The organism is Pelagibacterium mangrovi, assembly GCF_036662815.1.
GTDB lineage: Bacteria > Pseudomonadota > Alphaproteobacteria > Rhizobiales > Devosiaceae > Pelagibacterium > Pelagibacterium mangrovi.
This window is the reverse complement of record NZ_JBAFXA010000007.1, coordinates 54561-109302: the sequence shown is the minus strand read 5'-3', so window position 1 is coordinate 109302 and position 54742 is coordinate 54561. Positions and strand designations below refer to the sequence as shown.

At 62.1% G+C, this 54742-nt stretch carries 58 protein-coding genes (2 of these 58 only partly in view); 18 read left to right on the top strand and 40 right to left on the bottom strand.

The window, feature by feature from the left end; all coding sequences use genetic code 11:
- Together V4T21_RS13570 and V4T21_RS13565 are read right to left on the bottom strand one after the other, a co-directional pair.
- On the bottom strand, positions 1–903 hold the 5' portion of the coding sequence (locus V4T21_RS13570; RefSeq protein WP_332717689.1) for an NHL repeat-containing protein. Its footprint begins 561 nt before the window's first position; the window shows 903 of its 1464 coding nt (coding positions 1–903); the start codon lies at positions 901–903; its stop codon lies off the left edge, out of view.
- Between the two features lie 160 nt (positions 904–1063).
- The gene (locus tag V4T21_RS13565) at positions 1064–1906 is read right to left on the bottom strand and encodes an SDR family oxidoreductase (RefSeq protein ID WP_332717687.1); all 843 of its coding nucleotides are present in this window, start codon (positions 1904–1906) and stop codon (positions 1064–1066) included.
- A gap of 90 nt (positions 1907–1996) precedes the next feature.
- On the opposite strand from V4T21_RS13565, the gene V4T21_RS13560 reads away from it, so the two are divergent.
- A complete protein-coding gene (locus V4T21_RS13560; protein ID WP_332717685.1) occupies positions 1997–2431 on the top strand; it encodes a winged helix-turn-helix transcriptional regulator in 435 nt (144 codons plus the stop codon).
- A gap of 3 nt (positions 2432–2434) precedes the next feature.
- On the opposite strand, the gene V4T21_RS13555 is transcribed toward V4T21_RS13560, so the two are convergent.
- The 5 genes from V4T21_RS13555 to V4T21_RS13535 form a co-directional block, all read right to left on the bottom strand.
- Positions 2435–2611 (bottom strand): hypothetical protein, encoded by a 177-nt coding sequence (locus V4T21_RS13555; RefSeq protein ID WP_332717683.1) that lies wholly within the window; start codon positions 2609–2611, stop codon positions 2435–2437.
- A 522-nt stretch (positions 2612–3133) separates the two neighbouring features.
- The gene (locus V4T21_RS13550) at positions 3134–3487 is read right to left on the bottom strand and encodes a DUF423 domain-containing protein (protein ID WP_332717680.1); all 354 of its coding nucleotides are present in this window, start codon (positions 3485–3487) and stop codon (positions 3134–3136) included.
- Positions 3484–4035: a MaoC family dehydratase gene (locus V4T21_RS13545; RefSeq protein WP_332717678.1), complete on the bottom strand. Its 552-nt coding sequence runs from the start codon at positions 4033–4035 to the stop codon at positions 3484–3486. The genes V4T21_RS13550 and V4T21_RS13545 overlap by 4 nt, the downstream gene beginning before the upstream one ends.
- On the bottom strand, positions 4032–4526 hold the full coding sequence (locus tag V4T21_RS13540) for a MaoC family dehydratase (RefSeq protein WP_332717676.1): 495 nt from the start codon (positions 4524–4526) through the stop codon (positions 4032–4034). Before V4T21_RS13540 ends, V4T21_RS13545 begins: the two co-directional genes overlap by 4 nt.
- A 161-nt stretch (positions 4527–4687) precedes the next feature.
- Positions 4688–6364, bottom strand: coding sequence for an ABC transporter ATP-binding protein (locus V4T21_RS13535; protein ID WP_332717674.1), 1677 nt, complete (start codon positions 6362–6364; stop codon positions 4688–4690).
- Positions 6365–6486: 122 nt separating this feature from the next.
- On the opposite strand from V4T21_RS13535, the gene V4T21_RS13530 reads away from it, so the two are divergent.
- Complete coding sequence (locus V4T21_RS13530; RefSeq protein ID WP_332717672.1) at positions 6487–6708, top strand: Ada metal-binding domain-containing protein; 222 nt, start codon at positions 6487–6489, stop codon at positions 6706–6708.
- Between the two features lie 3 nt (positions 6709–6711).
- Here the strand turns inward: V4T21_RS13530 and ychF are convergent, their stop codons facing one another.
- The 8 genes from ychF to lgt form a co-directional block, all read right to left on the bottom strand.
- Positions 6712–7809 (bottom strand): redox-regulated ATPase YchF, encoded by a 1098-nt coding sequence (gene ychF / locus V4T21_RS13525; RefSeq protein WP_332717670.1) that lies wholly within the window; start codon positions 7807–7809, stop codon positions 6712–6714.
- A gap of 267 nt (positions 7810–8076) precedes the next feature.
- A complete protein-coding gene (gene pth / locus V4T21_RS13520) occupies positions 8077–8787 on the bottom strand; it encodes an aminoacyl-tRNA hydrolase (protein ID WP_332717668.1) in 711 nt (236 codons plus the stop codon).
- Positions 8788–8841: 54 nt separating this feature from the next.
- Positions 8842–9474 (bottom strand): 50S ribosomal protein L25/general stress protein Ctc, encoded by a 633-nt coding sequence (locus tag V4T21_RS13515; protein ID WP_332717666.1) that lies wholly within the window; start codon positions 9472–9474, stop codon positions 8842–8844.
- 171 nt (positions 9475–9645) lie between these two features.
- Positions 9646–9906 (bottom strand): hypothetical protein, encoded by a 261-nt coding sequence (locus V4T21_RS13510; protein WP_332717664.1) that lies wholly within the window; start codon positions 9904–9906, stop codon positions 9646–9648.
- A gap of 267 nt (positions 9907–10173) precedes the next feature.
- Positions 10174–11106 carry a ribose-phosphate pyrophosphokinase gene (locus tag V4T21_RS13505; RefSeq protein WP_332717662.1) on the bottom strand — a complete coding sequence of 311 codons (933 nt, stop codon included), beginning with the start codon at positions 11104–11106 and terminating at the stop codon, positions 10174–10176.
- Positions 11107–11263: 157 nt separating this feature from the next.
- Entirely contained in the window at positions 11264–12055 is a 792-nt protein-coding gene (pgeF, locus tag V4T21_RS13500; RefSeq protein WP_332717660.1) for a peptidoglycan editing factor PgeF, read from the bottom strand.
- Between the two features lie 64 nt (positions 12056–12119).
- Positions 12120–13202: a class I SAM-dependent methyltransferase gene (locus V4T21_RS13495; protein ID WP_332717658.1), complete on the bottom strand. Its 1083-nt coding sequence runs from the start codon at positions 13200–13202 to the stop codon at positions 12120–12122.
- Positions 13195–14058 carry a prolipoprotein diacylglyceryl transferase gene (gene lgt / locus V4T21_RS13490; protein WP_332717656.1) on the bottom strand — a complete coding sequence of 288 codons (864 nt, stop codon included), beginning with the start codon at positions 14056–14058 and terminating at the stop codon, positions 13195–13197. The genes V4T21_RS13495 and lgt overlap by 8 nt, the downstream gene beginning before the upstream one ends.
- Positions 14059–14146: 88 nt before the next feature.
- Here lgt and V4T21_RS13485 point away from each other — a divergent pair, with 88 nt between their 5' ends.
- The 6 genes from V4T21_RS13485 to V4T21_RS13460 all read left to right on the top strand — a co-directional run bounded on the left by V4T21_RS13485 (position 14147) and on the right by V4T21_RS13460 (position 18432).
- Positions 14147–14398, top strand: coding sequence for an accessory factor UbiK family protein (locus V4T21_RS13485; protein ID WP_332717654.1), 252 nt, complete (start codon positions 14147–14149; stop codon positions 14396–14398).
- A gap of 10 nt (positions 14399–14408) precedes the next feature.
- Positions 14409–15143 (top strand): metallophosphoesterase family protein, encoded by a 735-nt coding sequence (locus V4T21_RS13480; protein WP_332717652.1) that lies wholly within the window; start codon positions 14409–14411, stop codon positions 15141–15143.
- 258 nt (positions 15144–15401) lie between these two features.
- Positions 15402–15902, top strand: a complete 501-nt coding sequence (locus tag V4T21_RS13475; RefSeq protein ID WP_332717650.1) for a type III secretion system chaperone family protein — start codon at positions 15402–15404, stop codon at positions 15900–15902.
- Complete coding sequence (gene proC, locus V4T21_RS13470) at positions 15899–16714, top strand: pyrroline-5-carboxylate reductase (protein ID WP_332717648.1); 816 nt, start codon at positions 15899–15901, stop codon at positions 16712–16714. Before V4T21_RS13475 ends, proC begins: the two co-directional genes overlap by 4 nt.
- The gene (locus V4T21_RS13465; protein ID WP_332717646.1) at positions 16711–17052 is read left to right on the top strand and encodes a tRNA-binding protein; all 342 of its coding nucleotides are present in this window, start codon (positions 16711–16713) and stop codon (positions 17050–17052) included. The genes proC and V4T21_RS13465 overlap by 4 nt, the downstream gene beginning before the upstream one ends.
- Positions 17053–17229: 177 nt before the next feature.
- The gene (locus V4T21_RS13460; RefSeq protein WP_440589657.1) at positions 17230–18432 is read left to right on the top strand and encodes an AI-2E family transporter; all 1203 of its coding nucleotides are present in this window, start codon (positions 17230–17232) and stop codon (positions 18430–18432) included.
- A 4-nt stretch (positions 18433–18436) separates the two neighbouring features.
- Here the strand turns inward: V4T21_RS13460 and V4T21_RS13455 are convergent, their stop codons facing one another.
- Entirely contained in the window at positions 18437–18892 is a 456-nt protein-coding gene (locus V4T21_RS13455; protein WP_332717644.1) for a MarR family winged helix-turn-helix transcriptional regulator, read from the bottom strand.
- Positions 18893–19102: 210 nt separating this feature from the next.
- On the opposite strand from V4T21_RS13455, the gene V4T21_RS13450 reads away from it, so the two are divergent.
- Positions 19103–19993: a branched-chain amino acid aminotransferase gene (locus V4T21_RS13450; RefSeq protein WP_332717642.1), complete on the top strand. Its 891-nt coding sequence runs from the start codon at positions 19103–19105 to the stop codon at positions 19991–19993.
- 141 nt (positions 19994–20134) lie between these two features.
- Here the strand turns inward: V4T21_RS13450 and V4T21_RS13445 are convergent, their stop codons facing one another.
- The 5 genes from V4T21_RS13445 to V4T21_RS13425 form a co-directional block, all read right to left on the bottom strand.
- Positions 20135–20581, bottom strand: a complete 447-nt coding sequence (locus tag V4T21_RS13445) for a molybdenum cofactor biosynthesis protein MoaE (protein ID WP_332717640.1) — start codon at positions 20579–20581, stop codon at positions 20135–20137.
- Between the two features lies 1 nt (position 20582).
- Positions 20583–20834, bottom strand: a complete 252-nt coding sequence (moaD, locus tag V4T21_RS13440; RefSeq protein WP_332717638.1) for a molybdopterin converting factor subunit 1 — start codon at positions 20832–20834, stop codon at positions 20583–20585.
- Positions 20831–21409, bottom strand: coding sequence for a CDP-diacylglycerol--glycerol-3-phosphate 3-phosphatidyltransferase (gene pgsA, locus V4T21_RS13435; protein ID WP_332717637.1), 579 nt, complete (start codon positions 21407–21409; stop codon positions 20831–20833). The genes moaD and pgsA overlap by 4 nt, the downstream gene beginning before the upstream one ends.
- A 163-nt stretch (positions 21410–21572) precedes the next feature.
- Positions 21573–23483, bottom strand: a complete 1911-nt coding sequence (gene uvrC, locus V4T21_RS13430; protein ID WP_440589656.1) for an excinuclease ABC subunit UvrC — start codon at positions 23481–23483, stop codon at positions 21573–21575.
- A complete protein-coding gene (locus V4T21_RS13425; protein ID WP_332717635.1) occupies positions 23444–24199 on the bottom strand; it encodes an SDR family oxidoreductase in 756 nt (251 codons plus the stop codon). The genes uvrC and V4T21_RS13425 overlap by 40 nt, the downstream gene beginning before the upstream one ends.
- Positions 24200–24373: 174 nt before the next feature.
- Between V4T21_RS13425 and V4T21_RS13420 the strand changes: the two genes are divergently transcribed.
- Positions 24374–24670: a hypothetical protein gene (locus tag V4T21_RS13420; protein ID WP_332717634.1), complete on the top strand. Its 297-nt coding sequence runs from the start codon at positions 24374–24376 to the stop codon at positions 24668–24670.
- Positions 24671–24754: 84 nt separating this feature from the next.
- Positions 24755–25720 (top strand): DMT family transporter, encoded by a 966-nt coding sequence (locus tag V4T21_RS13415; RefSeq protein WP_332717633.1) that lies wholly within the window; start codon positions 24755–24757, stop codon positions 25718–25720.
- Here the strand turns inward: V4T21_RS13415 and V4T21_RS13410 are convergent.
- From V4T21_RS13410 to V4T21_RS13380, 7 genes are all read right to left on the bottom strand, one after another.
- A complete protein-coding gene (locus V4T21_RS13410) occupies positions 25674–25883 on the bottom strand; it encodes a hypothetical protein (protein WP_332717632.1) in 210 nt (69 codons plus the stop codon). The genes V4T21_RS13415 and V4T21_RS13410 overlap by 47 nt on opposite strands.
- The gene (locus V4T21_RS13405; protein WP_332717631.1) at positions 25880–26095 is read right to left on the bottom strand and encodes a hypothetical protein; all 216 of its coding nucleotides are present in this window, start codon (positions 26093–26095) and stop codon (positions 25880–25882) included. Before V4T21_RS13405 ends, V4T21_RS13410 begins: the two co-directional genes overlap by 4 nt.
- Before the next feature lie 159 nt (positions 26096–26254).
- Positions 26255–26737 (bottom strand): SH3 domain-containing protein, encoded by a 483-nt coding sequence (locus tag V4T21_RS13400; protein ID WP_332717630.1) that lies wholly within the window; start codon positions 26735–26737, stop codon positions 26255–26257.
- A 786-nt stretch (positions 26738–27523) separates the two neighbouring features.
- Positions 27524–28093 (bottom strand): hypothetical protein, encoded by a 570-nt coding sequence (locus V4T21_RS13395; RefSeq protein ID WP_332717629.1) that lies wholly within the window; start codon positions 28091–28093, stop codon positions 27524–27526.
- A 118-nt stretch (positions 28094–28211) separates the two neighbouring features.
- Entirely contained in the window at positions 28212–29732 is a 1521-nt protein-coding gene (locus tag V4T21_RS13390) for a reverse transcriptase domain-containing protein (RefSeq protein WP_332717628.1), read from the bottom strand.
- Positions 29733–30023: 291 nt separating this feature from the next.
- Entirely contained in the window at positions 30024–32492 is a 2469-nt protein-coding gene (uvrB, locus tag V4T21_RS13385) for an excinuclease ABC subunit UvrB (protein ID WP_332717627.1), read from the bottom strand.
- A 102-nt stretch (positions 32493–32594) separates the two neighbouring features.
- Complete coding sequence (locus V4T21_RS13380) at positions 32595–34397, bottom strand: purple acid phosphatase family protein (protein WP_332717625.1); 1803 nt, start codon at positions 34395–34397, stop codon at positions 32595–32597.
- A 604-nt stretch (positions 34398–35001) separates the two neighbouring features.
- Between V4T21_RS13380 and V4T21_RS13375 the strand changes: the two genes are divergently transcribed.
- A complete protein-coding gene (locus V4T21_RS13375; RefSeq protein ID WP_332717623.1) occupies positions 35002–36987 on the top strand; it encodes a methyl-accepting chemotaxis protein in 1986 nt (661 codons plus the stop codon).
- Positions 36988–38163: 1176 nt separating this feature from the next.
- Here the strand turns inward: V4T21_RS13375 and V4T21_RS13370 are convergent.
- On the bottom strand, positions 38164–38460 hold the full coding sequence (locus V4T21_RS13370; RefSeq protein ID WP_332717991.1) for a GIY-YIG nuclease family protein: 297 nt from the start codon (positions 38458–38460) through the stop codon (positions 38164–38166).
- Positions 38461–38691: 231 nt separating this feature from the next.
- Between V4T21_RS13370 and V4T21_RS13365 the strand changes: the two genes are divergently transcribed.
- Positions 38692–39663, top strand: a complete 972-nt coding sequence (locus V4T21_RS13365; protein WP_332717621.1) for an iron-siderophore ABC transporter substrate-binding protein — start codon at positions 38692–38694, stop codon at positions 39661–39663.
- Between the two features lie 458 nt (positions 39664–40121).
- On the opposite strand, the gene V4T21_RS13360 is transcribed toward V4T21_RS13365, so the two are convergent.
- From V4T21_RS13360 to V4T21_RS13350, 3 genes are all read right to left on the bottom strand, one after another.
- The gene (locus tag V4T21_RS13360) at positions 40122–40514 is read right to left on the bottom strand and encodes a septal ring lytic transglycosylase RlpA family protein (protein WP_332717619.1); all 393 of its coding nucleotides are present in this window, start codon (positions 40512–40514) and stop codon (positions 40122–40124) included.
- A gap of 218 nt (positions 40515–40732) precedes the next feature.
- Positions 40733–41365 carry a peptidase inhibitor family I36 protein gene (locus V4T21_RS13355; protein ID WP_332717617.1) on the bottom strand — a complete coding sequence of 211 codons (633 nt, stop codon included), beginning with the start codon at positions 41363–41365 and terminating at the stop codon, positions 40733–40735.
- Positions 41366–41508: 143 nt separating this feature from the next.
- The gene (locus V4T21_RS13350; RefSeq protein ID WP_332717615.1) at positions 41509–41904 is read right to left on the bottom strand and encodes an acyl-CoA thioesterase; all 396 of its coding nucleotides are present in this window, start codon (positions 41902–41904) and stop codon (positions 41509–41511) included.
- 291 nt (positions 41905–42195) lie between these two features.
- Between V4T21_RS13350 and V4T21_RS13345 the strand changes: the two genes are divergently transcribed.
- Positions 42196–42597 carry a DUF2147 domain-containing protein gene (locus V4T21_RS13345; protein ID WP_332717613.1) on the top strand — a complete coding sequence of 134 codons (402 nt, stop codon included), beginning with the start codon at positions 42196–42198 and terminating at the stop codon, positions 42595–42597.
- Here V4T21_RS13345 and V4T21_RS13340 read toward each other — a convergent pair.
- Both V4T21_RS13340 and V4T21_RS13335 read right to left on the bottom strand, forming a co-directional pair.
- Positions 42581–43474 (bottom strand): DMT family transporter, encoded by an 894-nt coding sequence (locus tag V4T21_RS13340; protein WP_332717611.1) that lies wholly within the window; start codon positions 43472–43474, stop codon positions 42581–42583. The two genes, V4T21_RS13345 and V4T21_RS13340, sit on opposite strands and share 17 nt — an antisense overlap.
- Before the next feature lie 73 nt (positions 43475–43547).
- A complete protein-coding gene (locus V4T21_RS13335) occupies positions 43548–43973 on the bottom strand; it encodes a CBS domain-containing protein (protein ID WP_332717609.1) in 426 nt (141 codons plus the stop codon).
- A gap of 171 nt (positions 43974–44144) precedes the next feature.
- On the opposite strand from V4T21_RS13335, the gene V4T21_RS13330 reads away from it, so the two are divergent.
- Positions 44145–45347: a pyridoxal phosphate-dependent aminotransferase gene (locus tag V4T21_RS13330; protein ID WP_332717607.1), complete on the top strand. Its 1203-nt coding sequence runs from the start codon at positions 44145–44147 to the stop codon at positions 45345–45347.
- Here V4T21_RS13330 and V4T21_RS13325 read toward each other — a convergent pair whose 3' ends face one another.
- On the bottom strand, positions 45348–45965 hold the full coding sequence (locus V4T21_RS13325) for a TetR/AcrR family transcriptional regulator (protein WP_332717605.1): 618 nt from the start codon (positions 45963–45965) through the stop codon (positions 45348–45350).
- Positions 45966–46095: 130 nt separating this feature from the next.
- Between V4T21_RS13325 and V4T21_RS13320 the strand changes: the two genes are divergently transcribed.
- On the top strand, positions 46096–47220 hold the full coding sequence (locus V4T21_RS13320; RefSeq protein WP_332717603.1) for a DUF418 domain-containing protein: 1125 nt from the start codon (positions 46096–46098) through the stop codon (positions 47218–47220).
- Between the two features lie 953 nt (positions 47221–48173).
- On the opposite strand, the gene V4T21_RS13315 is transcribed toward V4T21_RS13320, so the two are convergent.
- The 4 genes from V4T21_RS13315 to V4T21_RS13300 all read right to left on the bottom strand — a co-directional run bounded on the left by V4T21_RS13315 (position 48174) and on the right by V4T21_RS13300 (position 51300).
- Positions 48174–49067 carry a LysR family transcriptional regulator gene (locus V4T21_RS13315; protein ID WP_332717601.1) on the bottom strand — a complete coding sequence of 298 codons (894 nt, stop codon included), beginning with the start codon at positions 49065–49067 and terminating at the stop codon, positions 48174–48176.
- Positions 49068–49148: 81 nt separating this feature from the next.
- A complete protein-coding gene (trxB, locus tag V4T21_RS13310; RefSeq protein ID WP_332717599.1) occupies positions 49149–50099 on the bottom strand; it encodes a thioredoxin-disulfide reductase in 951 nt (316 codons plus the stop codon).
- Between the two features lie 155 nt (positions 50100–50254).
- Complete coding sequence (gene greA, locus V4T21_RS13305; protein ID WP_332717597.1) at positions 50255–50728, bottom strand: transcription elongation factor GreA; 474 nt, start codon at positions 50726–50728, stop codon at positions 50255–50257.
- Between the two features lie 359 nt (positions 50729–51087).
- On the bottom strand, positions 51088–51300 hold the full coding sequence (locus V4T21_RS13300) for a cold-shock protein (RefSeq protein WP_332717595.1): 213 nt from the start codon (positions 51298–51300) through the stop codon (positions 51088–51090).
- A 412-nt stretch (positions 51301–51712) separates the two neighbouring features.
- On the opposite strand from V4T21_RS13300, the gene ltaE reads away from it, so the two are divergent.
- Together ltaE and V4T21_RS13290 are read left to right on the top strand one after the other, a co-directional pair.
- Positions 51713–52735, top strand: coding sequence for a low-specificity L-threonine aldolase (ltaE, locus tag V4T21_RS13295; protein ID WP_332717593.1), 1023 nt, complete (start codon positions 51713–51715; stop codon positions 52733–52735).
- Between the two features lie 79 nt (positions 52736–52814).
- A complete protein-coding gene (locus V4T21_RS13290) occupies positions 52815–53810 on the top strand; it encodes a class I SAM-dependent DNA methyltransferase (RefSeq protein ID WP_332717591.1) in 996 nt (331 codons plus the stop codon).
- A gap of 204 nt (positions 53811–54014) precedes the next feature.
- On the opposite strand, the gene V4T21_RS13285 is transcribed toward V4T21_RS13290, so the two are convergent.
- Positions 54015–54742, bottom strand: partial view of a phytanoyl-CoA dioxygenase family protein gene (locus tag V4T21_RS13285; protein WP_332717589.1) — the 3' portion only. Its footprint extends 61 nt past the window's final position; only the last 728 of its 789 coding nucleotides appear in the window; its start codon lies beyond the right edge, outside the window; its stop codon occupies positions 54015–54017.

Below are 54742 nucleotides of genomic sequence, written 5' to 3'. Positions count from 1 at the left end.
ATTGTCGGCGAGGTCGTCATCGACCGGGTTCTGGCCATAAGCACCGAAATGGCCGACATATTGCCCGCTTTCGGCATCGACGGCGACCACGCGGTTGTTGCCGTAGCCATCGGCTATATAGAGAATGTTGGTTTCGGGATCGACCACCATATCGGCGGGGCGGAAGAGCTGCGGCGTGCCGTTTATGCCGCCGTCGGTGTCGTTGCTGTCGGGTGCCTCGGCTCCCGTGGCACCGACCTGGAGCACGAATTCGCCGTCCATGGTGAATTTGAGAACGTGTCCGTCCCAGCCATTGGGGCTGGCCCAGGGCGTGTTGCCCGATCCATTGCCGTTGGAGCCGATGTAGACGAAATCATTGTGGTCGATGTAGATGCCGTGCTCGTTGGCGGGCCAGAAGCAGCCATCCTCCTGTCTGCACATGGTTTCGAGATAATCGGTGTCGGAAGGGCCACCCCAGGCGCGCAGGAGATTGCCTTCCTGATCGAACTGCATGACCGCCGGGGCGGGGCCGCAGCAATCTGTGATGGGGCCGAACGGGCGCGGATGGCCCAGGGCGCTGACCGGCGCGCCCTCGGCGTCCTCGCCGACGGCTTCGAGCAGGCCGGCTTCCTCGGTGGTCAGCGAGCGCGAACGCTGCAGCACCCAGATGTTGTCGTCATTATCGGCATAAACGCCCGCGATCTGGCCGAACGTCCAATTGTTGGGTAGCGGTTTGGGCCAGGCCGGGTCCGCGATGAAATGGGGCATGACGCTGCCATCGGCCACATCGACCGGGGCGGTGCGCTCCATGAGCGATTGCAGCCGCTCCTCGCCCAATATCTGCGCGGGGTCGTCCTGCGCCATCGCGGCCGATGGCACAAGAAATGTCGCGACGACCAGCGCGATCTTTCCGAAGTTCAACATTTTATTCTCCTCGCCTTTAATCGTATAATATTTTTACTATACGACTGTAGTAATGGTGTGCATCAAGGCGGCGAGGAGTCAATTGATGCGGAATTTATAGTATATTACTACGAAATAGATTTTTGCAGTGCCGGGAGGCCCAGCACTGCAAATTGTTCAATCAGCGGAGGGCCTGGGCGACGGCCTCCTTAAGGGATTGGGTGGGGCGGCCCAGAATACGGCTCAGGGCGCGGCTGTCGTCGTAAAGCGCGCCGGATGCGGCCTTTTCATCGCTGTCGGCAATGAGTTCGGCGGCGGCGGGAGGCAGACCGATGCTTTCGAGGATTTTTGCATATTCGGCCTTGGGCAGGTCGGAATAGCTGATGGATTTGCCGGACTGGCGGGAGAGTTCGGCGGCGAGATCGGCGAGCGTATAGGGCTCGTCATTGGCCAATTCGTAGGTCTTGCCCGAATGTCCGTCGGTGGTCAGGACGATAACGGCGGCTTCGGCAAGATCGGGGCGGCTGGCCGTGGTGACCTTGCCGTCGCGGGCCGATCCGACGATCGCGCCATTGGCAAGGGCCGCGCCGAGGCTGCCGGTGTAATTTTCGGTGTACCAGGAATTGCGCAGGATGACGTAATCGAGCCCGGATTCCGCAAGGGCCTTTTCGGTGGCCTGATGTTCCGGCGCGAGCATGATTTCCGACGTGTCGGCGTTCAGGAGGCTGGTATAGACGATCTGCTTGACGCCGGCCTGCCCGGCCGCGGCGATGACTGCCTTGTGCTGGGGCTCGCGCTTGCCCACTTCGCTGCCCGATATCAGCAGGAGTTTATCGACGCCCTCAAGGGCGGCAGCGAGGCTTTCGGGCTTGTCGTAATCGAAAGCGCGGACGGCGACGCCGAGATCGGCGGCCTTCTGGGGATCGCGGGCCAGGGCGACGGTCTGATCGGCGAGGCCGCGATGCTTGAGGGCGGCGATGGCGAGGCGGCCCAACTGGCCGGTGGCTCCGGTGACGGCGTACATGAGGAATTCTCCATTGCTGTGGTGTTGCGCAATGGGATATAAACGCCTAACTTACGAAAAGTAAGTACGAACATGAAGGTTAGTTTGAAAATGGCGAAAGCTGTTGGCGAAGAGGTTCCGATAACGCTGTCGCAGGCCATGGAGCGCGGGCAGCTTTTTGCGCAGACGTGTCCGTCGCGCGATGTGCTCAAGCATTTGACGAGCCGCTGGGGCGTGCTGGTGCTCGTCGCGCTTCTGGAGGGAACGCACCGGTTCAGCGAATTGCGAAACAAGATCGGCGGGGTGAGCGAGCGCATGCTGGCCCAGACACTGCAATGGCTGCAGGAGGACGGCATCGTCGATCGGGTGGCTTATCCCGTGGTGCCGCCGCATGTGGAATACAGCCTTACGCCGCTTGGTCGAGAGGCTGCCGAAAAGGTGCGGGGGCTGGCTGATTGGATCGAAATCAACATGCCGCGTATCGGCGCGGTATGGGCTGGGCGCGAAGCCGATGCGGAAAAGGCCGGCGCGAACGCCGGCCGGTGATGGCTATTTGCCCTTGAGCTTGTCGGGCAGGGGCAGGGGAGCATTGTCGGTGCGGGGAAGGTGATCTTCGATCCTGTCCCGACGCCGCGCGGGCAACGGCGGCATTTGACGCTGGGCCTTGGGGAGCCGCGATTTGCCGAAGAGCCCGGTGCCGGTGAGCCTGTACATCTTGCCTTGCATGTGAAACCTCTTTTGTAGGTATTTATTCCTCTGCGGCAATAGCATGCCGTACCGCACGATCGGGTTCGGGCGGGGAGCGATTGGGGGGCGGAGGAACCGTGCCGGCCAGCTATCGCTGGCGACAGTTGCCTTGCTTTGTTCGGCGGAAGGATGCGCGCAGCGCAGGACGCCCGGAGCGCGCGGACAGGCTTGCTGCCGCGCTGTTGGCGGAGGGAGATGTGCCGATGGATAAATCGGATGGGAAGACGAACGCCAGGCGATGCGGGCATTTTCAGGCCTAACAGGACCTGTTGTGCCGCTCAGGTGACCAGCTTCGCTGTTTAGGGGAATTGAAGGCGGGTCAACGCCGACTTCCAGAAATCCGATATCTCGACATCATCGCGTGCTCCATTGCCTGGCCGAATATTGGCAAGGCGTGCCTTGGGCATCTGCGCTGACGCGTTACGGTATCAGATCATCGGAGTCGGGACCTCATATGTCCTTTATGGAACGCGGTGATGAAAACACAGGAAAATCATCCTGTCAACCGCGTCGCGCAAAGAGCCCGCAGACGATGACGAGGAGCCAGCCCGCGATCATCGTCACCCCGCCGACGGGCGCCAGCAGGGGAAGCGGCGAAGCGCCCCACAGATAGCGGGTGGCGAGGTCGGCGCAAAAGATCGTGACGCCGGCCATGAGAACGGTAAGGGCAATGGAGAAAATGCGCGGAAGCGAGGCCAGCGCCAAAGCCAGCAAGGCCGGCGCGTGGGTCAACGCGATCAGCGAATAGGGGCCAAGCAGCGCCGCGCCGGCGTGGGACGACGCGGCGGCAGCGGCGACGCCCGAGGCACCCAGAAGGCCGGCCAGGGCAATGGCGATGCGCTGAAGCGGGCTCATCGGCGGGCCAGCGTCCTGAGGCCTGGCAGTTTGGCGAGGGCCATGGCGGCTTTGACTTTGAGCGGCATTTTGTAGTCCCGGCGTTTGGAAAAGCCCACGAGATCGGCCGAATAGACCAGTTCTCCGTGCTGGTTGTGCGCCTCGATGAGGTTGAAGAGCAAGCCCCAGCCGGGGATGGAGTTCGAGGGGCGTTTTCCCGTGACGGTCAGCGTGTAGCGGACGGTATCGCCGGGGCGGACGGGCGCCTTGAAATCCATGCGATTGACGCCGGGAGAGGGGCCGGAAACGCCCGGTTCTCCCCCTTCGGCGCGCACGACATCCTCTTCGGCTTCCAGGCGATCGACCATCATGCGGTGGCCGACGCTGACCGTGTGCCAGCCCGAGGCGACAAGGCCGCCGAAATGGGAGTGCCGGGCCGCTTCGGGATCGGTGTGGAAATACTGCGGATCGTAAAGGCTTGCGAAATCGATGATTTCGGCCTGGGTGAAGGTGTGGCTGCCCAGATCGTACGGGGTATCGAGCTCGACGTCCTCGAACCAGCGGGTCATTGGGCGGCCCCGGCGATGGGGGCGGACGGGTCGCGGACCTCGACGAGATTGGTGAGATTGAGCGTCATCACCTGCTGGTCCTTCTGGTTGCGCATGTCGAAGGCGATGGTGAGGATACCCATCTGGCGATGGCTGGCCGAGCGGCGGAGCGAGGTGATGGTGGCCGTGCCCGAGAGCGTGTCGTTCTTCATCAGGGGGCGCTTCCATTTGAGATCGGTGAAGCCCAGACCGCCCATTGAGGCGATTTTGGAGAGAAATTCATCGACCAGCATGCGCAGCGACAGCCCGCCCGTCTGCCAGCCGCTGGCGGCAAGACCTCCGAGAAGGCTGGCCCTGGCGGCCTTTTCGTCGAGGTGGAAAGGGAAGGGATCGAACTCGGTGGCGAAGGCGATGATATCGGCCTTGCTGACCCGGCGCGGGCCGAGGGGGATGGTTTCGCCGACCGAAAGATCTTCGAAATGGCGGCGGTCGGCGGTTATCGGATTGGTCATTGGGCTGCCCGTTACGTCAATTTGTATTGTACGCGGAATGGGGGGTGGGGCAAGGGGCACTGGGAGTGGGCGTGGATCCTCGGGTCAAGCCCGAGGATGACGAGGAGAGTGAGGGAAGGTCGGAAGATTTTCGGGCGCCGATACGGGAGCGAGGATCAAGTCTAGGGTGATAGGGGGGAAGAGTCGCGGCCGATCTTCACCACATTGTCGTCGGGGGCGATGACGCTGAGGCGGTGGGTGATGGCGATGATGGTGACCTCGTCGCGCAGGAGGCGGAGCTGGTCCATGATGTCTTTTTCCGTCTCGGCATCCAGCGCTGAACTTGCTTCGTCGAGGAGGACGATGGCCGGATCGGCGTAGAGGGCGCGGGCGATGGCGATGCGTTGGCGTTCGCCGCCGGAAAGTTTCAGGCCGCGCTCGCCGACGATTGTTTCGAAACCCTGCTCCAGACCCTCGATGAAACCCAGGATCGCGGCGCGTTCGGCGGCGCGGCGGAGGCGGGCGGCGTCGAAGGGGCGGCCGAGGACGATGTTGGTGGCCAGCGTATCGTTCAAAAGCACGATATCCTGGGGGACCGAGGCGACGTGGGCGAACCAGTCGGCGCGGGCGATGGCGTTGAGATCGATGTCGTCGACGGTGATCGTGCCCTTGGTGGGGCGCATGGCTTTCAGCAGCAGCTTGAACAGGGTGGACTTGCCCGCGCCGGTATCGCCGGTGATGTAGGTGATGGTGCCGCGGCGCGCGGTGAAGCTGGCATCGGAAACGCCGCGACCGTTGGGGTAGAGGTAGGAGACGGCTTCGAACGCGATGGAGCCTTGGGTTATCGCGAAATTGCCGGTGGTTTCGGGATCGTCATGGGTTTCGGCCTGCCACATGCGGGCGAAGGGCAGGAAGCTGGAGTAGGACTGATTGAACTGCTGGATGGCCTGGCCCATCATCTGGAAGGGCATGTTGAGCTGGAGCAGCAGGGTGTTGAACAGGACGAGATCGCCCACCGTCAGATCGCCGTTAACGACGCGGGGGACGAGCAGCCAGAGGGTGATGGCGAACTGGGCGGCGAGCGCCAGGCCGAACACCAGGGCATAGCGCATCTGGGTGGTGGCGTAGCGGCCGAAGGCATCGAGAACCGAACGCTCACGGGTGGTGAACTGGCCGATCATCCAGCGGTCGGACTGGAACTGGCGCAGGGTATCCATCGAGGAAATGGCGTTGCCCACGAACCGCGAGCTGGCCTGGGACTGTTCGATGGCCGCATCGAGGTGGGGGCGGGTGATCGTGGCGGCGCGGGTGACCAGCGCGATATAGACGATGCCATAGACGAGGACGATGAGCGCGATATCGAAATCGAGCACGGTGCCGAGCAGGCCCAGCGCAAGGACCAGTTGCGCGATGGAGGGCAGGATGGCGGCGAGCGCGAACTGGACGACGATGTTGAGGGCGCTCGAGCCCTTCTGCTGGGCGCTTTCGATTTCGGCGGGGTTGTGGTCGAGGAAAAACGATGAGGTTTTTTCGACCAGACGGGCAAAGAACGAGGTGGAGGTGACAAAGTTGAGGCTTTCCGCCGTCATGAAGGTGAGAAAGCTCGACATGCGTTGGAGTGCGTACGCGGCGCCCATGAGAACCGCATAGGCCATGAAGGCCCAGAGGAGGCCGGTGATGGCGGCGGCCAGGGTCAACTGATCGATAAGGCGGGAAAAGAGATAGGGCGCGGCGATGCTGGCGAGCGAACCGAGCATCGTGGTGGCTAAAACGGCGAGGAGGATGAGGCGGGCCGTCTTGAGATAGTGCGAGAGGATGGTTCGGATCGGGGGAGAGATGAGAGCCAGATCGAACTTCATTTCCTCGCCTCCTGCCCGTCCGGGGCGCAGACAATAGGCGATTCGGGCGACGGATTGGGAAAATCGGGTCGCGGGCGAACGGGGAATGGTGGAAGAGACGGGTAGATCGAAGGAGCAGTGTCGTGGCCGAATTGAGCGAAACCGCTGAGCTTTATGCCTCCCTGGCGGCGCGCGACCGCCGCTATCTGGGGGAGGTGTTCGTCGGGGTGGGATCGACGGGGATTTTTTGCACAATGGGATGTGCGTCGCGCACGCCGCTGGAACAAAATTGCCGGTTTTTCGAAACCGTCGAGGATTGCGTGGCGGCGGGATTTCGGGCCTGCAAGAGATGCAGGCCCGAATAGGCTCTAGGTATTGAACTTGAAGAGCATCACGTCGCCATCCTTGACGACGTATTCCTTGCCTTCGTCGCGCGCCTTGCCGGCTTCCTTGGCGGCGACTTCGCCACCCAGGGCGATGAAATCGTCGTAGGCGATGGTCTGGGCGCGGATGAAGCCGCGTTCGAAATCGGAGTGGATGACGCCGGCGGCCTGGGGGGCCTTGGTGCCCACGGGAATGGTCCAGGCGCGGGCTTCCTTGGGGCCGACGGTGAAATAGGTCTGCAGGTGCAGGAGCTTGTAGCCCTCGCGGATCAGGCGGTTGAGGCCGGGTTCTTCAAGGCCGAGCGAGGAGAGATAGTCGGCGCGATCGGCATCGTCGAGACCGGCGAGTTCGGCTTCGATCTCGGCGCAGATCACCACCACGCGGGCATCCTGGTCCTTGGCGTAGGCTTCGACCTTTTTGGTGTGCTCATTGCCGGTCGCGGCGGCGGATTCATCGACGTTGCAGACATAGAGCACCGGCTTGGCGGTGAGGAGCTGGAGTTCCTTGAACGCCTTTTCCTCGTCTTCGGCGCGCTCGGTGTGGCGGGCGGGCTTGCCGTTTTCGAGCAGCGTCTTGGCGCGGTTGACCAGATCGAGGGTGAGCTTGGCGTCCTTGTCGTTGGCGCGGATTTTCTTTTCCAGACCGCCGATGCGCTTTTCCAGGCTCTCGAGATCGGCCAGCATCAGTTCGGTTTCGACGACTTCGGCGTCGGCGATGGGATCGACCTTGCCGGAGACGTGGATGATGTCGTCGTTTTCAAAGCAGCGCAGCACATAGGCGATGGCGTCGCATTCGCGGATGTTGGCCAGGAACTGGTTACCCAGGCCTCCACCCTTGGACGCGCCTTTGACGAGGCCGGCGATGTCGACGAAGGAGAGCCGGGTGGGGATCACTTCGCGCGATTTTCCGATTGCCGCGAGCCGTGTGAGGCGTTCGTCGGGGACGGAGACTTCGCCGATATTGGGCTCGATGGTGCAGAAGGGAAAGTTGGCGGCCTGGGCGGCGGCGGTTTGGGTGAGGGCGTTGAAAAGCGTCGATTTGCCGACATTGGGCAAGCCGACGATGCCGCATTTGAAACCCATGGGAAACCTCGGGGGATGGCGCTGTGGGGCGCTGGGAAATCGTTGGGGATTAACTCGTGCAGAGTGGGGGAGAAGTCAAGGGCGGGGGCAAATGCAACCGTGGTGGCTGTGCAACCTCAGCGCACCCCTCATCCGACCTTTCGCTTTCAGCGAAAGCCCACCTTCTCTCTCAAGGGGAGAAGGGGACCTGGGGCAGTGCTCAAACAAGCCTCAAGCGCTGCCCGAGGGGAAGGGGGTGAGGGGCGCGCTGAGGTGGTGTTGGTCCACTCAATCCTTGTTACGGAAGAGCTTTTTGAGCATGTCGGCCATGGGGCCGGAGCTGGGCACCTTGGCTTGCGGGGTCGAAGGGCGGGCCTGGCGGATGTGGGATTGGGCCTTGGGGGCCGGCTTTTCGGCCTTTTCGGGCTTGGCGGAGGGGACGGCCAGGGCGAGTTTGTTCATCAGGCCGGCGGCGTCGCCCTTGGCGATCAGGCCGGCGTTTTTTGCCAGGGCGTCGAGGAGGGGTTCGAGCCAGTCGTTGTCGGCCTTGTGGAAGTTGGACAGCACGTGGGAGTGGACGCGGTCCTTGTGGCCGGGGTGGCCAATGCCGAGGCGGATGCGGATGAAATCCTTGCCCAGGTGGCTTTCGATGGAGCGCAGGCCGTTGTGGCCGCCATTGCCGCCGCCAGCCTTGATGCGGACCTTGCCGGGGGCGAGGTCGAGTTCGTCGTGGATGGCGGAGATATCGGCCGGCGCGAGCTTATAGAACTGGGCGGCCTGGGCGACGGAATCGCCCGAGCGGTTCATGAAGGTCTGCGGCTTCAAAAGCATGATTTTCTCGCCATCGATCACGCCCTCGGAGACGAGGCCGGAGAACTTCTGGCGGAAGGGGGGGAAATTGTGCTGGCGGGCGATTTCGTCGACGGCCAGAAAGCCGATATTGTGCCGGTGGGCGGCATATTCGGCGCCGGGATTGCCGAGCCCTACGATCAGGTGCATCGCATCTCTCCGGAAAAGCGGGATGGGCTGGCGGAGGCCGCCAGCCCGAAACGATTATTCTTCGTCTTTGTCTTCAGCTTCGCCTTCATCGGCAGCTTCGTCTTCAGCGCCTTCCGACGAGCGGAGGGCGGACGGGGCCGCGATGGTGGCGATGGTGAAGTCGCGATCGGTGATCGTGGGGGTGACGCCCTTGGGCAGGGTCACGGCCGAAATGTGCAGCGAATCGCCGACTTCGGTGCCCGTAAGATCGATGACCAGGTTTTCCGGGATCGAATTTGCGGGGCAGGAGACTTCAACGGTGTGGCGAACGATGTTGAGCACGCCGCCCTTCTTGAGGCCGGGGGACTTTTCTTCGTTCTCGAAGTGAACCGGAACATCGACCGTCAGGGTCGTGTTCTTGCCCACGCGCAGGAAATCCACATGCACGAGGAAGTCGCGCACGGGTTCAAGCTGGTAATCCTTGGGGATCACGCGGTGCTTTTCGCCATCCACGTCGATCTCGATGACGTGCGAAAGAAAGCCGCCATCGTGAATCTTGCGGAAGGTGTCCTTGTAGGACACGGCGATGGACAGAGGGGCTTTCTTGTCGCCGTAGATAACGGCAGGAACCAGACCTTGACGACGCAGTTCACGAGCGGCCCCCTTGCCCACCCGGTCCCGCACCGAAGCCTTAAGCTCGACGCTCATGGAAATCATCCATTGGTTGGGTGCGTCCTGTACCAACAGGAACGCGCGCCCGTCCTCCAGGGGTGACGAGCGCTTCATGGGCCGCGTCTATATAGGAGAGCGGGAAACTGGGCAAGTGGCCCAAGTGCGGTCAAACGAGTTCAGGGCTTTGCGGCAGACACCGATCTGGGTCTAGTCCTGGTCTTCGAGGGGCGAGAGGCCACGGCGTTCCATTTCGGCAAGCGCCTCGGCGCGCAGGGCCATGGCGCGGTCGGTCAATTCGCCCTCGGGATCGTGATGGACACGGAACAGCCGGCTGGTGCCGAACCGCTTGTGCATATGCACGAGCATCGTGTCCGACCACGTGGGAATTTCATCGAGAAGGGCCTTGAGTTCATCTTCGGCAGACGAACGCGGTGTCACCAGCGGGTGACGGAGAGGGGGCTTGGTCACTGATACATCCACATACGCAGTGCCCGCAGTCATGGCTGGCTTGCCCCACCGGAGATTCCGTAAAAACGAAAAATGCCGGAGCCAGTCCAAAGTTCCACGTGCAAACGATGCTTGTGGCTGAGTCGCGCTCATGGGTCAAAATCCCCCGCCCGGTTAGCCTTTCATTAACCATGAAAGTTCCCGATTTTCGGGCGGGAGGACAGATCGCGCGGCTGCTTATGCCTGAATTAAGGCCTCGTTAACCGATCGGGGCGCGATGCCGCCGGGTCAGTCGAAAAGGCTCGACACCGACTGTTCGGACGCCGTGCGGGCGATGGCTTCGCCGATCAGGGTGGCGATGGAGAGGTGGCGGATCTTGTCGACCTTGGCGACGGCTTCGGTCATTTCGATCGAGTCGGTGGTGACCAGCTCCTTGAGCCGCGAATTGGCGATGCGCTGGGGAGCGTCGCCCGAGAGAACGCCGTGGGTGATATAGGCGGAAACTTCTTTGGCGCCGGCATTGAGCAGGGCCTCGGCAGCGTTCACCAGCGTGCCGCCGGAATCGACGATATCGTCGATGAGGATGCACGATTGCCCCTCCACATCGCCGATGATGTTCATCACTTCGGAAACGCCGGCGCGCGGGCGGCGCTTGTCGACGATGGCGAGCTGGGCGCCGATGCGGTTGGCGACGTTGCGGGCGCGCAGCACGCCGCCGACGTCGGGGGAAACGATCATCACCTTGGAGGTGTCGTAGTTTTCGGCGATGTCGCGGGTGAGAACCGGTGCGGCGTAGAGGTTATCGGTCGGAATATCGAAAAAGCCCTGAATCTGGGGAGCATGCAGATCCAGGGTCAGGATGCGGTTGGCGCCGGCGTGGGTGATGAGATTGGCCACCAGCTTGGCCGAGATCGGGGTGCGCGGGGCCGATTTGCGATCCTGGCGGGCGTAGCCGAAATAGGGCAGCACCGCCGTGATGCGCCGGGCCGACGAACGGCGCATGGCGTCGATCAGGATCAGCAACTCCATCAGATGGTCGTTGGCCGGATAGGACGTGGACTGGATGATGAAGACATCCTCGCCGCGCACGTTCTCGTGGATCTCGACGAAGATTTCCTTGTCGGCGAATTTCTTCACCGATGCGTCGGTTAGGGAAATTTCGAGATAATTGGATACGGCCTTGGCCACGGTGAGGTTTGAGTTGCCCGTCACCAGCTTCATGGTCAGCCTCTGTCTGTCGCCCTGACACCCGGGACCGCCAATGCCCGAGTTTGTTGGGCGGACGTTTAGACCCTGGGCGCCGCGACTTCAATATGACTTTTGCATGAAGGTTACGGGGTGGTGATGGTGTTGCCGATCTGCACGCATTGTTCCGGCTTCATCCGCGCGCGATAAGCGCGATCTGGCGGCCGGCGCGGGTTCCGTGGTGGGTGGCGTAGCGGTGCGAGAAATAGAGGTCGGGGTGGGCATAGGTGCAACCGCCCACGATTTCGACCACCCGCAGGCCCAGTTGGCCGGCCTGATGGCGGACGAGGCCGCCGACGTCGAAATGGGGCTTGGGCCAGCCGTTCATAACAATGAAATCCGCGGCATCGGAGAAGTCGGCTCTGATGGTTTCGGCCATGTCCTCGCCGATTTCGTAATTTTCCGGGGAGATCGAGGGGCCGATGGCGGCGGCGATGTTGGCGCGGCGGGCTCCGAGAGCTTCCATGGCTTCCACGGTGCGGGCGAGGACGCCGCCCACGGCGCCCTTCCAGCCGGCATGGGCCGCGCCGATGATGCCAGCCTCGGCGTCGGCGAGCAGAATGGGAGCGCAATCGGCGGTGAGGATGCCCAGGGCGATGCCGGTGCGGTCGGTCACCAGCGCATCGGCTTCGGGCCGGTCGGCAACGTTATAGGCCTTGTCCACCGTATGAACGCCCGTGCCGTGCACCTGCCGCACCAAGGCGATCTCGATCGGCCCGCCCTTGAGAGCCATGACGGCGCGGTGGACGTTTTCAACGACATTGGCCGTGTCGTCGCCGACCATGCGCGAGGCGTTGAGCGAAGCGAATTCGCCATCCGATACACCGCCGCGTCGGCCGAAAAAACCATGACGGATGCCGGTGAACTGGGTGAGGGCGGGGCTCTGTTCGAGGGGCGGATGCATGTGAGGCTTGGCTTTCTTCATGAGCAATCGGGCAGATGTCCGGATTGCTCCTTTTCGATTTTCGCGTTTTCGAACGGCAAAACGCTCAAGGCAAAAAGCCCGCGGGCCTGAGGCCGGGGCTCGACGCGGACAGGACTTTGAACAGCGTTCCCATCTGATCGGACGAGGTGAGCCGATCGAAGGCCTTCGCGAGGGACGGGGCCTTGTCAGGGTTTGCCGTGGCGAGAGCCGAATGGCGCTCGACCAGCCCCAAGGATGTAAGAAACCGACCCTGCTCGGCAAGGGGGGAGACGATCAACCCAGCCATGCGCGCAGCGCGGCCCAACGCCTGGAAATCCACATGGGTGGTGAGATCGGCGGCGCCGGGCTGGGCAAGGGGATCGACATGGGCATGGCGGGCGAGGGCCTGGAGGGTTTCGCCCGGCTGGGTGCGGGCGTGCCCGTAATCGATGACCAGGATGGCGCCGCCCCGTGGGGCGATAAGGCGGCTGACCTGGCCCATGAACTGCTGGGCGGCAAGACCGATCTCGGCCACTTCGCCATCCTGCGCATCGGCGAAAGCCTCGCCGATCAACGCTTCCTCATAGGGGGTGGGCGAAAGGCCGAAGGTGCGCTTTCCGTCCGAAAGCCCGACGCTGCGTTCGTACCATTTGCCGGCGCGGCGGACGAACTGGCGGACTGGCAGGGCATCGAAGAATTCGTTGGCGATGACGATCAACGGGGCGCTGCCGACCGCTTCGATGTCGTCGACCCATTGGGGGGAATAGGCTTTGAGCCTGTCGCGTTGCATGTCGATGAGAACCGGATTGGTCTCATAGAGCCTGAGGTCGAGCGCTGATGCAAAGCCGCCGGCGCGGGCGGCGACGCGCAGGGCGTCGGCCAGAAGCGTGCCGCGACCCGGCCCGAGTTCGAGCAGGGTGAATTTTTCTGGCGCACCCATCTGGAAATAGAGATCGGCGATCCAGGCGCCGATCATTTCGCCGAAGGTCTGGCTGATTTCGGGGGCGGTGATGAAATCGCCCTTTACACCCAGCGGGTCGGACTTGCGGTAATAGCCGCGCGTGGGATGGGTGAGGCACAGACCCATATAAGTGGCCAGCGACATGGGGCCGGTCTGGCGAATCTGCATGTCGATCAGATCGCCAAGCGAGAGGCCCCGATCAGGCATGGCGACGGCGGGACTGGGCCCAGAAGACCAGCGCAATGCCGGCGATCAGGATCGGCACCGACAGCACCATGCCCATGGTGAGCCAGCCGAAGGCGAGATAGCCGATATGGCTGTCGGGCAGGCGGAAGAATTCGACGAAAATGCGCGAGAGCGCGTAGCCGATGCCGAAAATGCCGGCGGCGGTGCCGGGCTGGCGCAGCACCAGCTTGACGTGGGTGAAATAGCGGATGACGAGGAACAGCAGAACGCCTTCGAGCAGGCCTTCATAGAGCTGGCTGGGGTGGCGCGGCAATTCGCCGGCGCCGGGGAAGACTACGCCCCAGGGCATGGTGGTGACCGAGCCGTAGAGCTCGCCATTGATGAAATTGGAGACACGGCCCAAAAACAGGCCGATGGTGGCGCAGCAGGCCAGAAGATCGAGGCCGGACAAAACGTTCGCGTTCTTGCGGCGCAGATAGACGATCATGGCGATCATCAGCCCGAGCATGCCGCCGTGGAAGCTCATTCCACCGTCCCAGAGGGCGATGATCTGGGCGGGGTCGGCGGCAAAGACCATGGGATTGTAGAACAGGACATAGCCCAGACGCCCGCCGACGATGATGCCGATCACGATCCAGAAGGTGAAATCGAACAATTCGTCCGGCGTCATGGGCGGGTTGCCGTTGGCCCAGAGCGATTTTCGCCTCAGGATCAGCATGCCATAGCCGACGCCGAGGAAAATGCCGGCCAGATAGGCCAGCGCGTACCAGCGGATGACGATGGGGCCGATGGCAAAGGCTACGGGATCGATTGCGGGGAATGGCACGTTTGTCGCTCGGAGCAAGTGAAGGGCAAGCCGGGTCGGCGCGCGGAACATGCCTGTCCGGACCGGCTCTGGTCAAGCGCGTGTTAAGACCCTACATATCAGGGCAACGGGCCGATGGGCCAAACCAGAGGAAGAAGCGATGTCGCAAGGACAAAAGTTTTTCGACGATCTTGGGCGGCTCATGAACGATGCCGCCTCGATGGCGGACGGCGCGCGCCGTGAGGCCGAGAGCGCATTTCGCGGCCAGATGGAGCGTATCGTCAACGATCTCAACCTCGTAAAGCGCGAGGATTACGACGCGCTGCGCGAAATGGTGACGATCCAGGGCGAGGAAATCGAGGCGTTGCGCCGCGAAATCGACGCCTTGAAGGGCGGGGAAAAGACCGAATAGGGAGGCTTCGATGCAGGTCGCGGTCATCTCGGACGTTCATGGCAATGGGTTGGCGCTCGACGCGGTCCTGGCCGATATCGAGCGGCATGAGGTCGAAAAAATCCTCAACCTGGGCGATCATTTCGCCGGCCCGCTCGAGCCGCGCCGGACGGCGGATATTCTGGCCGGGCTCGATATGGTGGCGATCCGGGGCAACACCGATCGCTACCTTATGGAAGGCGATCATGACGACCTCGACGAAAGCGATCGCTGGATCGTCGATCAGATCAAGGGCATGCCGATGGATTGGCTTCGGACTTTGCCCGCGACCGCGGTTTACCGCGATGCCATCTTTCTGAGCCATGGGTCGCCGCGATCCGACGAGACCTATTGGCTGGACCGCAAGGTGAAAAGGCAGGGCTTCGGCGTCGCCTCGACCGATGAAATCGAAGCCGAACTGCCCGAGGCGCGCTATCCGGTCTATTGCTGCGGCCACACCCATATCGCGCGGGTGATCACGCTGCCGGACGGGCGGATCGTCTTCAATCCCGGCAGCGTGGGGCGGCCCTCGTTCAATATGAACGATCCCGAGTCCGCGGGGCGCCTGTCGCCGGCGGCGGCCTATGCCGTCGTCGAGAATTCGGCCGGCAAATGGCACGTCAATCTGCGGCAGGTCGCCTATGACAACATGGCCGCCGCAGCGATGGCCCGTGCCCATGGCAGCGATAAATGGGCGCTCGATCTCGAGCATGGGCGGCAGCGCTGAAAGCCAGTTCACAGGCCTGTGGATTGGGGCTTTCGTTAAGACCCCGTTAACCACCTTACTCCGATCATCCACAAGAGAATTCCGGTTTTGCGCCCGCGTTTATGGGAGCGTCCGGGGGCTCCGGTGTAGAGTCGATTTCAACGACGATTCGTACATCTGGGTTCCGGTCTGGCCGGTTCGGTTGTGCCGCGTAGTGCGTCTGGCATCCCGCCCGACGCAGCATCTTCGAACAAACGCAACAAGCGTGCGGAGCCAGCCATGTCTCTCCTTGAATTGGAACTGGATCGGACCATCCACCCGGTGGATATCATCGAGCATATCGCCGCGATCAACGACTGGTCGTTCGAGCGACAGGATGCCGACGAGATTTCCATCTCGGTCAAGGGCGGCTGGAGCGACTACCACGTCTCGTTCAACTGGATGGAGGAGATGGAATCCCTTCATCTCGCCTGTGCGTTCGACCTCAAGGTGCCCGAGGCGCGGCGTGGGGAGATCAAGCAGTTGATCTCGCTGATCAACGAACAGCTCTGGATCGGCCATTTTGACATCTGGAGCAAGGAAGGCGTCGTGCTGTTCCGCAATTCGCACCTGCTCTCGGGTGGGGCCGAGGTGTCGCCGCAGCAATGCGAGGCGCTGCTGCGCTCGGCGACCGAAAGCTGCGATCTCTACTATCAGGCGTTCCAGTTCGTCGTCTGGGCGGGCAAATCGGCGGCCGATGCGCTGGCCGAGGTGATGTTCGAAACCGTGGGTGAGGCATGAGCCTCGCCGATGCGGGGGGCGTGCTGCTGGTCGGCGCGGGCAAGATGGGCATGGCGATGGCGGCGGGATGGATACGCGGCGGATTGCCGGGCTCCTCGCTGACGCTGGTCGACCCGCAGCCCCATGAAAGCGTGGCGGCTTTTGCCGCCGAGCATGGCGCACAGCTTTTTACGGAATTGCCGGAGACGGCGCCGCGCGTGATCGTTCTCGCCGTCAAGCCGCAGGTCATGGGGGCGGTGCTCGATACGGTCGGGGCGCTGGCCGGTCCTCAAACATTGGTCATTTCGATTGCGGCGGGTATTTCGACCGACAGGATCGCCGGCGGGACGGGAAGTGGCCGGGTGGTGCGGGCGATGCCCAATACGCCGGCACAGATCGGCAAGGGGATTTCCGGGGCGTTCGCGGGCAATGCGGTGACGGACGCGGATCGGGAGCTGGCGGAAACGATTCTTTCGGCGGCGGGCGAAGTGGTCTGGGTCGAGGACGAAGCGTTGATCGATGCGGTGACGGCCGTGTCGGGATCGGGGCCGGCCTATGTGTTTCATCTGGTCGAGGCCATGGCAGCGGCGGGCGAAGCGCAGGGGCTGAGTGCCGAGACCGCCATGGCACTGGCCCGGCAGACGGTGATCGGCGCCGCGGCGCTGATGGATGCCGACGCAAGCCCGGCCGGTCGGCTGCGCGAGAACGTGACCTCGCCCAATGGCACCACGCAGGCGGCGCTCGAGGTGCTGATGGCGCCCGACGGGCTGGGTGCCTTGATGGATCGCGCGGTAGAGGCGGCCCGCAGGCGGAGCGAAGAGCTGGGACGATGACCGAGACGATCAGCTTCGAGGATTTCCTCAAGGTCGATATCCGTACGGGTACGGTCATCGAGGCGCGGCCTTTTCCCGAAGCGCGCAAGCCGGCCATCATCCTGATGATCGATTTCGGGCCTGAGATCGGGGTCAAGAAATCTTCGGCGCAGATCACCGTGCATTATTCGCCCGAGGAGCTCGTCGGGCGGCAGGTGATGGCCGTGGTCAATTTTCCGCCGCGCCAGATCGGGCCGCTCAAGTCCGAAGTGCTTACGCTCGGGTTCGAGGACGAGGGCGGCGCTATCGTTCTGGCGGCGATCGACAAAGCCGTGCCCAATGGCCGCCGGCTTTTGTAAGCTGGCGCTTTTATTCGGAATGGCCGTAGAATCACTGGTTTTGGTGCGTTTCCGAACCGAAAAAGTGATATCCACTTTTCTGTGAACGCGCCGATGCGCATTTGAACAGCGAAAAGTCCTTTTCACCTGTAACATAAGCGCTTTATAGGTGACTGAAACGAACACCGGACGGTGCATGTGACCAAGCTGGACGTTTCCCATTCCGAGCGCGAGCCTCGATTACTCGGTTCCACGCGCTCGGCGCTCGTGCCGCCAATGTCCCTGGCACGCTGGCTGGTCATCCTGATCCTTCTGGCTTGCGTCTATTTCTTCCACGGCTTTCTGGTTCCGGTGCTTGCGGCGCTGATCATCGGCTTTGCGAGCTGGCCGATCTATCGGCGGGTGCTCTCGGGCGTCGGCGGCAACAGGACGCTGGCCGCATCCATCATGATCGCGGTGATCGTGCTGTTCATCCTCGTGCCGATCCTGATGGCGCTGTCATATGCCACCAACGAGGCGCGGCAGTTGATCAGCTGGGTGCTTGCAACCAATGCCAATGGCTCGGCGGCTCCGAACTGGTTTGCGACACTGCCGCTGATAGGCGATTGGGCGGTCGAGCAGTGGGATCTCTACATTGGCGCGCCGGGTGCGCTGGGTCAGTATGTGGCGGTGATCGGCGGAGCAAACGTCTATAACATCTACCAGACCATTCTGGCGGCGGGCGGAAGCTTCCTCGATTTGGCGCTGAACCTGCTGTTCATGCTGGTCGCGCTGCTTTTCGTCTATCGCGATGGAGCGAATCTTTCGGCCCAGCTCGACAAATTCGGCGAGCGCATCCTGCCCGTGCGCTGGCAGCGGCTGTCGCGCGTGGTGCCCGCAACGATCAGCTCGACCGTCACCGGCATGACGATCATCGCGATCGGCGAGGGTATCGTGCTGGGCATCGCCTATGCGCTGGCTGGCGCGCCTTCTCCGGTGCTGCTGGGGGTGATCACCGGCGTTGCCGCGATGATTCCCGGCGGGGCGCCGCTCTCGTTCACGCTGGTTTCGATCTATCTCGTGGCCAGCGGCTCGGTCGTGCCCGGCATCGCGCTGTTCATCTGGGGCTCGGTGGAGCTGTTCATCGTCGACAAGACGCTGCGGCCCAAGCTGGTCGGCGGACCTATCAAGCTGCCGTTCCTGCCCACGTTTTTCGGGTTGGTCGGGGGCGTCAAGACAATGGGGTTCGTGGGGCTGTTCGTCGGCCCGGTGCTGATGGCGCTATTGGTTTCGATGTGGCGCGAGTGGATTCGCGATCTCGATCAAGCGGAAACCGAGGGTGGCGGCGCCGGCCTTGCCGTGCCCGAAGCGCCGCCGGCCCCCGACGCAGTTGTGGAACAGCCGCGCAAGAAGCACGCCTGACAGCCTAGCCCGTCGGATCGACGAGGCGCAGCGTGCGGAGCAATTGCTGGTCGCCCCGCTCTGTCATCTCGGCAAAGAAATGCCGGACATTGTCCCTGGCATCCTCGGGAAGCGCTGAAAAGGCAGCATCGATGCGGCGGGCCTGTGTGGCGCTCAGCACTTCGAAGAAATCGCGGCCCTTTTCGGTGGGGAACAGCAGGCGCTGCCTGCGATCGGTCTCCCCGTGACGCTGGGCGACATAGCCGCTATCGATCACCTGGCGCAGCACGCGGGCCAAGCTCTGCTTGGTGATGCGCAGGATATCGAGCAGGTCGGCGACCGTCATGCCGGGCCGCAAATTGACGAAATAGATCACCCGGTGATGCGCGCGGCCAAAGCCCTGCATCTCAAGCAGTGCATCCGCATCGCGCACGAAGTCCCTATAGGCGAAGAAGAACAGGCCCATGATATCGATCGGCATTTCGGGGAAATCGTAGATTGCGGAATTTATGTCAGCCTTGTTGACATTTATCGGTTGCGCTGGCATCGTCCTTCCAACATCTTTGACGTTTAATGAGTTATCACAGAGCCGCTTTGGTTTGCCAAGTGGCGAGAGATTGACGCATTATAGGGCAAAGCGCATCCACGATGCGTGCGATATGATACGGACTATAATTATCGGGAGATAGAAATGGCCGCTGTGCCAATGGATCAGCGAGACGGTTGGATCTGGTTCGATGGGGAAATGGTCCCCTGGAAGGATGCCAAGATTCATGTCCTTACCCACGGTCTTCATTATGCCAGCAGCGTATTTGAGGGACAGCGCGCCTATGGCGGCGAAGTCTTCAAGCTGCGCGAACACACCGATCGCCTGATCGCCTCGGGCAAGGTTCTCGATTTCACGATCCCCTATTCGGCCGACGAGATCGACGAGGCCTGCCGTCAGGTGCTCGAAAAGAACGGGCTGACCGACGCCTACATGCGCCCCGTCGCCTGGCGCGGTTCGGAAACCATCTCGGTTCCGGCGCGCGACAACAAGGTTCACCTGGCGATCGCCGCGTGGGTGTGGCCGAGCTATTTCTCGACCGAGGAACGTTTGAAGGGCATCCGCCTGACGTGGGCGCCCTGGAAGCGGCCGTCGCCGGAAACCATTCCGTGCAAGGCCAAGGCCGCCGGCCTCTACATGATCTGCACGCTTTCCAAGCATGCCGCCATGGACGCCGGTTTTGCCGACGCGCTGATGCTGGACTATCGCGGCTATGTGGCCGAGGCGACGGGCGCCAACGTGTTCTTCGTCAAGGGCAAGGAAATCACCACCCCGACCCCCGATTGCTTCCTCGACGGCATCACGCGCCGCACGGTGATCGGGCTTGCCAAGGCCAATGGCTATACGGTGACCGAACGGCATATCAAGCCCGAGGAACTGGCCGGGTTCGACGAGTGCTTCCTGACCGGCACGGCGGCGGAAGTGACGCCTGTTTCCGAAGTGGGCGAATATAAGTTCACCCCCGGCGAAGCCTGCCGCACGCTGGTGGAAGCCTATATGACCGAAGTGCAGCCCAAGCAGGCCGCAGCGGAATAAAAAGCCGCATTATCGGTGAAGTTCAAAGGCCGGGGATGAATCCCTGGCCTTTTTGTTTTGCCGGCATCGATGGACAGGTTGCTGCTGGATTCGGGGAATAAATCCCGGAATGACAGGTAGGGGATGAGGCGGTGCTGGTTTTTACTCCCACCGGGCGGCCGCTTGGTCGTCGGTTGCCTTGGCCTCGACCCAGCGGGTGCCTTGCGGGTTCTCTTCCTTTTTCCAGAAGGGAGCGGTGGTTTTGAGGGTGTCCATGATGAAATTGGCGCCATCAAAGGCGGCCTGGCGGTGGGCGGCGAGGGTCATCACCTGGACGATGGGTTCGCCCGGATAGAGCGTGCCGAAGCGGTGGATGATTTCGGCGGCGAGGAGATCGAAACGGGAAATGGCGCTCTCGCGCAGGTCCTCGAGCTGACGCCGGGCGAGGGCGGGATAGTGTTCGAGCGTCATCGAAACGATGGGGTCGTCGGGTGTCGAGCGCACCATGCCGGTGAAGGTCACGGCGGCGCCGGCGCCGCTGGTCGCCTTGAGGAAGGCGTTGGAAAGGGCGCCGGGGTCGAACGGGTCGGACTGGAGGGTGACGCTCATTCTATCCTCCCGTCATGGGCGGGAAGAGCGCGACATTGTCGGTGCCGGCCAGTGGGGTATCGTGGTCGACCAGTTCGTCATCGATGGCGGCGCGGATGAGCTTGCGGTTGGCGGTGGCGAGGGCGAAACCTTCGTCACGCTCGGCCAGCCAGTCGATGAGATCGGCGACGGTCGCGACTGTGTCGGGCGGGGTAACCTCGTCTCCGTCGCGTCCCAGGCGTTCGCGCAGCCAGGCGAAATACCGAACCTTCATATGGTTTCATCCTCGTCGGCGAAATGGGCCGAGACGCCCTGCCAGTACTGCCAGCCGGTAATGGCCGTCAGCGCGGCGGCGAGCCACAAGAGGATATCGCTCACTTCGCGCATGCCAAAGATCAGGGGTTCGGCGATGACCACGGCGAGAGCGACGAGCTGTACGGTGGTCTTGTATTTGGCCAGTTTGGAAACCGGGACGACGATCTTTTCGGTGCCCATGAACTCACGCATGCCCGAGACGAAGATTTCGCGCAGGAGGATGATGGTGGCCGGGATCAGGTCCCAGACCCCGAAGGTGCCATCGAAGCAGAAGACGAGCAGCAGCGCGCCGACGAGGAGCTTGTCGGCGATCGGGTCTAACATGCGTCCGATGGCGGAAACCGTGCCGTATTTGCGGGCCAGGGCGCCGTCGTAATAGTCGGTGACGGCGGCGGCGATGTAGAGCAGCAGGGCCAGCCAGCGCAGCACGGTGTTGTCGGCCAAAAGGATCAGCATGATCACCGGGATGGCGGCGATGCGCGCATAGGTGAGATAGTTGGGCAGCTTGGCCATGTCGAAGCGGGTTTCGGTCATGCGGGGGCTCTTTCGATCCTGGTTAAAGCGGGCGCTGCCCGCTCATCGGCTTTGCCGATGGCACCCCTCATCCGACCTTTCGCCTGCGGCGAAAGCCCACCTTCTCCCTCAAGGGGAGAAGGGTAACGGGGGAAAGTTGCAACGGTTGTGTCGTGCATCCTGATCACCTCTGATTGAAGTGATCGTAGATCAGTTGTGCCATCGCGGTCGAGATGCCCGGCAGATTGGCGAGGTCGGCGACCGAGGCGCGGGACACCGCTTTGGCCGAGCCGAAATGCTGGAGCAGGGCGCGCTTGCGGGTGGGGCCGATGCCCTCGATCTCGTCGAGCGGGTTCTTGACCATCTCCTTTTTGCGCCGCGCGCGGTGGGTGCCGATCGCGAAGCGGTGCGCCTCGTCGCGCAGGCGCTGGACGTAGTAAAGCACGGGATCGCGGGCCGGCAGCATGAAGGGTTCGCGGCCTTCCATGAAGAAAGTCTCCCGCCCGGCATTGCGTTCCTCGCCCTTGGCAATACCGATGACGGTGACGTCGCGCGGCAGGTTCATTTCGGCCAGCACGGCCTTGACCGCATTGGTCTGGCCGGCGCCACCGTCGATCAGCAGCACGTCGGGCCAATCGGGCATTTCCGTGGCATCGTCTTGTGCATCGACCTCACTTTCATTGGCCAGCCGCGTGAAGCGACGGGTGAGAACCTCGCGCATCATGCCGAAATCGTCGCCGGGGGTGAGATCCTTGGATTTGATGTTGAAGGTGCGGTAGTGCTTTTTCGACAGCCCTTCCGCGCCGGCAACGACCATGCCGCCTACGGCGTTGGTGCCCTGGATGTGGGAGTTGTCGTAAACCTCGATGCGGCGCGGGCTATCGTCGAGGCCGAAGGTATCGGCCATGGCCTCGAGCAGCTTGCGCTGGCTGGCCGAATCCGAAAGATGCCGGCCCAGCGCTTCGCGTGCGTTGGTGAGCGCCTGTTCGACCAGCGCGCGCTTTTCACCCCGGCGCGGGGTTTCGATCCGGACGGCGCGCTCGGCGCGGGTTGAAAGCGCCTCGCGCAGCACATCGGCTTCAGCCAGGTCTTCGGACAGCAGTACCAGCCGAGGCGGCATGCGGTTTTCGTAGAACTGGGCGATGAAGGCTTCGAGCACTTCTGAATTGTCGATGGCTTCGTCCGCGCGGGGATAGAAGGCGTAATTGCCCCAGTTCTGATGCGCGCGGTAGAAGAACACCTGCACGCAGAAATTGCCTGCCTCGTTGTGGATGGCGAAGACGTCCGCCTCGGCGACGCTCTGGGCGCTCATGCCGCCGGTGCCCTGGATCAGTGCAAGGGCGCTGAGGCGGTCGCGCAGCATGGCGGCGCGTTCGAAATCCAAAGACTCGGCAGCCTCGTTCATTTCCTTTTGCAGATGATCCTGCACGGCCTTGGTTTTCCCAGAAAGGAAATCGCGCGCCTCATCGACCAGTTCATTGTAGTCGGGAATGGAGATAACTCCGGTGCAGGGCGCTGAGCAGCGCTTGATCTGGTGCTGCAGGCAAGGGCGCGTGCGGCCGGCATAAAAGCTGTCCGAGCAATTGCGCAAAAGGAAGGCCTTTTGCAGGGCGGTAATGGTGCGCGAAACGGCGACGGCGGAGGCGAAGGGGCCGAAATAATGGCCCTTGCGGCGGCGCGTTCCCCGGTGCTTGGTGAGCTCGGGCGCCTCGTGATCGGTGGCGATCAGGATATAGGGGAAGGTCTTGTCGTCGCGCAGCAGCACGTTGAAGCGCGGGCGCAGGCGCTTGATCATGTTGGCTTCGAGCAGAAGCGCTTGCGCCTCGGTCTCGGTGCGTACGAACTCCATCGAACGCGTCGAGGAGATCATCCGGTTGATGCGGACCGAATTGCCCTCGTAGCGGGTGTAGTTGGTGACGCGCGCCTTGAGGTTGCGCGCCTTGCCGACATAGATCACGTCGCCCTTTTCATCGAGCATGCGATAGACGCCCGCGCCGGTGGGCAGGGTCCGCACGAACCGCTTGATGATTTCGGGGCCGGTGGGATCGATATCGGTCATTGTCTTCTCGGGGTCGGAGCGTTGCGCGCGCTCCATTCGAGATGTTCGCCGCCATCCAGCGCCAGCATCTGCCCGGTCATTGAGGGCAGATTGAGGATGGCGACGGTGCCCTCGGCGATTTCGTCGGGATCGGCGCCGGTTTCGAGCGGGAGGCGCCGGCGCGAGGCTTCGAACTCGGCCTCGCTCTGGCGCGTGTTGGCGAGGGTGGGGCCGGGCCCGATGGCGTTGACCCGAACGCGTGGGGCCAGAGATTGCGCCAGCGTGCGCGTGGCCGTCCAGAGCAGGGACTTCGAGAGAGTGTAGGAGAAATAATCGGGCGAGAGGGTGAGCACGCGCTCGTCGATGATGTTGACGATGTTGCCCTGTTCCCCCTCGGGGAGTTGCGCGGCGAAATCGCGGGCGAGGAAGACCGGGGCTTCGGCGTGGACAGCCATGTGCAGGTCCCAGAGATCCTCATGGAGAGTGTCGGCGCTATCGGGCTCGAAGACCGACGCGTTGTTGACCAGCGTAGTGATGGGGCCGAACGGCTGGGCGGCGCGGGCGATGAGGGCCATCCGGTCTTCACGCTTCGCAAGGTCGGCCTGCACGATATCGGCCCTGCCGCCGTCCGCGCCGATGGCCTCGGCCAGCAGTTCGGCCTTTTCGCCCGAGGAGCGGTAGTGGATGACGACAGCATAGCCTTCGGCGGCGAGCCGGGTCGCGATCGCCGCGCCAATCCGGTCGGCGGCGCCGGTAATCAGTGCGACTGGCATGTCGTTTCCGTTCCGATACAGGTCATCATCATCCTTCGAGATAGGCAGAACAAACCAGCAGCGCAATGGTCCTCTTGCCGGCTGGCCGACGGTGCTTACTGCGAATCAAAGATAGGAGTAGGCTCACTATGTGGGGAGGTGCAATTTAGCACCTTGATTGCGAGAGGGGATATCATGGAAGCAATCGTCTCTATCATCATCCAATTGGTGGCAGGAGCCATCGGCGGAAACGGAATTGGTGCCGCGGCCAAGAATTTGAGCCTGGGCGCCACGGGCAACACCATTGCCGGTGCAATCGGCGGCGTGGGCGGAGCGTGGCTGGCCAGCCTCATCCCGGGATTGGCGGACATTCTGTCGGGAGTGGGCGGGATGGATGCCGGCGCCCTGGTCGGGCAGGGGGTGTCGGGCCTGGCTGGCGGCGGTATATTGACCGCGATTGCCGCAGCCGTCAAAAAGGCCACCTCAAGCTAGATTTGGACGTGAGCCTGTAATTGCGAATGGCCCGGACGATCGTGTCTGGGCCATCTGTTTTTTGTTTTCTCCGGGGTCGGCCACATGTCGTCTCAGCACTCTTCGACTGAAGCCGGCCCGACCGCCAGCGTTGCCAAGGGCGTCCTGTTTCTGCTGGCCGCAACGCTGATCTTCGGCGTTCAGGACGTGGTCTCCAAGATCCTTGTCGCGAGCTATTCGCCGTTCCAGATCGTGATGGTCCGTTATTGGGCGTTCTTCGCGCTCGCCGTGTGGCTGGTGATGCGCAATTCCTCGCTGAAGCGGGCGTTCGTCTCCAGGGCCGTGGGGTGGCAGGTGGCACGGGGCGTGTTGCTGGTGGTCGATATCTGGTTTTTTGCCGAAGCGCTCAAGACGGTGCCGTTGGGGGATATCGGGGCGATCAATATGGTCTATCCGCTGATGGTGACGGTGTTTGCCATTCCGTTGCTGGGTGAGCGGGTGGGCGTTTTCCGGATGAGCGCGGTGGTGGCGGGGTTTTTCGGGGCGATGCTGATCATCCGGCCGGGGTTCGCCACCGTGGAAATCGGGGTGATCTATGCGCTGCTGAGTTCGGCGTTCTATGCGCTCTATCTCGTGCTGACGCGGAAGGTGAGCCAGATCGATACGACGACGACATCGCTGTTTTATGTTGCGGCGGTGGGGTTGGTGCTGACGAGTGGGGTGGGGGTGTTTTTCTGGCAGCCCATGGCGGTGGAGGATTGGGGGCTGATGGCGGTGTTGTGCCTGACCATGTGCGCGGGGCACGGGCTGGTGATGGTGTCGCTGCGGTATGCGCCGGCGAGCGTGCTGCAGCCGTTCAATTATTTCTCGCTGCCCTGGGCGATCACGCTGGGGTTTTTGGTGTTCGGGACGATGATCGACGGGTTTGCGCTGGCGGGGGCATTGGTGATCGTCGCGGCGGGGTTGGTGGTGATGTGGCGGGAGCGGACGCTGGCGGTGAAACGGCCGCTGATGCGGGGAAGCGCTATCGGCGGGCCAGGCCAATCCCCCACATCAACAGACCCACGGTAAAGCACACGGCGCCCGGCGGGGCGACCGAAACGCTCAAAAGCGCGGGGATCAGCGCGGGCGTGGTGGGCAGGAACACGGCCATGAACACCGCCGGCAGCAGACCTATGGCGAGGAGGAGGGCGCCGAGCTGGAGGAAGGCGACGCCCCAGCGCTGGAGGCTCATTTGAGGCCCAGGACGGCACCGCCCAAGTAAACGAGGACGCCGGCGGCGATCAGGGCCAGGGGAGCCAGGGCGAGCGCGGTGAGGACCCAGCCCGTACCGTTCGGCAGATGCATGCCCGAGGATGCCATGCCCGAGGCGAGGGCGCGCTCGAGGGCGACTGCGCCGAGCCCGGAAAGCATGAGGCCGGAGGAAAGTTTGACGTAGGATTTCATGTGAGGCCCTCGAACAAGCTTTAGAGCCTGAATCATTGGCCATGATCCAGGTCATTGTCTTCGCCATGCTCCATTTTCCGGAGCGATTTAGCATATTGGGATGGCGCGAGGATAAGACAATGCGGCCGGAGCGAAAAAACGCTCCGGCCGTCTTCGTTTTTAGCGATCGCCGATGCAGAAATAGCCGTTGGGACCGTTGAAGCAGACTTCGCTGTTGGCCGGCGGCCGGGGGCGCCAATCGTCGTCATTGTCCCAATGCGGGGGACGCGGGTTGCCCCAATGCGGCGGGCGCGGGCGGTCATTGTTCCACCAATGAGGCGGGCGCGGCGGGTTGTTCCAGTGCGGGGGCTGCGGGCGCGGCGGATTGGGGCGCCAGTTGCCGGCCTCGGCCAGATAGCGCTGGGAAGTCCAGCCATTGCCGTTCCAGCCCAGATCGAGGAAGCACCAGCCATTGCGGCAGTATTCCACATCGACCACTTCGCCGCGCTGAAGCACTTCGACGACGCGGAACTGCGTGCCGGGGCCCGAGCGCACGTTGACGGAGGTCGTCGCGACGGCATCCCAGGCAAAAGCGCCGGCAGACATCGCCGCGACCATCAAGGCGGCGAGGCCGCCCTTTATTGCAGTTTTTCCGAGAGCCATTTCGACTTCTCCCATCCGTATGTTGCTGGCAGGGTTTCGTCTGCCTTGATCGCCATAAAAGCCCATCGCACCTGAACCGGCGCTGAATAAGGCGTTTAGGTTCAATTGGTTTCGCGAGGGAAACGAGTTACGGGGCACGGCGGTTGCTTCTTTCAGTCTCGCGGCGCGCACCACTGCGGGCATGACGGCGCTAAAGTGCGCCGGGGTCCTCGCCTTGGGCTCGTCCGATCTCGGCGCTTCCAAATTCAACACGCGCGGAAGCGTCCGATGGCGGGAGGCCTCGGAGGGTGGATAGTCGAACGGCATGGGGCGACGAGCGCTCCGCATGATTTGTAATATATGAAGCGATCATCGCCCCACGCGATCGGGATTTTTGGCTTATGGCGGCGATCTCGGGCTGGGGGTTGTTGAAGTGGTGTTGGCCACTTCGCTGCCCCTCCGGGTTTCCCCGGTGCGACGTGGGAGTGATTGGATTTTGGTCCGCTCACACCTTTTATCCACATCCGGCCATCTGTCCGCTTTGGGCCTTCCCCGCAGCGACCCGCGAGGAACCCGATCCGACCCCGCCACACGTTCGTTGCGCATGCGTCCGTTGCGAGGCCGTGAGGGGGAGTATGGGGGCGGTGGAGGAGGCGGGGATAAGTCTTTTGTCCGCCCCCTCATTTGTCATTGTTGGGTTGAGCCCGAAGACGATGGGAGGGGTGGAAGAAGAAGCCGAGAGCGGCGCGCACACCTTGCCCTGGGACGAGCCCGGGGTGACAAATTGGGGAAGGGCGGCGCCCAGGGCTAGAACCACTTCTCGTCGGGATCGGGTAGGGTTTCGGCGTCGACGATGAGGTCGAGGCGGTCGACGAGGGATTGGAATTGCTTGGAGAGTTCGCGTTTTTCGTCGTCGTATTCGCCGCCGGAGGGGACGAGATAGCCTGAGTGGATGCCTGCGATGATCCTGACGTTCATCATGCGCACCACGTCGTTGCGCAGATCGTTGGAGCGGCGCTCGGATTCGGCATCGGCGATGGGTTTGTCATAGTCGAGACGTTTGCCGAAGGCTTCGAACGCGTGATGGGTCTGGGCGAAGGCGACCGAGAGAGCGGAGAAGGTGGCGGTGTGATCGGTCGGAAGTTTCGGCAAACCGCGTGCCTCGGGCGAACGGTGCATGAGGCGGGACATCTGGGCGATGAGATCGGCAGCCATGACGCGCGTGGCGATAGGCGTCTCATGGGCCGCGCGGGATTTGGCCTGGGCGGAGATTTCGGTTTGGAAAGCGGTGAGGCGGGCGCTTAGGGCTGCGTAGGTGGCGTGGGCCTCGCCTTTGGGTTGGTGTTCGGCAGTGGCGGATTTCTTGTAGCGAGCCATGCGTAGTCTCCGTGTCAGGTGGTCTCCGGCGGGCGGAGAGTGACGGGAGAGGATAGAGATGGCCGAGAGAATGGGGATAAGTGGTGAAACGGCAATCGCTTGAAATATCTGACAGTATCTAATAGTAATTAGGTGGCTCGACATCCTCTAGCCCAAATGTAAAGTAATGTTTTCGCGCCGCTCGCCAACCTCTTACTAGGCTTGGCAGTTTAGTTTCGGGAAAGGGCTCAGGTCCCTGCCACGCTGAGACATCCAACCAGCTTCCCGTGATCAGGGCTCCGTTATTCGGCGTAAGGCCACTCACTCCGTACCTACCCAGCAAGAGAGATGCTCTAGCCTTCATTGCTCTTCTGATGACATTTACCAGCCAACCATCCAAAGCCATTAGCCGATCCTTTTGCTCAATCAGAGCATAAAAGCCCATTAAGCCTCTCATTATGGGTAGTCGATTGCCGTGGTTGATGAAGGCCTGAATTTGCCTCTCATCTAGTCCGCCGTAAAGATATTTCCGTAATTCCGTGATTAATCCTAGAAGATCCCAGTCATACTCCGGATTTAAACCCAACCGATTTGAATTAAACCCAAATTTGTTCGGATAATATATTAAATAAATGTTTATAAGTCTCGATATTTTCGATTTTATTCGTTGTTCAACATGATTTGGGACAGTTAGTCCGTCCTTAGTAAAACGGTAGCCGAGATAATCTACGTGAAATGACGACCTTAATTCCTGTTCTTTTCTTGCGATAATTGCAAGTCCAGGGGATTTTTCTTCATTTATTTTTAATCCGCTTTTCCTGCAATGCTCGATAAAACGACGTTCTATCTTCTGCGCATCTTCGTAGCTGTGACATATAGCAGTAACGTCATCGGCAAAGCGCACGAATTTCCCCGCGCTGGCTTCCAGACTGACGTCCAGACTATGGTTGGCGACATTGGCGAGAAGGAGCGAAATTGAACTACCTTGCGGCGTTCCTTTGACCCGCCGTTGGTACGCTCCGGTCGTATAGTCGGCACGGCTTGCATATCGGTGGTGCCAGAAACTTCTAAAGACATGCTTCTCGTGCGGCGTCAGGCTTAAAAAATTTTTGTCGTCGATAATCTTTTGGAGGTATCCGGCTGGAATATTATCAAAGTACTTCTCGAAATCGATTTGTACGGCGAAAATTTTTTCATCGTTGAACTGGTCATTTAACGCCAAGATCGCGTCGAAGACATTTTTGTGAGGGTGGTAGGCGTAAGAATGATGAGACAGCCGCTTGATGTTTCGGTCTCGTGCCCTTCGCAAAACGACATTTGCGACGGCGGAGTCAGGAATCGAAAAGGCCATCACATTTCTAGTTCCACCCTTCGGTTTCGGAATTTCGAAACTCATGGCGGGGGTGGGTTCATAAGTAGAGTTTAGAATCTTTAGCCAAATGGTCTTGGCTAAGAAATTTGCGTGTCTAGCACAGTATTTAGGGTCAAAGTGCCTGTGTTTTTTGCCAACGGAACTATGGCGCTGCGGCGATGCGGCTTGAATCCCCGTCCGGCGGAGAAACTTGTCCCGGTACTCAGCGTCTTTTTCTTGGGAAGCCCTGGATTTCTCAAAGGACTGAAGACAGAGCCTCTTGATCTCATTTTTGATGGCGGTCTGCATAGGGCGACGAGATGCCTTTAAGTAAGGGTGTCCACTTCAGCGTTGCTGGAGTGTAAAGAACCGACGTCTCCGCCGCCCTTTTCTTAGAGACCATGAGCCTCTGGTATTTCGGCATCTCGTCTAAGCTACTACGCTATATTCAAATTAGAACGTCCAAATCACAGTATGTCAATTGCTAAGCGATCTCTCCGTTAGTCGTGTGCAGGCAGCACTCGTCGCTCCGTCCATTGCCCGCCGGAAGATTTGCCAGTTGGATTCCGGATTGGCGTCGGGGCAGCGAGGAATTGAACCCTACCCCCCCGGCCCTTCCAGCGTATCCATCTCCATATCCCGCAACTTCTTGATCTCGTCCCTCAAGCGTGCCGCCTGTTCGAATTCCAGGTTGGTTGCGGCCTCTCTCATCTGTTGTTCGAGGTCCTTGATCACCGCAGCCAGATTGGCGCCCACCGGGACCGTGTCCTTGCCGTCTTTGCCCGGGCGGATCTTTACCGAGACGTGGTCGCGTTCGTAGACGGAATCCACGATGTCGTTGATGCGGGCCTTGACCGATTGGGGGGTGATGCCGTGGGCTTCGTTGTAGGCGAGTTGCTTTTCGCGGCGGCGGTTGGTTTCGGCGAGGGCGCGTTCCATGGAGCCGGTTTCGCGGTCGGCGTAGAGGATCACTTTCCCGTCGACGTTGCGGGCGGCGCGGCCGATGGTTTGGATCAGTGAGGTTTCCGAGCGCAGGAAGCCTTCCTTATCGGCATCGAGGATGGCGACGAGGCCGCATTCGGGGATGTCGAGGCCTTCGCGCAACAGGTTGATGCCGACGAGGACGTCGAAATTGCCCAGGCGGAGGTCCCTGATGATTTCGATGCGCTCGATGGTGTCGATATCGGAGTGCATGTAGCGGACCTTGATGCCCTGCTCATGCAGATATTCGGTGAGGTCTTCGGCCATCTTCTTGGTGAGGACGGTGAGGAGCGTGCGGTAGCCCTTTTCGGTGGTCTGGCGGATTTCGTCGACCACATCATCCACCTGATTGGTGGCGGGGCGGGTTTCGACCACGGGATCGATGAGGCCGGTGGGGCGGATGACCTGTTCGGCGAAGACGCCGCCGGTCTGGTCCATTTCCCAGGCGCCGGGGGTGGCCGAGACATAGACTGTCTGCGGGCGCATGGCGTTCCATTCCTCGAAGCGCAGGGGGCGGTTGTCCATGCAGCTCGGGAGGCGGAAGCCGTATTCGGCCAGCGTCGCCTTGCGGCGGAGGTCGCCGCGATACATGGCGCCGAGCTGGCCGATGGTGACGTGGGATTCGTCGACGAACACCAGCGCGTTGTCGGGGAGGTATTCGAAGAGTGTGGGGGGCGGCTCGCCGGGTTTGCGGCCCGAGAAATAGCGCGAATAATTCTCGATGCCGGCGCATGAGCCGGTGGCTTCCATCATCTCAAGGTCGAACAGGGTGCGTTGTTCGAGGCGCTGGGCTTCGAGGAACCGGCCCATGCCGTTGAGTTCCTGCAGGCGGGCGGCGAGCTCGCGCTTGATCTCCTTGATGGCCGCGTTCATCGTGGTGCGGGTGGTGACGTGGTGGCTGTTCGCGAAGACGCGGACGGCGTTGAGCTCGACGGATTTCTTGCCGGTGAGGGGGTCGAACTCGACGATGTGCTCGATCTCGTCGCCGAACATGGTGATGCGCCAGGCGGTGTCGTCATAGTGGGCGGGGAACACTTCGATGGTGTCGCCGCGCACCCGGAACGTGCCGCGCACGAAGCCCAGATCGCCGCGCTTGTATTGCAGGGCGACGAGTTCGTTGAGCAATTCGCGCTGGTTGATGCGCTGGCCCTTTTCGAGCCAGATGGTCATGGTGGTGTAGTCTTCCACCGAGCCGATGCCGTAGATGCAGGACACAGAGGCGACGATGATCACGTCGTCGCGCTCGAGGATCGCGCGGGTGGCCGAGTGGCGCATCCGGTCGATCTGCTCGTTGATGGTGGATTCCTTCTCGATATAGGTATCGGTGCGCGGGACGTAGGCCTCGGGCTGGTAGTAATCGTAGTAGGAAACGAAGTATTCGACGGCGTTGTCGGGGAAGAAGTTCTTGAACTCGCCATAGAGCTGGGCGGCGAGGGTTTTATTCGGGGCGAGGATCAGGGCGGGGCGGTTGGTGCGGGAGATGACCTGGGCGGCGGTGAAGGTCTTGCCCGAGCCGGTGACGCCGAGCAGGACCTGATCGGTTTCGCCATTGGAGATGCCCTCGACCAGCTCGGCGATGGCGGTGGGCTGGTCGCCGGAGGGGGTGTATTCGGTGTTGAGGCGGAAGGGGATGCCGCCCTTGTCCTTCTTCATCGCGGCGGGGCGGTGGGGCTTCCAGGCGTTGGTGCCCTCGACCTCCTTGCGGCCCTCGGCGATGATCTTTTCCAGCGCGGCGACGGTGGCCGAGACGCCGGCGGAGGAATTGGTGACCGATGTGGGCGTGTGGAAGCCGGCCTGCGCGCCTTCGGCGAAGCCATCGAGATTGGTGGGGCGCTCGACGGAGTTGGCTTTGGATTTAGGGGCCTTGAGCGACATTCCGGTGGCTTCGGAGCGTTTGCCCTTGGCGGCCTTTTTATCGGCTTCGGCGGCGGCCTTTTGATCGGCGCGGTCGAGCGCGCGCTTGTTGCGCATGCGCTCGGCGTAAAGCGGCTTGGAGGCCTGCGCGTCCTCGGCTTTTTCGATTTCCTTGATGAAATCGTCGATGGAAAAATCGGGTTTGCCGGGGCGGGATTTTTTCTCGGAGGTCATGGGGTGCCATATCGGTCCGGAGTCGGGCGGATTCAATAGCACCAATGGAACACAATGGGAACGGTTCCCCCTGACAAGATGTGTCAGGAGGAACCTGGGATTTTACTCGATCACGACGGTGTCGCGCTCGACGCCGTCGACGTCGAAGGCGCGGTAGATCATGCGGTCGTCGTCGCGCATGATGTCGATGGTCTGGAACATCTGCGTCTCGGTGATGCCGATCTCGGTGTAGTCGTGGTCGTCCTGATCGTAGAATTTGTCGCCGGCGGTGGAGACGACGTAATAGACGCCGCCGTCATCGACCGGGGTCTGCTGGCCGTCGAGCATGGGGAAGGTGCGCAGATAGGCGTGGTCGTGGCCTTGCAGGACCATGGCGACCTTGCGGGAGGCTTCGATGACCGGGGCCAGGACTTCGGTGACGCTGCCGTAATAGCGGCCGGGGCGGGAGGTGTAGGCGGCGTGGTGGGAGACCACGAAGGTGAAATCGTCGCCGGCGTCGGCGAGGACGGTTTCGAGCCATTCGGCCTGTTCGGAGACATCCTCATTGCTGTCGAGGACCACCACGGTGTTGCCGCCATAGGTGAAGTGGTAGGCGCGTTCGGGATCGATGCCGGTGGGGCCGTTTTCGGGGAGGCGGAAGGTGGAGAGGTAGTAGGCGGGGGAGTCGTCGGGTTCGTATTCGTGATTGCCGAGGGCGGGGACCAGCGGGATGGAACGGGCGGTGTCGCCGAGGACGGCGAAGAGGTGATCCCATTCATCGGCATCATTGCCACGGCTGACGAGATCGCCGGCCAGGATGATGAAATCGGGATCGGGGCGCTCGCGCAGGGCGGCGTCGAGGACGCTTTCGAACCTGTCGAAGCCTTCCTGTACGTCGCCGAAATAGAGGAAGTTGGTGGCGACGTCGCCATCGCGCGGGGTTTCGAAAGTGGCGACCGAGGACCAGCCGGATTCGTCGGAGCCCACGGCGTAGGTGTAGGCGGTGCCGGGTTCGAGGCCGTCGATCAGGGCGCTGTGGCGGTGGACGAGCGGCTGATTGACGACGCGGTCGCTGGCAACAGGGAGGGTCTCGGCGTCGATCAGGCGGGGCTCGGGGCGGGCGGGGGAATTATAGGCTTCGGCGTCCCAGACGGCGACCTGCCCGGCGGCGACGGTTTCGTCGGTGCGCCATTGTACGGCCATCGAGGTCGATGGGTCTTCGGTGATGGTGAGGGCGATCTGGTCGGGGCGCGCGGTGGCGGGAAATTCGGTGTCGTGGAAATAGCCATAGACGGCGGCGGCGGGGCGGCGATCGGACTGGGTCTGGATCAGCGTCTGGCCGAGCAGTTCATCGGAAACGGCGTCAAGGGTCACGTCGCGATCGACATAGGTCAGGGCGCCCAGTTCGACCTCGGTGGTGCCCATTTCCGCCGGTGAAAGATCGGCGATTTCGACGGCACCGCTGCCATCCTGAGGCGCGACGGAGATGAAATAGTGCTCGCGGACGACGCGCAGGGCGTGGATGCCGAGGCCGATTTCGCCGGCGGGGTAATCGCGGCTCCAGACGTCGAAATCCTGACCATAGGCTTCGGCGGCATAATCGGTCAGCGTAAAGCCGTTGTCTTCGAGCCAGAACGGTTCGCCCACGGCGTCGAGCCGGTGGTCGCGGTAGATGTAGACGGTGACGGGCTGATCGACGGTGAAGGTGACGTACCCTTCCGAAAAGAGCGCCCGTTCTTCATCGGTGAGCAGTGCTTCAAGGCTGCCGGGCGCCGCATCGATGATCTCGTCCGGGGAGAGGGTTTCGACTATGCGTTCCCGCAATTGTTCAGTCGTTTCGGCGATTTCGTCGGCGGATGCGACGGGAATGAAAACGCAGAGCGCGGTCGTGGCGAGCGCGAGATGGCGGACGGTGGCGAGAAGCATCGGGTTCCCCTTTTTTGGCAAGTGCGGGGAGCCCTAGTGGCGCTGCAATACAGGTTTATGACTGTCGGTCGAATATCGGGGGGTAAAGCAGCCCGCCGAGCGGACATGAAAAAGCCCCGCCGGGGAGGGATCGGCGGGGCTTGTTCTTGAACGGCCTGATCAGGCAAACGCGCCGGTGAAAACCATTACCGTCACCATCATCGTGACCATGACGGCGCCTGCGGCAGTACCGATGCTCATCTGAACGAGTGTGCGGGCCATTTCAGTCTCCAGTGTTTGTCGCCTGTATTTGAGCCTGGGGCTCGAAGTCTTGGTTGGTCACGCCCTCGTCTTGGAGCGTGCTTGCTCTCTCTAACGGTCGGGGGCTGCAATTGGTTTCAGCCGATGACGCGTTCGTGTGGGATGAGAGAACCATTTGGGCGCTGAACCGTGGCTGAATGGGCGGTTCAGCGGGCAGTGAAGCAATTTTAATCTTTGGGCCTCTACAGTCCGGCCCGCCCACAGGCCGAAGGGACGGCGGCAGGTAGGCGGACGGAGCGGGCGCCGGCGGAATGGCAGAATGCTGCGCGGGATCGCCCTTCATCAAAGATAGGGCTCGAACAGAATGTTTGAAAAACTCAGCGTCGCCTTGAGGGTCTATGGTGCCTTCGGCGTTCTCATTATTCTTCTGGCGCTTTCCGGATCGGCCGCGATCTTCGGGGTGAACCACGTCTCGGGACTTTTCGAGTCCTACAGGCTCGCGGCCCGGCAAACGCTGGAGATCAACGATTACGCGCGCGATCTGGCCGAGGCGCAGCGGCTGAGCCTGGCCTATCGACTCAATCCGAGCGCCCAGACCGCCGAGGCGCTTCTGGCGACGATCGATGACGTTGCCACCAATGACGCCGATGGCCTGGAGCTTTTCGCCGGCGACGAGGCCGCGCTGGAGGGCATCGGCAGCGTCGAGACGCTGGCCATCGATTTCAAGGCGGCGGCAGAGGCGCTGATCGAAGCGCAGCAGGGCAGCAATTTCGCGGGGCAGATCGCCGCCGCGCAGCAGCTCGACGGGCTGGCGCCGCAGATGACGGCGATTTTCGACGCGCTGGCGGAAGAGGCAGCTAACCGGCAGAACACGCTCGGTCCGCAAGCGACGCAGGACGCCGCCACCAGCATGATGGTGATCGGCGGTTTGAGCGGGCTTGCGGTGCTGGCCGGCGCCATCGTGGCGTTCGTCATGGGCCGGTGGCTGTCGGGTGCGATCGCGGGGATGACCTCCTCGATGCGCAGGCTGGCGGAGGGCGATTTCGCGCTCGATATCTCGGGCGCCGAGCGCGAGCATGAACTGGGCCAGATGGCCAAGGCGCTGCAGGTGTTCCGGGCCAATGGGCAGGCGATGGAAGCGGCCGACGCGGAACGGGCGACCAATGCGAGGGCCGCGGCGGAGCGCACTGCGATGATGGAACGGTTCCAGACCGCGTTCGATGCGGTGATCGCCGCGTGCGTTGCGGGGGATTTCACCAAGCGGATCACCGAAACGTTCGGGGACGAGGATATCGACCGGGTGGCCGCCAATTTCAACGCGATGCTCGATACGGTCAACGCCGGGCTGAACGAGGCGGGGCATGTGCTTTCGGCACTGGCGCGCACCGATCTCACCCAGCGCATGGAGGGAAAGTACCACGGGGCCTTCGCGGCTTTGCGCGACGACACCAATGCGGTGGCCGAAAAGCTCTCCGAGATTATCGGCAGGCTCAAGATGACCTCGCGCGGGCTCAAGACCGCGACGGGGGAAATCCTTGCCGGGGCCAACGATCTTTCCGAACGCACGACGCGGCAGGCGGCCGCCATCGAGGAAACCTCGGCGGCTATCGAACAGCTCACCGCGACCGTTCACGGCAATGCGGAGAAGGCGGAAATCGCCCATGAGAAGAGCCAGGCGGCGGCCAGCCTCACCAATGCTGGGGGCGTGGTGATGGAGCAGGCGACGAACGCCATGGAGCGTATCACCACCTCATCGGCCAAGATTTCCAACATCATCGGCATGATCGACGACATTGCCTTCCAGACCAATCTGCTGGCGCTCAACGCATCGGTGGAAGCGGCGCGAGCCGGGGAGGCCGGCAAGGGATTTGCCGTGGTGGCCGTGGAGGTGCGCCGGCTTGCGCAAAGCTCGGCGCAGGCGTCGTCAGAGGTCAAGGCGCTGATCGAGCAGAGCGCGCGGGAAGTGAGTGGCGGTTCGAAGCTGGTCGCCGAAGCGGCGGCCAAGCTCGGCGACATCCTTGAGGCGGCAAGGGAAAACAGCGTGCTGATGCAGGGGATTTCCGAGGCCAATCGCGAGCAGACCACGGCGATCGGGGAAGTGCGAACCGCGATGCGGCAGATGGACGAGATGACCCAGCACAACGCCGCGCTGGTGGAGGAAACCAACGCGGCGATCGAACAGACCGAGGCGCAGGCTGGGGAACTCGACAGGATCGCGGAGATCTTCGTGGTCGAAGAGAGCGCGGCGGGGGCGGAGCCGGTCGAGGCGCGGTCGACGGTGAAGGCTGCGGCGAGGACGTATCTGGCGCAGGGAAACGCGGCGCTCAAGGACGATTGGGCGGAGTTTTAGGGCTGGGGCGAGAGGTCGGGGCCTGGGGAGGCGCTGGTATGGTAGGGGAGAATGTGTTTCCCGCACCTCTCCCGTGATGCGGGCGGCGTTGCGGATTGTCGGGTCAGGCCCGACAATGACGAGGGAGAGGATGGGGCGTAAACTTCGCCGCTGCCGTCAGTTTCGGCATTCACCTCGTCTCGATGCTTCATCTCCCCCTCGTCGTCTTCGAGCTCGACCCGGAGACCCGCAAGGTCTCCGCGCAGTTTGGGAGAAGTGTGTTCCCGTACGGCTCCTGTGCCGCGGGCGGCGTTGCGGATTGTCGGGTCAGGCCCGACAATGACGAGGGAGAGGATGGGGCGTAAACTTCGCCGCTGCCGGCAGTTTCGGCATTCACGTCGTCGCGATGCTTTCATCTCCCCCTCGTTGCCTTAGGGCCGACCCGGAGACCCGCAGGGCCTCCGCGCAGTTCGGGAGAAGTGTGTTCCGTACTGCTCCTGTGATGCGGGCGGCGTTGCGGATTGTCGGGTCAGGCCCGACAATGACGAGGGAGAGGATGGGGCGTAAACTTCGCTGCTGCCGTCAGTTTCGGCATTCACCTCGTCGCGATGCTTCATCTCCCCCTCGTCGTCTTCGGGCTTGACCCGGAGACCCGCAAGGCCTCCGCGCAGTTCGGGAGAGGTGTGTTCCGCACTGCTCCTGTGATGCGGGCGGCGTTGCGGATTGTCGGGTCAGGCCCGACAATGACGAGGGAGAGGATGGGGCGTAACCTTCGCTGCTGCCGTCAGTTTCGGCATTCACCTCGTCGCGATGCTTCATCTCCCCCTCGTCGTCTTCGGGCTTGACCCGGACACCCGCAAGGCCTCCGCGCAGTTCGGGAGAGGTGTGTTCCCGCACTGCTCCTGTGATGCGGGCGGCGTTGCGGATTGTCGGGTCATGCCCGACAATGACGAGGGAGAGGATGGGGCGTAACCTTCGCTGCTGCCGTCAGTTTCGGCATTCACCTCGTCGCGATGCTTCATCTCCCCCTCGTCGTCTTCGGGCTTGACCCGGACACCCGCAAGGCCTCCGCGCAGTTCGGGAGAGGTGTGTTCCCGCACTGCTCCTGTGATGCGGGCGGCGTTGCGGATTGTCGGGTCATGCCCGACAATGACGAACGAGAGGGTGGGGCAGGACATTAGGATCACGTCGTGCCTCTCAAAACGGTGACTTGACGATCTCGTCCCACAGATCATCCCAATGGGGATTATTGTTCTCGATCAGATCGTACTTCCACGCTGCCTCCCATTTTTTGAGGTTTTTCTCGCGTTGAATGGCGAGCGGCATGGTTGCGTGCACTTCGTAATAGACAAGTCGGCCAATATTGTTGCGCTTGGTGTGCCCCGGCATCACCTTCTCGCGATGCTCATATACGCGACGAATGATGTCGCCGGTCACTCCGATGTAAGTGGCCCCGCGCCGACGATTGGCCATGATGTGGACATATCCGCCCATGGATCGAGTAAGCGGAGTGGGGGCGGGATCGTCAACGCCAAACGTCTCCATATTCGAAGCGGTGTTGCGGATTGTCGGGTCACGCCCGACAATGACGAAGGAGAGTATGGGGCAGGACGGTTCGTGTTGGACGCGGGCTTTTTCTTTGGGTGGGGCTTGCGTGGGAGTGGGGCAATAAATATGACTTTGAATGTCATGAATTGAGCGGTGTTCGCGAGAGGAGTTGCGGCGATGGCGATCCGTGTCCAGGCGGTTGTGGGAGTGGTGGCCGTGGTTGTCGCCTGTGGGGTGGCGGGAGCGCAGGAGTTTCCGGTGACCATCGAGCATGCCTATGGGGAGACGACGATCGCCGAGAAACCCGAGCGGGTGGCGACTTGGGCTTGGGGCAATACCGATGCGGTGCTGGCGTTGGGGATCAAGCCGGTGGCGATACCGTTTATCGCCTATGGGGGCGGGGACAATGGCATCCATCCCTGGGCGGAAGAGGCGCTCGATCAGATGGGTGGGGAGAAGCCGGCCATGCTCGCCGAGAACGACGAGCCGCCTTACGAGCAGATATTGGCGGCGGACCCGGACGTGATCATCGCGGCCCATTCGGGGATCACCGAGGAGCAGTATGAACGGCTGAGCGCCATTGCGCCGACCATCGCGTTTCCGGAGGTGGCCTGGGCCACGCCATGGCAGGAGATCACGCGGATGACCGGGGCGGCGTTGGGGCTGGCCGATGAGGCCGAGACGATTATTGCCGAGACCGAGCAGTTCGTCGCAGACGCGGTGGCTGCCCATCCGGGGCTGGCGGGGACGACGTTCATCGCGCTCAACGATTTCGACGGATCGCTGGCAATCTATGGCGAGGTCGATGCGCGGGTGAAGTTCCTCGTCGATCTGGGGCTGGTCTATGCGCCGAGCCTGGACGCGCTGTCGACCGAAGACGAGAGCTTCTATTTTCCGGTCAGCTATGAGAACGCGGACGCGCTGGTCTCCGATATCCTGGTTTCCTACTACGAGAACCAGACGGATTCAGATGCCTTCTTTTCGGCGCCCTATATCGCGCGCCTGCCGCAAATAGAGACCGGCGCCTATGCGACGATCGTGGGGATCGAGGAGGTGGCGGCGGTTTCTCCGCCATCGGCGCTCTCGCTGCGCTGGGGAATCGAGGATTATGTCGCCCAGCTTGCGGCAGCGGCAGAACAGGCGCGGTAGCGTCAGGCAGCGAGGGCGCCGGTGACGAACAGCACCATGGTGAACAATCCGCACAGCACGGCGCCAGCCGCGGCGGCTACCGTCATGGAAACAAATCTCTGCGTCGTCGGCCTGTAAGACATGGCACATCCCCTCGTTCGCGCGGCTCTGGTTTCCCATGCCGTCCCGGTCATAGTGGTGCCCCCAAACCGGCGTGTGCGCCTGTCGCCAAACAACGCGCACAACGCCGACGGCATTGCTGCCGCTTGTCGGCAAGGGCGCCTCAGGATGTGCACCGCGACCGACTGATCCGAGTATGCGCGGTTAACCCGAGGTTGTGCGGGAAACTCAAATTGAGAGTAAATTTTCTGTTTCAGGCGGGAAGGCACTGTGGATAAGGGCCGGAAGCGCCAATGAAAAAGGGCGCTTCGGGGAAATTCCGAAGCGCCCTTTTTAAAAACCCCTGTGGAGAAGACCGGTTAGCCGATCACCTCGACGGTCACGCGCGCGGTGCCGGCATTGACCATGCCGATCTGATTGGCGGCCTGGTGGGAGAGATCGATGATCCGTCCGCCCGAGAAGGGGCCGCGATCGTTGATGCGGACCACGACGCTCCTGCCGTTGTTCTGGTTGGTGACCACCACTTCGGTGCCGAAGGGGAGATAGCGATGAGCCGCCGTCAGCGCGTGCTGATTGTAGGTTTCACCATTGGCGGTTCGTCTGCCGTGGAACTTGCCGCCATACCATGAGGCGGTGCCCGTCAGGGTCTGCACGACACCGACGGTGTCTTGTGCGCTGGGGGCTGTAGTGGCGAGGGGGAAAGTTCCAAGTACCAGTGCTGCCGTGAGCACAGAAGGCTTGATGATTTTCATACGGTCCTGACCCGTTTTGTTTGGCGACAAACTGGGTTCTACACGGAGTTGTGACCAGAAATGGGACCGAATCAGGCCGAAAATGGGCAAAGGGCGATCTGTGTCAATTGGTCCGGAACCATGACATTCCTGCAACACACAGGTTTTAGTACTGAAAGGCACGAAAAAACCCGCCCGGACATGTCCGGACGGGTTTGAAGGGAAAGGCCGATCAGGGCTCAGCGGCGGCCGAGATAATAGGACGAGATGTTGTCCGAGAGCATGCCCAGATTGCGCACCGAGCGGTCGATCACGCCGCAGCGGCCCGAGAAATCGGTGCCGGTGCAGACCGTGGCCGCGACATTGCCTTCCACGCGAGCCGAGCGGATGCGGTCGTTCCAGAAATTGCCGATATAGCGCTCGTTGTCATTGCCCGCGACGCAGAAGCTGCGGCCATTGTAGTCGTACTCCTCATAGAAGCAGACGCGGCCGGTGGGGGCGGGGCCGGAATCGGGGCGGCCGATCGAGAAGCTGAAATTGGGGGTGTTGATGGAAAAGCCCACATCGTCGTCACGGCCCGGAGTGGGACGCGGCGCGGGGGAATTTTCGATGGGGCGCAGATAGCGCGCCGAGGCCCAGCCGCGAATGTTGGCCGCCGTGACCTGGCACCAGGTGTTGGAGCTGTTGCACTGGTTGACCTCGACCACCTGGTTGGCCGACAACGCGGCGACCACGGGGTAATTGGTGCCCGGGCCGGTGCGTACGTTGAGCGCGGTGGTGGCGAAGGCTTCATAGGCGAAAGCGCCGGAGACCGAGGCCAGCATGCCGGTGAACGCGATCGCTACCGCGGCTGCGAATTTTTTGAAATTCATGTCGCTCTCCCTTCGAGAGATTGGGGCTTTGTGGCAAAAAATTGCCGAGCGGGCCCTTTGGTTCCACGGGGCGAGGCGCTGAAGCGCATTTCCCATTATGCCGAAGGTGTTAGGCCTAAGCGCTTGAACCGGGCATGAATGGTTCAGGCGACGGCGGTTTTCTCGATGACGCGCTTCTTGCCGTCGTCGGTGAGGGCGACGAATATGAAATGGCCTTCGGTGACCTTGGTGCGGCTGGGCGTGGAGCGGGATTTCGTCCACGCTTCCATGCCGATCTTGATCGAGGTGGTGCCGATCCTGTCGACCCAGGTATAGACGCACAGCACGTCGCCGACCCGGACGGGGGCGATGAAGCTCATGGCTTCGACGGCGACAGTGGCGACGCGGCCGCCCACATGCTCGACGGCGGCGATGGCGCCGGCGATATCCATCTGGCTCATGACCCAGCCACCGAAAATATCGCCGGCCTCATTGGTGTCGGCGGGCATGGCCAAGGTGCGGATGGTCATGGCGCCACGCGGTTCGATTGTCCCGTTCATTTCTGCCCCTTTTCGAGTCTGGTCGCGCGAGATTATGTGCGGCCGCGCTCGTTGTCGACATGATCGTGAGGGCGTGAAAGGGGAAAAGAAAAAGGCCGCCAAAGTGGGCGACCGAGTGGGGCCGGATGGGACATCGGCCCGGGGCACCGGCTGGGGTAGAGCCGGATGAAGCGACCGTAATATCGTCGCATGACGGTGGCATGACGACGGGGAACGGGACGGTTCATGCGACGTTCAGCAGACCGGATGAAGATGGTTGCCGACACATCGCCAATTTTCGGGAGTTTGCCAATGGCACCCAAAACCTTGCTCAAGCCCATCGCGTTCGGCCTTGCGCTATTGATGGCCGGGCCAGCCGCCGCCGAGCAGTTCAACCCGATCGGGATCTGGGAGCCCAGCAACAGGGAGTCGCGATACGAGTTCACCCTGTGCGGAGACAATGGTGACCGGTTGTGCGCGGAGCTGATCTGGATTCAGGAGGACAAGAAGGACGAGCGCAACACGCGGTATCTCAATACTTATATGTTCAAGAATGCGCGCCATACCCAGCTCAACCGCTGGGAAGGCACGGTGACGCTCGAGGGGTTCAGTATCGGTGGGACGGTGACCCAGACCAGCAACGACACCATGCAGCTCAAGGCCTGCGCGCTGTTCGTGTTTTGCGAGGATATACGGCTCAACCGGATAGAGTAGCGGGCCTTCGGCGCAGATTGGGCAGGAGCTCGACAAGGAAGACGGCGGCAAAGATCAGGGCGACGCCGAAATAGCCGAGCGTGTCGAGGCGCTCTCCCAGGATCAGCGCGCCGCCCAGCGCGGCAAAGAGGCTTTCTGCCGAGAGGACGATGGCGGCATTGGCGGGCGGGACGTGCTGCTGGCCGATGGCCTGGAGGGTGAAGCCGATGGCGGTGGAAAGAGCACCCGCATAGAGGATTTCGACCCAGCCGGCTGAAAGCGCCGAGAGGGTAGGCGTTTCGAAAATGAAGGCGCCGCAGGTGCCGAGCAGGCCGGCGGCCAGGAAGCTGACGGCGGATATGAAGATCGGGCGCTTTGTCTGGATGGCGAGGTGGCCGAGAAGCAGAACGTGCAGCGCCCAGAACACGGCGCTGCCGATCACCAGGCTATCGCCGGTGTTGAGGCGGTCGAGGCTGGCGCCGTTCAAGAGGAACAGGCCGATCAGGGCGACGGGGACGCCGATCCAGATGATGCGGTGGGGCGGTTGGCGAAAGACGACCAAAAGGATCACCGGCACGAACAGCACATAGAGCCCGGTGAGGAAACCCGAATTGGTGACTGTGGTGAACTGCAGCCCCAATTGCTGGAGCACCGCGCCTAGAAAGAAATTGAGGCACAGAAAGCCGATAAGGGTCCATTGCCGGCGCGTGAGCTTTTCGGGCTGGCGGGCGTTTTCGCGCAATGCGAAGGGGAGGACCAGCAGGCCGCCGAGCAGGAAGCGCGAACCGGTGAAGGTGAGCGGGCCCATGACGTCCATCGCCGTCTTCTGGGCGATGAAGGCAAAGCCCCAAATGGCGGTGGCGAGCAGGAGGCAGGTGAGCGCAAGCGGACGTGACATGGGAAATGGCGACCGTGAAGGAAGAACCGGCAAGAGGTAGCCGGTCCGCACGCGCCCGACAAGCTGGCTCGGTTCAGCTCGCTATATATTCGCGGAGCTCGCCGGCTTCGCTCTCGATTTCCTCGATCTTGCGCTTGACCACGTCGCCGATCGAAATGATGCCGACCAGTTCGCCATCCTCGATGACCGGCAGGTGACGGAAGCGCCCGCGTGTCATCTTGTCCATGACCGCTTCGAGGCTGTCGGACCTGCAGCAGCTCTGGGGCGAGCGGGTCATGAGCGAGGATACGGGCCGGGCGCGGAAGCCTTCGGCGCTGCCGGCGAGGTGGCGGACGATATCGCGTTCCGAAATGATGCCGCTGACCTTTCCCTCGTCGAGGACGATCACGGCGCCGATGTTGTGGCGGGCGAGCACGGCGATCAGATCGCCGATGGTGGTGTCGGACGAAACTGTCACGACCGAATTGCCCTTGGTCGCCAGGATCGATTCAATAAACATGCAGTCATCTCCTCAAGCTGGTGCAACGATCTTGCCTTGCGACAATGTAACGCACAAGCGGGTCAGATGGTCGACTTTCGGATGAGGCGGGGCGCGATTTTCGAATCGCAGTGGCATGGGAAGCCGGCGCCCGCTATACCGTGATGCTCAATCAGGCCAGCAGAGGACGACATGGGTCTCATCTCCGATGCGCTTTCGCGCGTGCAACCTTCGGCAACCGTCGGCATCAGCCAAAAGGCCAGAGAGATGGCGCAGGCGGGCAAGGACATCATTGCGCTGTCGGCGGGGGAGCCCGATTTCGATACGCCCGCGCATGTGCGCAAGGCGGCGATCGACGCCATCGAGAGAGGGGAGACGCGCTACACCAATGTTGACGGCATCGCCGAACTCAAGGTGGCGGTGGCGGCAAAGTTCAAGCGCGACAACGGGCTGGACGTTGCGGCGGAGGATTGCTTCGTTTCGGCAGGCGGCAAGCAGATCATCTTCAACGCGCTGATGGCGACGCTCAATCCGGGAGACGAAGTTGTCGTGCCGGTGCCCTATTGGGTCAGCTATCCGGAGATCGTGCGGCTGGCCGGGGCCGAGCCGGTATTCGCTCAGGCGAGCCAGGAGACGGGGTTCAAGCTGACGCCCGAGGCGCTGGAAGCGGCGATCTCGGAGCGGACCAAATGGCTGATCCTCAATACGCCGTCCAACCCTTCGGGCGCGGCCTATACGGCCGATGAGCTCAAGGGGTTGGCCGAAGTGCTGATGCGGCATCCGCATGTCCACATCCTGACCGACGATATCTATGAAGTGCTGGTCTATGACGGGCGGGAATTCGCGACCATCGCGCAGGTCGAGCCGGGGCTGATGGGGCGTACGGTGACGATGAACGGGGTTTCCAAATCGCACGCCATGACCGGCTGGCGCATTGGCTATTGCACGGGGCCGCGCGAAATCCTCAAGGCGATGTTCAAGCTCCAGGGGCAATCGACCACCAACCCGCCCTCGATTTCGCAATGGGCGGCGGTGGAAGCGCTGAACGGGCCGCAGGACTTTCTCGCCGATTGGCGCGATGTGTTCCAGAAGCGGCGCGATTACGTGGTGGGGCGGCTCAACAGGCTCGACGATATCGAATGCCTGGTGCCCGAGGGAGCGTTCTATGTGTTCCCCTCATGCAAGGGGCTGCTGGGCAAGACCAGCGCCGGCGGGCGAAAGCTTGCGACCGACGAGGACGTGGTGATGGCACTGCTGGAGGAAAATGGGGTCGCGCTGGTGCACGGAACCGCCTTCGGCCTGCCGGGGCATTTCCGTATTTCGTATGCGGCTTCGGACGAAGAGCTTGCCAAGGCCATGGACCGGATCGAGGCGTTCTGCGCCGGCGCGAAATAGTTACGGCCTGCCCGCCGGCAGGCCGAGCGCGGGCAGGATGATCTCATCGACGATGCGTTCGATGTAGGCGCAGTCGGGCAAGACCTGCTTATCCAACAGGTGCTTGATCATCATCGCTTCGCCGATATCGACGGTCAGCGGGGTGACGCGCGCCGGGTCGATTTTTCCGGCATCGGCATAGTGATGCAGGACGGTGGCCGTGAACCGGCCGCCCCTGGCCTCGAAAACCCCGTTCCAGATCCGCTCGTGCAATTTCGGGTAGCGCCCCGATTGGGCGATGACCGCGAACAGCGCCTTGCCGAGCGGGGTGTCGGCAAAATCGCGGAACAACATCATGGCCCCGATCAGATCGCCGCGCAGATCGTTGGCGGCCGGGGTTGGCATTTCCTGCGGGTAAAGGTTCTGCATCGCTTCGAGCAGGATATCCTCGGGCGCGGGCCAGCGGCGATAGAGCACCGTCTTGGCCGTGCCGGCCCGCCGAGCAATCCCCTCCATGGTCAGGCCAGCCAGTCCCGCTTCCACGGTTTCCAGCACCACGGCTTCATGAATGGCCGCGATCAGCGCCGGACCGCGCCGGCGTGTGTTGGGGGCGCTGTGATCGGATTCCGTGTTTGCCATGATCTCCTCAAGATAAGAGTCGGTTGCGTATCTTAATTGAATGTGTTTAGATACGTTATCGTTTCTAATCATACAAAGCGCGGCATGGAGTGTCCAGATGTCAGATGTGACTCGGGAAGGGATTGAGGGTGTGTCAAAGCAGAGGGCGCTGGCGCCCGATCTGGCGCGGGGCGTGATGCTGCTGATCATCGCCGTCGTCCACGCGCTGATGGCAAAGCAGGTGGTGGGGCCGGTTCCTCAAAGCGGGGTCGATATCGGGGCCACGCTTTTGGTGACGCTTTTCGGTGAGAGCCGAGGCTATCCGATGTTTGCTGCGCTGTTCGGCTATGGGCTGACGCTAGTTTACGCGCGGTCGGTTTCGATGGGTGCGGTGGCGCCATTGCGGCCGATCCGGTTGCGGGGGCGCTGGCTGATTGCCATCGGGCTCGCGCATACGGTGTTGCTGGCTTATGGCGACATTCTCTCGGTTTACGGACTTGCCGCGCTGCTGTTTGCCGGTTTGCTCGCGGCGGATGACCGGCGGGTGGCCATGACCGGGGGCGTGGCGCTGATTGCGGGGACCATCGCCTACACATTGGTGATGGAAACGCTGTTCGCTGCGGCGGCTCAATATGATGTGTCCGAGATGGACGCGTTGACCGATGGATTGATGAGGCTGGGATCGTGGCCGGTTTCTGTGCTGGCGTTTCTGGCGATCTCGCTCTTTCCGATCACCATGGGCATTCTGGCCGGGCGGCGGCGGATGCTGGAAGAGGTGGCGCGATATCGCCCGCTGTTGCGCAGGGTTGCGGCGGGCGGGATCGTGATTGCCGTGCTGGGCGGGATGCCGCGCGCCATGTCGGTGATCGGCTGGTGGGAGCCGGGCGGGGTGGAGGGGCTGTTCGCGGCCTGGCTGCATCTGGTTTCGGGTTATGCCGGGGGCTTTGGCTATGCGGCGCTGATCGCCCTGGTGGCCGAGCGCGTAGGGACGGGGCGGGGCCCGATCGTCACCGCCCTGGCTGCGGCGGGCAGGATGTCGATGACGTGCTATCTGCTCCAGTCGGTGGCCTGGGCCATATTGTTCCTGCCCTACACGCTGGATCTGGCGAGAAGCGTTTCTCACGCGCAGGCGGTGATGATCGGGGTGGGGGTCTGGCTGGCGACCGTGCTTTTGGCGGACGGGTTGCAGCGGCGGGGACTGCCGGGACCTGCGGAAGCCTTTTTGCGCAAAAGGCTGGGCGGGAGCGCCGGGAGAATGGCGAGCCAATCGTCGTGAGCAAAAAAAGAGGCTCCGTCCGAAGACGGAGCCTTGATTGGGCAATGCCCTAATCTGTCAGTTTACGACCCGGCCGAGGGAGGAGGAGACGGCGCGGATCGGGTTGAGCGAAAGATGTGGGAGGAGGATACATCGTCCGCTCGGGCATCGAGAGCGAGGGGCCCTGGGAGGAGGAGAAGGGCGCGTCGCTCATCGACAATGCCAATATGCCTCCACGCGTTCCCGACAACAATGCGCAAAACCGCATACCTGCTATGCATTAGGCAGATTGGGCGTGTGCACAGGAAATAGGCAGAATGGCTGTGTGGGTGGCAAAAAGAAAGAGGCTTCACCGGGATACGGTGAAGCCTCTAAACCTTCGGCCGCATTCGAGGGAGGAGGATTCGAATTACGGCCTAGGAGCGGTCAAGGAGGGAGGAGGAGGAACCTTTCCCGCTCTGTCGTCAAGACTGCAAGGGGCCCTGGGAGGAGGAGGAAGGGCGCGTCGCGTCGTTGACGAGGAGGTATATGCCATCCTAATCACGACTTTCCAAGTCGTGTTACGGCATGGCAGCCATGCGCTAGGTGCAAGAGCCATCCGGAGCCATGCACATCGGTTGGGCACAGCGCAAAAAAAAGCCCCGCTCGAGGGGAGAGCGGGGCGCAGGACGAGAAGCAAGCTTCTCGTTAGGAGGGAACATCAAACGCGCCCAAAGGGAGGAGGAAAGACGCGCAATGTCTGGCGGGTAGGTAGAGTTTAACCCTCGCACCTACAAGCCCGCTACGGTTATGTCAGCCATGCGTCCATCGCATATCTCTGCCTAGGAAGGGTGCAAAGCGACTGTTTTCGTTGCGTTATTTCTTGTGCAGCGTGGCGTCGGGATGGGCAAAAAATTTTTGATCCGACGGCGTGGGAAGGCCGTCGGGAGCAAGAGCGGGGGTGAAAAAGGGATTGAGAGAGGAGAGTGGCAGACTCAGAACTGCCAGTCGCGGGCCTTTTCGACGAGAAAATCGCGGAACACGCCGACTCGTTTCGAGCTTTTGAGCGCCGGCGGATAGACGAAATAGGTCTCGTATTCGGGGAGCGCGAGATCGGTGAGGACGCGCTGGAGCGTGGGCTCTTCCTCGGTCACGTAATCGGGAATCATGGCGATGCCAAGCCCGGCGCGGCAGGCTTGCATCATGCCGTAGATGGCGTTGACCTTGAGGGTGGCGCGGCGCGGCGAGTTGTCCGGCCGGCCGATGCGCTCGAGGAAGTTCACATCGCCCAGATAGGAGGGGGACGGTTCACCGAACGCGATGATCTTGTGCGAATCGAGCTCGTCTATCGAGTTGGGAACGCCGTATTCGGCAAGGTAGCTGTCCGAGGCGTAGATGTGATTGTGGACGGTGAACAGCTTGCGCTGGATCATCTCGGACTGGTTGGGCCGGTGCAGGCGGATGGCGACGTCGGCCTCGCGCATGGCAAGGTCGAGCTCGGCGTCGTTGAGTTTGATTTCGAGCTGGATGGTGGGATAGAGCGTCACGAATTCGTGGATGCGCTTGGTGAGCCAGGTGGAGCCGAAGCCGACGGTCGTGGTGACGAGCAGGGGGCCGGTCGGCACGTCCTGGCTTTCGGTCATCTGCGCCTGGACCGATTGCAGCTCCCAAGCCATGCGATGGGCGGTGCGGAAGAGCTGTTCGCCCACCTCGGTCAGAACGAGGCCGCGCGCGTGGCGGATGAAGAGCTTGAGCCCGAGATCTTCCTCGAGCGCGGAAATCTGGCGGGAAACGGCAGATTGGGACATGCCGAGCTTTTCAGCGGAATGGGTAAAGCTCCCCGATTCGGCGGCGACGTGAAATATACGCAGCTTGTCCCAGTCCAGCATTTCCCCCGGCGTCCCCTCTTTGCGATCCCGTTCGCGGGGCATATCCCCGCGAGCGGATATCTTCTCGGTATGTGAAGCCGCCTATTCGGCGGCTTCGGCCATTTCGTGGGCGGCAAGATAGCGCTCGGCTTCGAGCGCGGCCATGCAGCCCATGCCGGCGGCCGTGACCGCCTGGCGATAAATATCGTCGGTGACGTCGCCCGCCGCGAAGACGCCCGGAACCGAGGTCGCGGTGCTGTCGGGCGCTGTGACGATGTAGCCGCCGTTCTTCATTTCGAGCTTACCGTTGAAGATTTCGGTGGCAGGAGCATGACCGATGGCGACGAAAATTCCGTCGACCTCGATTTCGCTGGCTTCGTCGGTCGCAACATTGCGGAGCACGGCGCCGCGCACCGAGGGGGGCATGTTATCGCCCTTGACCTCATCGAGCACGGTGTTCCAGCGCACCTCGATCTTGGGGTGCTTGAACAGGCGCTGCTGCATGACCTTTTCGGCGGTGAACTGGTCGCGCCGATGGGCGACGATGACCTTGGAGGCGAAATTGGTGAGGAACAGGGCCTCTTCGACCGCGGTGTTGCCGCCGCCGATGACCAGGACCGTCTTTTCGCGGTAGAAAAAGCCATCGCAGGTGGCGCAGGCGGACACGCCGAAGCCCTTGAATTTTTCCTCGGTGGGAAGGCCGAGCCAGCGGGCCTGGGCGCCGGTGGCGATGATGACGCTATCGGCGGTGTAGACGGTGCCGCTGTCGCCGATGAGGCGGAAGGGGCGGATATTGAAATCGACGTCGACGATCATGTCGGTTTCGATCCGGGTGCCCATGTTGACGGCCTGGTCGCGCATCTGGTCCATGAGCCACGGACCCTGGATGGGATCGGCGAAGCCGGGATAGTTTTCGACATCTGTGGTGATGGTGAGCTGGCCGCCCGGCTGGGTGCCGGTGATCATGAGCGGCTCGAGCATGGCGCGGGCGGCGTAAACGGCTGCGGTGTAGCCAGCCGGGCCCGAGCCGATGATTATGGTCTTTGCATGCATGGATACGTGCCGATCAAATTTGTCTCGGGACAAATATGGCACGGCGCGATGCGGTTACAAGCTCGGACGCCATTTGCCGGGGGAAAACCAGCCATGCTGCGACCAAATTGCACCAGGAAAGCCGGCAAGCCCGGTTCGGGCTCGCCGGCGGTCGCTCAAATGAAGGCGATCTTGAGGATTTCGTAGCCGCGGGCACCGCCGGGAGCGGCGACCTCGATCGAATCGCCGACCGACTTGCCGATCAGGGCGCGGGCGATGGGCGAGGAAATCGAGATGCGCCCGGCCGAGGCGTCGGCCTCGGGGTCGCCCACGAGCTGGTAGGTCTTTTCCTCGTCGGTATCCTCGTCGACCATGGTGACGGTCGCGCCGAACTTGACGGTCGAGCCCGAGAGCTTGGAGACGTCGATGACCTCGGCCATGGCCAGCATGGATTCGATCTCCATGATGCGGCCTTCGTTGAGGCTCTGCTGCTCCTTGGCGGCGTGATATTCGGCGTTTTCCGAAAGGTCGCCATGGGCGCGCGCCTCCGAAATCGCGTCGATGATCGTCCGGCGATCCTCGCCGGTGCGACGCTGAAGTTCGTCTATCAATGCGGCGTGTCCCGCCACGGTCATCGGGATCTTGTCCATTGCCAATCCCTCCTATCTAAAACGCTACGTCGTTATGGGGTCGGTCTTTCGACCGAAAGTGGGGTCACTTTCCGGAAGTCCTACAAGCGCAAATCGAAATCCTCGCTGAGCATGCGCCAGCGGACTCGATTTACGCTTTCGGGGGAACTTGCTTGTCTCAGGTTGCCCGCCCTCGATCCCGTGGTCAAGATCAATCGGCAGGCTGTCCCCGAGCGCCTCGATCTGCGCCCGGCACATATGGGGAGCGTCGCAAAGGCTGCAAGTGCCCAAATGAAGAGGGCGTAAACCGGAACCCCCGGTCTACGCCCTTTTAATCTACCCGGCCAATGAGCCGGGCTATAGCTCTTGGCGGGTGCCGATCAGTCGGCAGTGGCAAGGTTGCCGGCGGCCGATTTGCCGGTGCGCTTGTCCTTGACGATTTCGTAGGAAATCTTCTGACCTTCGTCGAGCTGGGTCATGCCGGAATTCTGCACAGCGGAAATGTGGACGAAAACGTCCGCCCCGCCTTCGTCCGGCTGAATGAAGCCGTAACCCTTCTGAGTATTGAACCATTTGACAGTGCCGGTTGCCATGGCTTGTCCCTTTCGCGTCGTGCTGTCTCAATGTGAGGAGATAGCCTTCCCCCCTTGTATATCGAAGTCTTGGTTCAGGACGTCAGCAGGCGCAAGAAACGCACGGCTAGATCGGTCGGCCGCAATTTCGATCCGGGTTTTTTAGAAGAAGAACTGGAATTATTCAAGTCTGTCCGAGTTTTCCGGGCGTTGAAAAAAAATTGCCGGCCGAAACACTGTAGTATGGGCGCGGCCTCTACGGTGTTCGGCCTAACATGTCAGTATTGCATACCTTTGAGGTTCGGATCGGGAGCCGTTCTACAGTATTACGGCAAGGCGCGGAGGAGTGACACAGTGATCGGTGCGATTGGCGGGAGGATGGCAACGCGCTAAGGATCGGCACAACGCGTTGCTGCAACAGGCGAGGTCCAAGATGGCTGCGATCGTCCATGATTTCCGCTCCGATACCGTGACGCGGCCCGACGAGGCCATGCGCAGGGCGATGGCGGAGGCCAGGGTCGGGGACGACGTTTACGGCGAGGATGAAACCGTGGCGGCGCTGGAAGCCAAGGTTGCCGAACTGACGGGCAAGGAAACCGGGCTGTTCATGGCCTCGGGAACTCAATCGAACCTTGTGGCGCTGATGAGCCATTGCGAGCGCGGGGAGGAATATATCGCCGGGCAGGACGCCCATTGTTACCGGTTCGAGGCGGGCGGGGCGGCCGTTCTGGGATCTATCCAGCCCCAGCCCATCGAGAACGCGCCGGACGGTTCGCTGCCGCTTGAAAAGATCGAGGCGGCGATCAAGGTCGAGGACATTCACTTCGCGCGGACGCGGCTTTTCGCGCTGGAGAACACCATTGGCGGCAAGGTGTTGCCGCAGACTTATGTGGAGGACGCGACGGCGCTGGCCCGGCGGCACGGGCTGGCGACGCATCTCGATGGCGCGCGGATATTCAACGCCGCCGTTGCCTCCAATCGGAGCGCATTCGATCTGGCTGCCGGGTTCGATACCGTGTCGGTGTGCCTGTCCAAGGGATTGGGCGCGCCAGTGGGATCGGTGCTGGTGGGGGACAAGACGTTCATCGAAAAGGCGCGGCGGCTGCGCAAGATGGTGGGCGGGGGCATGCGACAGGCCGGGATCATCGCAGCGGCGGGGATTTATGCGCTGGACCACAATATCGCTCGCCTGGCCGACGACCACGCGCGAGCCCGCCGACTGGCGGAAGGATTTGCGCGCTATGACGGGCTGGAAGTGGCGATGCCCCAGACCAACATCTTTTTTCTGCAAGCCGATCCGGCCATTGCCGGGCGGTTCGCCGATCACATGGCGGCTGCGGGGGTAGGAGTTTCGGGGCGCTATGGGCAGCAGCGCTGGGTGACGCACAAGGATGTCGGGGACGATGCCATAGACGCGGCACTGGATGCCGCCGCGAGATTTTTTGCGGCGGCCTGATCGAACCTCTTGATTTTCGGCGTGGCGAGGCGCATTTCCCGCGCGCCGGCAGGTGCCGGTTCTCGAGACCCATCCACAAGTGACATCGATTTTTCTTTCCTCGGGCGATTTCGTCGTCGATCGCCGGGCGCAGTATGCCCGGATGCTTGCGGAGGCGGGGGATTTTTCCGCTGCCGCCGACCTCATGGCGCAGGCATTGGCGCAAGCACCCGATTGGGCTGCCGGCTGGATGATGGCGGGCGAGTTTCATTTGAAGAGCGAGGGGTTGGGCGAGGCGATCGCGGCCTGGCAGAAAGCGGCCGAACTCGACCCGGCGGGCACGCTGGGCGCGCAGATGCATCTGGCCGCGCACGGAATCGCCGAGATGGAGGCGGGGACGCAGGCCGCCTATGTGGAAGCGTTGTTCGACCAATATGCCGACCACTTCGAAGAGGCGCTGCTGCAAAAGCTCGACTATATCGTGCCCGAAAAGCTGGCGGCGCTGGTTGGTGCAGCCATGGAGCGGACCGGCGTTTCGGGTTTCGCGCGCGGCATCGATCTGGGCTGTGGCACGGGCTTGATGGGGGAGAGGCTGCGCCAGCATGTTTCGCACCTTATGGGCGTTGACCTTTCGGCGGCGATGGTGGCCGAGACCGCGCAAAAGGGTTTCTACGACGCCGTGGAGCAGGGCGAATTGCAGGCGTTTCTCGGGGCGGACGGGCGTGTGGCCGATCTCGTGACGGCGGCGGACGTCTTCATGTATTGCGCGGCCTTGCCGCCCATTTTCGCCGCCGTACATGGCGTGTTGCGCGATGGCGGCATGTTCGCCTTTTCGGTCGAGCGGCATCGGGGCGATGAGGCGCAGATGCTGCAAGCCTCACTACGCTACGCGCACAATGGCGAGGCGGTGAGGCAGGCGCTGGCTCAGGCCGGGTTCGAGCTGGTTTCGGTTTCCGAGGAAACGATACGGCGGGAACGGGGGCAGCCGGTCGAAGGATTGCTGTTTGTTGCGCGCAAGCCGGAGGGGGCGGGCGTTTCTTCGACCGATATTGGAGAAGCGGAAGCGACTTACGCTTCCGCTTCGGTGCTGCATTAGGGCCAATCGATATACAGTCGAAAATGACACAAATCGCTTTGCCGGCTGTGGATAGGCGGCTGCTGGACCCCGGGAATAAATCCCGGGGTGACAGGGGAGTGGGTGTGGGTATGACGGTTGCCTAAACTCAGACTGTCATTCCGGGATTTATTCCCGGAATCCAGAGCAGCACGAGCCAAGGGCACCTGAATGTCGACTCAGCCGTTAGAACGTCAGGCCGCAGGCCTGGCGGATGGCGATCTGCACTGGAGATGGCGGCAAGGCCGGATCGAAATCGTGCGCCGGCATCAAAGGGGGCTGGGCCATGAACTTGACCCGGTTGCCCCGGTTGGGCTGGGCGGCGTGGACCAGGAACGGATGGCAGAGATAGACCGTGCCTGCGGGGCCGGTCGCCAGCGCTTCAGGGCATCGTGCCGTGCCGGCGAAATCGCCCGCCATCATCTGGCGCATGGTTGCGCCGTCCTCTCCATAAGGGAGAAGGAAGCGCGCCATATCCCTGTGCGAGCCCACGCGGATGCGGGTGGGGGCATCGTTTTCTTCGACATCGGAGAACAGGAACAACATCAGCAGGGCGCGGCCCTTGGATTTGATGTTGGCCCGGATGGAGAAGAAATCATTGGGATCGTCGGTGGGCAGCGTGTAGCTGGCGTCGATGTGCCAGCCATCGTCGCCGGGAGCCTCGGGGATGGGGAAGCGGACCGGGAAGGTGCCGAGGCCCTGGGGCGCTAGCCAGCGGCCTTGGCCCACGATCTGATCGTAAGCCATGTGGAGGCGGGGAGTGTTGGCGGCCTCGCGGAACGGTTTGTCGGCATAGCCGCCGAGGCGGATGACGGGTTTGGTCCAGGTTGCGGGGTCGTCCGGAGCGCAACCGGTGTCGCGCCAGAGGATGGCGCGGCCTTCTTCGGCCAGCTCGGCGGGGAAGGCGTTGTCGA

Coding starts and splice junctions, on each gene's coding strand:
- V4T21_RS13555 (WP_332717683.1), bottom strand. CDS start 2,611: ATGCAAGGCAAGATGTACAGGCTCACCGGCACCGGGCTCTTCGGCAAA.
- V4T21_RS13445 (WP_332717640.1), bottom strand. CDS start 20,581: ATGAGCGTCACCCTCCAGTCCGACCCGTTCGACCCCGGCGCCCTTTCC.
- V4T21_RS13365 (WP_332717621.1), top strand. CDS start 38,692: ATGGCGATCCGTGTCCAGGCGGTTGTGGGAGTGGTGGCCGTGGTTGTC.
- V4T21_RS13315 (WP_332717601.1), bottom strand. CDS start 49,067: ATGCTGGACTGGGACAAGCTGCGTATATTTCACGTCGCCGCCGAATCG.
- V4T21_RS13455 (WP_332717644.1), bottom strand. CDS start 18,892: ATGCCGATCGATATCATGGGCCTGTTCTTCTTCGCCTATAGGGACTTC.
- greA (WP_332717597.1), bottom strand. CDS start 50,728: ATGGACAAGATCCCGATGACCGTGGCGGGACACGCCGCATTGATAGAC.
- moaD (WP_332717638.1), bottom strand. CDS start 20,834: ATGAAGGTTCGGTATTTCGCCTGGCTGCGCGAACGCCTGGGACGCGAC.
- V4T21_RS13300 (WP_332717595.1), bottom strand. CDS start 51,300: ATGGCAACCGGCACTGTCAAATGGTTCAATACTCAGAAGGGTTACGGC.
- V4T21_RS13550 (WP_332717680.1), bottom strand. CDS start 3,487: ATGAGCCCGCTTCAGCGCATCGCCATTGCCCTGGCCGGCCTTCTGGGT.
- V4T21_RS13480 (WP_332717652.1), top strand. CDS start 14,409: ATGCAGGTCGCGGTCATCTCGGACGTTCATGGCAATGGGTTGGCGCTC.
- pgsA (WP_332717637.1), bottom strand. CDS start 21,409: ATGACCGAAACCCGCTTCGACATGGCCAAGCTGCCCAACTATCTCACC.
- V4T21_RS13560 (WP_332717685.1), top strand. CDS start 1,997: ATGGCGAAAGCTGTTGGCGAAGAGGTTCCGATAACGCTGTCGCAGGCC.
- V4T21_RS13475 (WP_332717650.1), top strand. CDS start 15,402: ATGTCTCTCCTTGAATTGGAACTGGATCGGACCATCCACCCGGTGGAT.
- V4T21_RS13370 (WP_332717991.1), bottom strand. CDS start 38,460: ATGGGCGGATATGTCCACATCATGGCCAATCGTCGGCGCGGGGCCACT.
- V4T21_RS13340 (WP_332717611.1), bottom strand. CDS start 43,474: ATGTCACGTCCGCTTGCGCTCACCTGCCTCCTGCTCGCCACCGCCATT.
- V4T21_RS13380 (WP_332717625.1), bottom strand. CDS start 34,397: ATGCTTCTCGCCACCGTCCGCCATCTCGCGCTCGCCACGACCGCGCTC.
- uvrB (WP_332717627.1), bottom strand. CDS start 32,492: ATGACCTCCGAGAAAAAATCCCGCCCCGGCAAACCCGATTTTTCCATC.
- V4T21_RS13545 (WP_332717678.1), bottom strand. CDS start 4,035: ATGACCCGCTGGTTCGAGGACGTCGAGCTCGATACCCCGTACGATCTG.
- V4T21_RS13515 (WP_332717666.1), bottom strand. CDS start 9,474: ATGAGCGTCGAGCTTAAGGCTTCGGTGCGGGACCGGGTGGGCAAGGGG.
- V4T21_RS13375 (WP_332717623.1), top strand. CDS start 35,002: ATGTTTGAAAAACTCAGCGTCGCCTTGAGGGTCTATGGTGCCTTCGGC.
- V4T21_RS13350 (WP_332717615.1), bottom strand. CDS start 41,904: ATGAACGGGACAATCGAACCGCGTGGCGCCATGACCATCCGCACCTTG.
- V4T21_RS13450 (WP_332717642.1), top strand. CDS start 19,103: ATGGCCGCTGTGCCAATGGATCAGCGAGACGGTTGGATCTGGTTCGAT.
- V4T21_RS13420 (WP_332717634.1), top strand. CDS start 24,374: ATGGAAGCAATCGTCTCTATCATCATCCAATTGGTGGCAGGAGCCATC.
- V4T21_RS13335 (WP_332717609.1), bottom strand. CDS start 43,973: ATGTTTATTGAATCGATCCTGGCGACCAAGGGCAATTCGGTCGTGACA.
- V4T21_RS13360 (WP_332717619.1), bottom strand. CDS start 40,514: ATGAAAATCATCAAGCCTTCTGTGCTCACGGCAGCACTGGTACTTGGA.
- V4T21_RS13395 (WP_332717629.1), bottom strand. CDS start 28,093: ATGGCTCGCTACAAGAAATCCGCCACTGCCGAACACCAACCCAAAGGC.
- uvrC (WP_440589656.1), bottom strand. CDS start 23,483: ATGGAGCGCGCGCAACGCTCCGACCCCGAGAAGACAATGACCGATATC.
- ltaE (WP_332717593.1), top strand. CDS start 51,713: ATGGCTGCGATCGTCCATGATTTCCGCTCCGATACCGTGACGCGGCCC.
- V4T21_RS13400 (WP_332717630.1), bottom strand. CDS start 26,737: ATGGCTCTCGGAAAAACTGCAATAAAGGGCGGCCTCGCCGCCTTGATG.
- trxB (WP_332717599.1), bottom strand. CDS start 50,099: ATGCATGCAAAGACCATAATCATCGGCTCGGGCCCGGCTGGCTACACC.
- pgeF (WP_332717660.1), bottom strand. CDS start 12,055: ATGAAGAAAGCCAAGCCTCACATGCATCCGCCCCTCGAACAGAGCCCC.
- V4T21_RS13535 (WP_332717674.1), bottom strand. CDS start 6,364: ATGAAGTTCGATCTGGCTCTCATCTCTCCCCCGATCCGAACCATCCTC.
- pth (WP_332717668.1), bottom strand. CDS start 8,787: ATGCACCTGATCGTAGGGCTCGGCAATCCCGGCGCCGAATATGCCGCC.
- lgt (WP_332717656.1), bottom strand. CDS start 14,058: ATGTTCCGCGCGCCGACCCGGCTTGCCCTTCACTTGCTCCGAGCGACA.
- V4T21_RS13330 (WP_332717607.1), top strand. CDS start 44,145: ATGGGTCTCATCTCCGATGCGCTTTCGCGCGTGCAACCTTCGGCAACC.
- V4T21_RS13540 (WP_332717676.1), bottom strand. CDS start 4,526: ATGACCAATCCGATAACCGCCGACCGCCGCCATTTCGAAGATCTTTCG.
- V4T21_RS13485 (WP_332717654.1), top strand. CDS start 14,147: ATGTCGCAAGGACAAAAGTTTTTCGACGATCTTGGGCGGCTCATGAAC.
- V4T21_RS13325 (WP_332717605.1), bottom strand. CDS start 45,965: ATGGCAAACACGGAATCCGATCACAGCGCCCCCAACACACGCCGGCGC.
- V4T21_RS13345 (WP_332717613.1), top strand. CDS start 42,196: ATGGCACCCAAAACCTTGCTCAAGCCCATCGCGTTCGGCCTTGCGCTA.
- V4T21_RS13405 (WP_332717631.1), bottom strand. CDS start 26,095: ATGAAATCCTACGTCAAACTTTCCTCCGGCCTCATGCTTTCCGGGCTC.
- V4T21_RS13355 (WP_332717617.1), bottom strand. CDS start 41,365: ATGAATTTCAAAAAATTCGCAGCCGCGGTAGCGATCGCGTTCACCGGC.
- V4T21_RS13495 (WP_332717658.1), bottom strand. CDS start 13,202: ATGCCTGATCGGGGCCTCTCGCTTGGCGATCTGATCGACATGCAGATT.
- V4T21_RS13565 (WP_332717687.1), bottom strand. CDS start 1,906: ATGTACGCCGTCACCGGAGCCACCGGCCAGTTGGGCCGCCTCGCCATC.
- V4T21_RS13390 (WP_332717628.1), bottom strand. CDS start 29,732: ATGCAGACCGCCATCAAAAATGAGATCAAGAGGCTCTGTCTTCAGTCC.
- V4T21_RS13415 (WP_332717633.1), top strand. CDS start 24,755: ATGTCGTCTCAGCACTCTTCGACTGAAGCCGGCCCGACCGCCAGCGTT.
- V4T21_RS13465 (WP_332717646.1), top strand. CDS start 16,711: ATGACCGAGACGATCAGCTTCGAGGATTTCCTCAAGGTCGATATCCGT.
- V4T21_RS13410 (WP_332717632.1), bottom strand. CDS start 25,883: ATGAGCCTCCAGCGCTGGGGCGTCGCCTTCCTCCAGCTCGGCGCCCTC.
- proC (WP_332717648.1), top strand. CDS start 15,899: ATGAGCCTCGCCGATGCGGGGGGCGTGCTGCTGGTCGGCGCGGGCAAG.
- ychF (WP_332717670.1), bottom strand. CDS start 7,809: ATGGGTTTCAAATGCGGCATCGTCGGCTTGCCCAATGTCGGCAAATCG.
- V4T21_RS13505 (WP_332717662.1), bottom strand. CDS start 11,106: ATGAAGCTGGTGACGGGCAACTCAAACCTCACCGTGGCCAAGGCCGTA.
- V4T21_RS13425 (WP_332717635.1), bottom strand. CDS start 24,199: ATGCCAGTCGCACTGATTACCGGCGCCGCCGACCGGATTGGCGCGGCG.